Origin of the sequence: Sphingomonas sp. LY29 (assembly GCF_035593985.1) — a bacterium.
Lineage (GTDB): Bacteria > Pseudomonadota > Alphaproteobacteria > Sphingomonadales > Sphingomonadaceae > Sphingomicrobium.
On the sequence record NZ_CP141587.1, the window covers coordinates 1,350,961 to 1,406,368 of the forward strand.

At 66.3% G+C, this 55,408-nt stretch carries 60 protein-coding genes (2 of these 60 running past the window's edge); 37 read left to right on the plus strand and 23 right to left on the minus strand.

Annotated features, from left to right (window positions below):
* The 6 genes in view from SH584_RS06785 to SH584_RS06810 are tightly spaced (at most 58 nt apart) and all read left to right on the plus strand, a layout consistent with a single transcriptional unit that may run on beyond the window.
* Window positions 1-463: the 3' end of a M48 family metallopeptidase gene (locus SH584_RS06785; RefSeq protein WP_324805770.1), read on the plus strand. It extends 599 nt beyond the left edge of the window; only the last 463 of its 1,062 coding nucleotides appear in the window; its start codon lies beyond the left edge, outside the window; it ends in the stop codon at window positions 461-463.
* Between the two features lie 32 nt (window positions 464-495).
* Window positions 496-1,266 (plus strand): alpha/beta hydrolase, encoded by a 771-nt coding sequence (locus SH584_RS06790; RefSeq protein WP_324805772.1) that lies wholly within the window; start codon window positions 496-498, stop codon window positions 1,264-1,266.
* Window positions 1,263-1,949: a tetratricopeptide repeat protein gene (locus tag SH584_RS06795; RefSeq protein ID WP_324805774.1), complete on the plus strand. Its 687-nt coding sequence runs from the start codon at window positions 1,263-1,265 to the stop codon at window positions 1,947-1,949. The genes SH584_RS06790 and SH584_RS06795 overlap by 4 nt, the downstream gene beginning before the upstream one ends.
* Complete coding sequence (locus SH584_RS06800; RefSeq protein WP_322841944.1) at window positions 1,946-2,359, plus strand: VOC family protein; 414 nt, start codon at window positions 1,946-1,948, stop codon at window positions 2,357-2,359. The genes SH584_RS06795 and SH584_RS06800 overlap by 4 nt, the downstream gene beginning before the upstream one ends.
* 1 nt (window position 2,360) lies before the next feature.
* Window positions 2,361-3,107, plus strand: coding sequence for a hydroxyacylglutathione hydrolase (gene gloB / locus SH584_RS06805; RefSeq protein WP_324805776.1), 747 nt, complete (start codon window positions 2,361-2,363; stop codon window positions 3,105-3,107).
* 58 nt (window positions 3,108-3,165) lie between these two features.
* Complete coding sequence (locus SH584_RS06810) at window positions 3,166-3,570, plus strand: hypothetical protein (RefSeq protein ID WP_322841942.1); 405 nt, start codon at window positions 3,166-3,168, stop codon at window positions 3,568-3,570.
* Here SH584_RS06810 and SH584_RS06815 read toward each other — a convergent pair whose 3' ends face one another.
* The 3 genes from SH584_RS06815 to SH584_RS06825 are packed head-to-tail and all read right to left on the minus strand — an operon-like array spanning window position 3,571 to window position 8,086.
* Window positions 3,571-5,343 carry an AMP-dependent synthetase/ligase gene (locus tag SH584_RS06815; RefSeq protein ID WP_324805778.1) on the minus strand — a complete coding sequence of 591 codons (1,773 nt, stop codon included), beginning with the start codon at window positions 5,341-5,343 and terminating at the stop codon, window positions 3,571-3,573.
* A 10-nt stretch (window positions 5,344-5,353) separates the two neighbouring features.
* Entirely contained in the window at window positions 5,354-7,045 is a 1,692-nt protein-coding gene (ggt, locus tag SH584_RS06820; RefSeq protein ID WP_324805780.1) for a gamma-glutamyltransferase, read from the minus strand.
* Between the two features lie 9 nt (window positions 7,046-7,054).
* Entirely contained in the window at window positions 7,055-8,086 is a 1,032-nt protein-coding gene (locus tag SH584_RS06825; RefSeq protein ID WP_324809512.1) for a quinone-dependent dihydroorotate dehydrogenase, read from the minus strand.
* Window positions 8,087-8,207: 121 nt separating this feature from the next.
* Here SH584_RS06825 and SH584_RS06830 point away from each other — a divergent pair, with 121 nt between their 5' ends.
* The 12 genes from SH584_RS06830 (at window position 8,208) to SH584_RS06885 (ending at window position 17,931) form a co-directional block, all read left to right on the plus strand.
* Window positions 8,208-10,067 (plus strand): DUF885 domain-containing protein, encoded by a 1,860-nt coding sequence (locus tag SH584_RS06830; RefSeq protein ID WP_324805782.1) that lies wholly within the window; start codon window positions 8,208-8,210, stop codon window positions 10,065-10,067.
* Window positions 10,068-10,102: 35 nt separating this feature from the next.
* Window positions 10,103-11,080 (plus strand): oxygen-dependent tRNA uridine(34) hydroxylase TrhO, encoded by a 978-nt coding sequence (gene trhO, locus SH584_RS06835; protein WP_324805783.1) that lies wholly within the window; start codon window positions 10,103-10,105, stop codon window positions 11,078-11,080.
* The gene (locus tag SH584_RS06840) at window positions 11,064-11,699 is read left to right on the plus strand and encodes a glutathione S-transferase (protein WP_324805785.1); all 636 of its coding nucleotides are present in this window, start codon (window positions 11,064-11,066) and stop codon (window positions 11,697-11,699) included. The genes trhO and SH584_RS06840 overlap by 17 nt, the downstream gene beginning before the upstream one ends.
* Before the next feature lie 66 nt (window positions 11,700-11,765).
* Complete coding sequence (locus SH584_RS06845; protein WP_324805787.1) at window positions 11,766-12,170, plus strand: SUF system Fe-S cluster assembly regulator; 405 nt, start codon at window positions 11,766-11,768, stop codon at window positions 12,168-12,170.
* The gene (gene sufB / locus SH584_RS06850) at window positions 12,167-13,654 is read left to right on the plus strand and encodes a Fe-S cluster assembly protein SufB (protein WP_324805789.1); all 1,488 of its coding nucleotides are present in this window, start codon (window positions 12,167-12,169) and stop codon (window positions 13,652-13,654) included. Before SH584_RS06845 ends, sufB begins: the two co-directional genes overlap by 4 nt.
* On the plus strand, window positions 13,651-14,025 hold the full coding sequence (locus SH584_RS06855) for a hypothetical protein (protein ID WP_324805791.1): 375 nt from the start codon (window positions 13,651-13,653) through the stop codon (window positions 14,023-14,025). The genes sufB and SH584_RS06855 overlap by 4 nt, the downstream gene beginning before the upstream one ends.
* Window positions 14,022-14,432, plus strand: a complete 411-nt coding sequence (locus tag SH584_RS06860) for a hypothetical protein (RefSeq protein ID WP_324805793.1) — start codon at window positions 14,022-14,024, stop codon at window positions 14,430-14,432. Before SH584_RS06855 ends, SH584_RS06860 begins: the two co-directional genes overlap by 4 nt.
* A complete protein-coding gene (gene sufC / locus SH584_RS06865; protein ID WP_324805795.1) occupies window positions 14,432-15,175 on the plus strand; it encodes a Fe-S cluster assembly ATPase SufC in 744 nt (247 codons plus the stop codon). The genes SH584_RS06860 and sufC overlap by 1 nt, the downstream gene beginning before the upstream one ends.
* A complete protein-coding gene (locus tag SH584_RS06870) occupies window positions 15,172-15,912 on the plus strand; it encodes a SufD family Fe-S cluster assembly protein (protein WP_324805797.1) in 741 nt (246 codons plus the stop codon). Before sufC ends, SH584_RS06870 begins: the two co-directional genes overlap by 4 nt.
* The gene (locus SH584_RS06875; RefSeq protein WP_416385117.1) at window positions 15,909-17,123 is read left to right on the plus strand and encodes a cysteine desulfurase; all 1,215 of its coding nucleotides are present in this window, start codon (window positions 15,909-15,911) and stop codon (window positions 17,121-17,123) included. The genes SH584_RS06870 and SH584_RS06875 overlap by 4 nt, the downstream gene beginning before the upstream one ends.
* Complete coding sequence (locus SH584_RS06880; protein WP_322841929.1) at window positions 17,120-17,578, plus strand: SUF system Fe-S cluster assembly protein; 459 nt, start codon at window positions 17,120-17,122, stop codon at window positions 17,576-17,578. Before SH584_RS06875 ends, SH584_RS06880 begins: the two co-directional genes overlap by 4 nt.
* Window positions 17,578-17,931: a HesB/IscA family protein gene (locus SH584_RS06885; RefSeq protein ID WP_324805799.1), complete on the plus strand. Its 354-nt coding sequence runs from the start codon at window positions 17,578-17,580 to the stop codon at window positions 17,929-17,931. The genes SH584_RS06880 and SH584_RS06885 overlap by 1 nt, the downstream gene beginning before the upstream one ends.
* Here SH584_RS06885 and SH584_RS06890 read toward each other — a convergent pair.
* On the minus strand, window positions 17,928-20,234 hold the full coding sequence (locus tag SH584_RS06890; protein WP_324805801.1) for a S8 family peptidase: 2,307 nt from the start codon (window positions 20,232-20,234) through the stop codon (window positions 17,928-17,930). The genes SH584_RS06885 and SH584_RS06890 overlap by 4 nt on opposite strands.
* Before the next feature lie 110 nt (window positions 20,235-20,344).
* Between SH584_RS06890 and SH584_RS06895 the strand changes: the two genes are divergently transcribed.
* Both SH584_RS06895 and dapD read left to right on the plus strand, forming a co-directional pair.
* Entirely contained in the window at window positions 20,345-21,028 is a 684-nt protein-coding gene (locus SH584_RS06895; protein ID WP_324805803.1) for a pyrimidine 5'-nucleotidase, read from the plus strand.
* Window positions 21,025-21,843: a 2,3,4,5-tetrahydropyridine-2,6-dicarboxylate N-succinyltransferase gene (dapD, locus tag SH584_RS06900; protein WP_324805805.1), complete on the plus strand. Its 819-nt coding sequence runs from the start codon at window positions 21,025-21,027 to the stop codon at window positions 21,841-21,843. The genes SH584_RS06895 and dapD overlap by 4 nt, the downstream gene beginning before the upstream one ends.
* Here dapD and SH584_RS06905 read toward each other — a convergent pair.
* Complete coding sequence (locus SH584_RS06905) at window positions 21,821-22,393, minus strand: TlpA family protein disulfide reductase (RefSeq protein ID WP_324805807.1); 573 nt, start codon at window positions 22,391-22,393, stop codon at window positions 21,821-21,823. The two genes, dapD and SH584_RS06905, sit on opposite strands and share 23 nt — an antisense overlap.
* Before the next feature lie 16 nt (window positions 22,394-22,409).
* Here SH584_RS06905 and argH point away from each other — a divergent pair, with 16 nt between their 5' ends.
* The 3 genes from argH to SH584_RS06920 are packed head-to-tail and all read left to right on the plus strand — an operon-like array spanning window position 22,410 to window position 24,966.
* Window positions 22,410-23,789, plus strand: coding sequence for an argininosuccinate lyase (gene argH / locus SH584_RS06910; protein WP_324805809.1), 1,380 nt, complete (start codon window positions 22,410-22,412; stop codon window positions 23,787-23,789).
* Window positions 23,789-24,112 (plus strand): hypothetical protein, encoded by a 324-nt coding sequence (locus SH584_RS06915; protein WP_324805811.1) that lies wholly within the window; start codon window positions 23,789-23,791, stop codon window positions 24,110-24,112. The genes argH and SH584_RS06915 overlap by 1 nt, the downstream gene beginning before the upstream one ends.
* Window positions 24,109-24,966 (plus strand): UTP--glucose-1-phosphate uridylyltransferase, encoded by an 858-nt coding sequence (locus SH584_RS06920; protein ID WP_324805813.1) that lies wholly within the window; start codon window positions 24,109-24,111, stop codon window positions 24,964-24,966. The genes SH584_RS06915 and SH584_RS06920 overlap by 4 nt, the downstream gene beginning before the upstream one ends.
* Here the strand turns inward: SH584_RS06920 and SH584_RS06925 are convergent.
* Entirely contained in the window at window positions 24,953-25,504 is a 552-nt protein-coding gene (locus SH584_RS06925) for a response regulator (protein ID WP_324805814.1), read from the minus strand. The genes SH584_RS06920 and SH584_RS06925 overlap by 14 nt on opposite strands.
* Before the next feature lie 45 nt (window positions 25,505-25,549).
* A complete protein-coding gene (locus SH584_RS06930) occupies window positions 25,550-26,116 on the minus strand; it encodes an HNH endonuclease (protein ID WP_322841919.1) in 567 nt (188 codons plus the stop codon).
* 186 nt (window positions 26,117-26,302) lie between these two features.
* On the opposite strand from SH584_RS06930, the gene gluQRS reads away from it, so the two are divergent.
* From gluQRS to SH584_RS06970, 8 genes are all read left to right on the plus strand, one after another.
* Window positions 26,303-27,142 (plus strand): tRNA glutamyl-Q(34) synthetase GluQRS, encoded by an 840-nt coding sequence (gluQRS, locus tag SH584_RS06935; protein ID WP_324805817.1) that lies wholly within the window; start codon window positions 26,303-26,305, stop codon window positions 27,140-27,142.
* A gap of 12 nt (window positions 27,143-27,154) precedes the next feature.
* Window positions 27,155-27,358: an HIG1 domain-containing protein gene (locus tag SH584_RS06940; protein WP_322841917.1), complete on the plus strand. Its 204-nt coding sequence runs from the start codon at window positions 27,155-27,157 to the stop codon at window positions 27,356-27,358.
* 1 nt (window position 27,359) lies between these two features.
* A complete protein-coding gene (locus SH584_RS06945; protein WP_324809516.1) occupies window positions 27,360-27,932 on the plus strand; it encodes a cob(I)yrinic acid a,c-diamide adenosyltransferase in 573 nt (190 codons plus the stop codon).
* Window positions 27,933-27,979: 47 nt separating this feature from the next.
* Complete coding sequence (gene egtB, locus SH584_RS06950) at window positions 27,980-29,209, plus strand: ergothioneine biosynthesis protein EgtB (protein WP_324805820.1); 1,230 nt, start codon at window positions 27,980-27,982, stop codon at window positions 29,207-29,209.
* Window positions 29,193-30,152, plus strand: coding sequence for an L-histidine N(alpha)-methyltransferase (gene egtD / locus SH584_RS06955; RefSeq protein WP_324805822.1), 960 nt, complete (start codon window positions 29,193-29,195; stop codon window positions 30,150-30,152). Before egtB ends, egtD begins: the two co-directional genes overlap by 17 nt.
* A 68-nt stretch (window positions 30,153-30,220) precedes the next feature.
* Window positions 30,221-30,523 (plus strand): YggT family protein, encoded by a 303-nt coding sequence (locus SH584_RS06960; protein ID WP_322841914.1) that lies wholly within the window; start codon window positions 30,221-30,223, stop codon window positions 30,521-30,523.
* Window positions 30,520-31,404, plus strand: a complete 885-nt coding sequence (gene folD, locus SH584_RS06965; RefSeq protein ID WP_324805825.1) for a bifunctional methylenetetrahydrofolate dehydrogenase/methenyltetrahydrofolate cyclohydrolase FolD — start codon at window positions 30,520-30,522, stop codon at window positions 31,402-31,404. Before SH584_RS06960 ends, folD begins: the two co-directional genes overlap by 4 nt.
* Window positions 31,401-32,036 carry a MarC family protein gene (locus SH584_RS06970; RefSeq protein WP_324805827.1) on the plus strand — a complete coding sequence of 212 codons (636 nt, stop codon included), beginning with the start codon at window positions 31,401-31,403 and terminating at the stop codon, window positions 32,034-32,036. Before folD ends, SH584_RS06970 begins: the two co-directional genes overlap by 4 nt.
* Here the strand turns inward: SH584_RS06970 and SH584_RS06975 are convergent.
* A complete protein-coding gene (locus SH584_RS06975; RefSeq protein ID WP_324805829.1) occupies window positions 31,982-33,886 on the minus strand; it encodes an AcrB/AcrD/AcrF family protein in 1,905 nt (634 codons plus the stop codon). The two genes, SH584_RS06970 and SH584_RS06975, sit on opposite strands and share 55 nt — an antisense overlap.
* 54 nt (window positions 33,887-33,940) lie before the next feature.
* Here SH584_RS06975 and SH584_RS06980 point away from each other — a divergent pair, with 54 nt between their 5' ends.
* Genes SH584_RS06980 through SH584_RS06990 form a run of 3 tightly spaced genes read left to right on the plus strand, consistent with a single transcriptional unit; the run spans window position 33,941 to window position 36,038 of the window.
* The gene (locus SH584_RS06980; protein WP_324805830.1) at window positions 33,941-34,363 is read left to right on the plus strand and encodes a GtrA family protein; all 423 of its coding nucleotides are present in this window, start codon (window positions 33,941-33,943) and stop codon (window positions 34,361-34,363) included.
* A complete protein-coding gene (locus tag SH584_RS06985) occupies window positions 34,360-35,307 on the plus strand; it encodes a glycosyltransferase family 2 protein (RefSeq protein WP_324805831.1) in 948 nt (315 codons plus the stop codon). Before SH584_RS06980 ends, SH584_RS06985 begins: the two co-directional genes overlap by 4 nt.
* On the plus strand, window positions 35,307-36,038 hold the full coding sequence (locus SH584_RS06990; RefSeq protein WP_324805834.1) for a class I SAM-dependent methyltransferase: 732 nt from the start codon (window positions 35,307-35,309) through the stop codon (window positions 36,036-36,038). The genes SH584_RS06985 and SH584_RS06990 overlap by 1 nt, the downstream gene beginning before the upstream one ends.
* Here SH584_RS06990 and SH584_RS06995 read toward each other — a convergent pair.
* The gene (locus tag SH584_RS06995; RefSeq protein WP_324805836.1) at window positions 35,974-37,590 is read right to left on the minus strand and encodes a hypothetical protein; all 1,617 of its coding nucleotides are present in this window, start codon (window positions 37,588-37,590) and stop codon (window positions 35,974-35,976) included. The two genes, SH584_RS06990 and SH584_RS06995, sit on opposite strands and share 65 nt — an antisense overlap.
* Window positions 37,591-38,808, minus strand: a complete 1,218-nt coding sequence (locus SH584_RS07000) for an argininosuccinate synthase (protein ID WP_324809517.1) — start codon at window positions 38,806-38,808, stop codon at window positions 37,591-37,593.
* 134 nt (window positions 38,809-38,942) lie between these two features.
* On the opposite strand from SH584_RS07000, the gene SH584_RS07005 reads away from it, so the two are divergent.
* From SH584_RS07005 to SH584_RS07015, 3 genes are all read left to right on the plus strand, one after another.
* Entirely contained in the window at window positions 38,943-39,602 is a 660-nt protein-coding gene (locus SH584_RS07005) for an EF-hand domain-containing protein (RefSeq protein ID WP_324805838.1), read from the plus strand.
* A gap of 104 nt (window positions 39,603-39,706) precedes the next feature.
* Window positions 39,707-41,764 carry a S46 family peptidase gene (locus SH584_RS07010; RefSeq protein WP_324805839.1) on the plus strand — a complete coding sequence of 686 codons (2,058 nt, stop codon included), beginning with the start codon at window positions 39,707-39,709 and terminating at the stop codon, window positions 41,762-41,764.
* A gap of 63 nt (window positions 41,765-41,827) precedes the next feature.
* The gene (locus tag SH584_RS07015) at window positions 41,828-43,861 is read left to right on the plus strand and encodes a S46 family peptidase (protein WP_324805841.1); all 2,034 of its coding nucleotides are present in this window, start codon (window positions 41,828-41,830) and stop codon (window positions 43,859-43,861) included.
* Between the two features lie 3 nt (window positions 43,862-43,864).
* Here the strand turns inward: SH584_RS07015 and SH584_RS07020 are convergent, their stop codons facing one another.
* From SH584_RS07020 to SH584_RS07080, 13 genes are all read right to left on the minus strand, one after another.
* Window positions 43,865-45,085: a cyclopropane-fatty-acyl-phospholipid synthase family protein gene (locus tag SH584_RS07020; RefSeq protein ID WP_324805843.1), complete on the minus strand. Its 1,221-nt coding sequence runs from the start codon at window positions 45,083-45,085 to the stop codon at window positions 43,865-43,867.
* A 39-nt stretch (window positions 45,086-45,124) separates the two neighbouring features.
* Window positions 45,125-45,883 (minus strand): sulfite exporter TauE/SafE family protein, encoded by a 759-nt coding sequence (locus tag SH584_RS07025; RefSeq protein ID WP_322841902.1) that lies wholly within the window; start codon window positions 45,881-45,883, stop codon window positions 45,125-45,127.
* On the minus strand, window positions 45,880-46,710 hold the full coding sequence (locus SH584_RS07030; RefSeq protein WP_324805845.1) for an oxygenase MpaB family protein: 831 nt from the start codon (window positions 46,708-46,710) through the stop codon (window positions 45,880-45,882). Before SH584_RS07030 ends, SH584_RS07025 begins: the two co-directional genes overlap by 4 nt.
* Window positions 46,707-47,918, minus strand: a complete 1,212-nt coding sequence (rlmN, locus tag SH584_RS07035) for a dual-specificity RNA methyltransferase RlmN (protein WP_324805846.1) — start codon at window positions 47,916-47,918, stop codon at window positions 46,707-46,709. The genes SH584_RS07030 and rlmN overlap by 4 nt, the downstream gene beginning before the upstream one ends.
* 27 nt (window positions 47,919-47,945) lie before the next feature.
* Window positions 47,946-48,431 (minus strand): hypothetical protein, encoded by a 486-nt coding sequence (locus SH584_RS07040; protein ID WP_324805848.1) that lies wholly within the window; start codon window positions 48,429-48,431, stop codon window positions 47,946-47,948.
* Window positions 48,431-48,910 (minus strand): A24 family peptidase, encoded by a 480-nt coding sequence (locus SH584_RS07045; protein WP_324805850.1) that lies wholly within the window; start codon window positions 48,908-48,910, stop codon window positions 48,431-48,433. The genes SH584_RS07040 and SH584_RS07045 overlap by 1 nt, the downstream gene beginning before the upstream one ends.
* A 2-nt stretch (window positions 48,911-48,912) precedes the next feature.
* Entirely contained in the window at window positions 48,913-49,740 is an 828-nt protein-coding gene (locus SH584_RS07050) for a tetratricopeptide repeat protein (RefSeq protein WP_324805852.1), read from the minus strand.
* Entirely contained in the window at window positions 49,737-50,693 is a 957-nt protein-coding gene (locus tag SH584_RS07055; RefSeq protein WP_324805854.1) for a LytR C-terminal domain-containing protein, read from the minus strand. Before SH584_RS07055 ends, SH584_RS07050 begins: the two co-directional genes overlap by 4 nt.
* A 1-nt stretch (window position 50,694) precedes the next feature.
* A complete protein-coding gene (locus SH584_RS07060) occupies window positions 50,695-51,669 on the minus strand; it encodes a type II secretion system F family protein (protein ID WP_324805855.1) in 975 nt (324 codons plus the stop codon).
* A 4-nt stretch (window positions 51,670-51,673) separates the two neighbouring features.
* Window positions 51,674-52,675 carry a type II secretion system F family protein gene (locus SH584_RS07065; RefSeq protein WP_324805856.1) on the minus strand — a complete coding sequence of 334 codons (1,002 nt, stop codon included), beginning with the start codon at window positions 52,673-52,675 and terminating at the stop codon, window positions 51,674-51,676.
* Window positions 52,672-53,985, minus strand: coding sequence for a TadA family conjugal transfer-associated ATPase (locus SH584_RS07070; RefSeq protein WP_322842343.1), 1,314 nt, complete (start codon window positions 53,983-53,985; stop codon window positions 52,672-52,674). The genes SH584_RS07065 and SH584_RS07070 overlap by 4 nt, the downstream gene beginning before the upstream one ends.
* An 80-nt stretch (window positions 53,986-54,065) precedes the next feature.
* On the minus strand, window positions 54,066-55,265 hold the full coding sequence (locus SH584_RS07075; protein ID WP_324805857.1) for a CpaE/TadZ family protein: 1,200 nt from the start codon (window positions 55,263-55,265) through the stop codon (window positions 54,066-54,068).
* A gap of 7 nt (window positions 55,266-55,272) precedes the next feature.
* Window positions 55,273-55,408, minus strand: partial view of a TadE/TadG family type IV pilus assembly protein gene (locus SH584_RS07080; RefSeq protein WP_324805859.1) — the end only. It continues 488 nt past the right edge of the window; 136 of the gene's 624 nt are visible here — the last part of the coding sequence; the start codon falls outside the window, past its right edge — the gene reads right to left on this strand; its stop codon occupies window positions 55,273-55,275.

The following is a 55,408-nucleotide window of genomic DNA, read 5'->3' on the forward strand; positions in this document are numbered from 1 at the left end:
GCCCAATCCCGACGCCATGGCCGGCGTTCTGGCGCATGAGATCGCGCACGTCCGTCGCCGCCACGTCACCCAGGCGCTGATCCGCGAACTCGGCATCGGTGCGCTGATCCGCCTGTTCGCGGGCGACATCGGCGCCAACGCGCAGCAAATCGTGTCGCTCAACTATACCCGCGCCAACGAGAATGAGGCCGACGCCGACGCGCTCGTCGCGCTTCAGCGAGCGAGCATCGATCCGCGCCCGACCGCTGCGCTGTTCACCAAGCTGGGCAAGGATTCGGGCGGGTTCGATTCGGTCGAATGGCTCAACAGCCATCCGCGAAGCGCCGACCGGGCGAAACGATTCGCGGCGGCGTGGAAGAGCAATGCTCGGTATACGCCGGTCCTGTCCGCCGCCGACTATCGCGCGATCCGCGTGACCTGCCCGGAGAAGCGCCGCGCCGAGCGCGAGGCCGAGAAAGAATAGCAACGTCGGTCCACGGGCGGTAAGGCGCGCCCATGACACCACCAGACATCGCCGCCGTCCCGCTCGCCTATTTCGATCCGGGTGACGGCCGCCGCATCGCCTATCGCTTGCGCGCCGCCGCCGACGGCCAGCCGACCGTGCTGTTCCTGCCCGGCTATGCCTCGGACATGGAAGGGGCGAAGGCGGAAGCGATCGACGCCGCCTGCGCAACGCGGGGCATCGGCTGCCTACGGCTCGACTATTCGGGCACGGGGTCGTCGGGCGGCGACTTTGCTGACGGCACCCTCGCCCGCTGGCTCGACGAAGTCTTGGCCGCGATCGACATGCTGACCGAGGGTCCGCTGATCGTGGCCGGTTCGTCGATGGGCGGCTGGCTTGCCATTCATGCCGCGATGCGCCGCCCCGATCGCGTGCGCGCGCTGCTGGGCATCGCCGCCGCGCCCGACTTCACCGACTGGGGCTTCACCGCCGAGGAGAAGCAGACGCTGTCGGACAACGGGCGACTGGAAAAAGCCAACCCATACGGCGACCAGCCCCAAGTGACGCACCTCGGCTTCTGGCAGTCCGGGGCTGCGCACCGCCTGCTTTACTCGCCGATCGACCTCGTCCTGCCGATCCGCCTTGTCCACGGCGACCAAGATACCGATGTTCCCGTTGGAGTACCGCTCAAGCTGATCGAGGACCTGCGTTCATCCGATGTCCAGCTTCGCCTGATCAAGGGGGGCGGACATCGCCTGAGCGAGCCGCATGAGATCCACGCGATCCTGACCGAGCTCCTGGCCTTGGTGGAGATAGCCCGATGATCAGTTTCACCCCCTTGTTCGCCGCGGCCGCGGTTGCCTCGGCGCCGTGTCCGGCGGACCAGACCCCGCCCGCGCACGTTTGTCGCGCGCTCGAAGCGCAAGCCGCTGGCAATCCCGCCGATGGCGCCGCTCGCTTCGAACAAGCCGCCGCTGCCTCGCCAGCGGGTGACCCCGCCCAGTCGCGCATGCTCGCGGCGGCAGGCAATCTGTGGATTTCGGCGGGCCAGCCGGGCAAGGCCGCGATCGCTCTCGACCGTGCGCTCGTCGGAACGGGACTGAAGGCCGAGCAGCACGGCCTTGCCTTGCTCGACCGCGCCCGCGCGGCCGAGGCGCAGGGCGACCTGAAGACCGCACGCACCAAGGTCACCGAGGCCGCCAAGACGATCGCCGAAGACCCTTATCTGTGGTTCTTCTCGGCCGCGCTCGCGATCCGCGAGGACGACATCCCGACGGCCCAGTCGGCCATCGCCCGTGCGCTGCGCATGGCGCCGGATTCACCAGAGATCATGTTCGAGGCGGGGCATGTCGCGCAGGCGGCCGGGGATCCCAAGACCGCCCGTGAGCATTGGCAGCGGGCAATGGCGGCGGATCCGAAGGGAAAGGCCGGGCAATCGGCGCGTGACGCGCTGGCGATGCTCGACGTCCCGATCACCGTCGCGCCGGCTTCGAAGGACAGCAAATGACCAAATATCTCCACACCATGATCCGCGTGTCGGATCCCGACGCGACCATCGCCTTCTTCAAGTTGATCGGCCTGGAAGAGCGCCGGCGGATGGAGCGTCCCGAGGGCAAGTACACCCTCATCTTCCTCGGTGCGCCGGGGGACGAGGGTGAGGTTGAATTGACCCACAATTGGGGCGAAAGCGGCTACGAAGGCGGACGGAATTTTGGACACCTCGCCTATCGCGTCGACGACATCTACGACACGTGCCAGCGGCTGATGGATGCCGGCGTGACGATCAATCGCCCGCCGCGCGATGGCCACATGGCCTTCGTCCGGTCGCCCGACGGTATCTCGGTCGAGCTGCTGCAGAAGGGCCATCTCGAGCCGGCCGAGCCGTGGGCGTCGATGCCCAACACGGGCAGCTGGTAGGATGACTGGCGCCGGGCAGCATGGGGACCTGCACGTCGTCGCGGTCCCGGCGTTCCAGGATAATTACATTTGGCTGGTGCACGACACAACGAGCGGCGAGACGGCAGTTGTCGATCCGGGTGACGCCGCGCCGGTGCTGGCCGAGGCCGAGCGGCGCGGATGGACGCTTGGCCAAGTGCTCAACACGCACTGGCATCCCGACCACACCGGCGGCAACCTGGCGGTCAAGGAGGCGATGAGCTCAACCATTTCCGGCCCCGCTGCCGAAAAGGAGCGTACGCCCGGGGTCGATCGTCTGCTCAAGGACGGCGATACGGTCCGGATCGGTAATAACACCGGCGACGTGATCGAAGTGCCCGGCCACACGCTCGGTCATGTCGCTTATGTCTTCCGCGAGGCGGGGATCGCCTTCGTCGGCGACACGATGTTCGTCATGGGCTGCGGGCGGCTGTTCGAAGGCACGCCGGCGCAGATGAATGCGTCGCTGCAAAGGATCGCCGCGCTGCCGCCCGAGACGGTGCTCTACTGCGCGCACGAATATTCACTGTCGAACGCGCGCTTCGCCGCACACGCGTTTCCCGACGATGCCGCTATCGCTTCACGGCTGGAGCAGATCGAGCAGGCGCGAGCGGAGGGGCGATCGACGGTCCCGACGACGGTGGCGGAGGAGCGCGCGACCAACCCATTCCTGCGCGCCCGCGACAACGATCATTTCGCCGAACTCCGCGCCGCTAAGGATCGATTCTAACGCGCCGCGGGTTTCATACCCGTGCTATGATGCCGCCCGGATCGAGAGGGGAATGTTGATGACCCGCACCATCGTCTCGCTGCTTTGCCTTGGCGCGCTCGCGTCCTGCTCTACCGCGCCCGCCCCCGAGGCGCGCAGCCCGCGCGCGGTGCGCGAACTGGCGGACGCGCTGCAGGGCCGCGTCGCCGGACCGCCGGTGCGCTGCCTGCCCAACCATCGCACCGCGCGGATGGAAGTGATCGACGATTTCACCATCCTCTATCGCGACGGCCGCACCACCTATGTCCAGAACCCGGTCGGCGGTTGCCGAGGATTGTCGAATGGCGGCTACACGCTCGTCGTCAGGCAGTATGGGATCGCGCAGAGTTGCGAGGGCGACATCAACCAGCTGATCGATCTTCGTAGCGGGTCGTACGGCGGCAATTGCCAGTTCGGCCCGTTCATTCCCTATCGGAATCCCTGATCAGCGTTTGAACAGCGCGTCTAGTCGCTCCCCGTAGGCAGCCGCGATGACATGGCGGCGGATTTTCATCGACGGCGTCAGTTGCTCATTCTCGACCGTGAACGCGGCGTCGGCCTGGACGAAGCGGCGCACCTTTTCGATCACCGACAGCTCGGCGTTGACCCGGTCGACCGCCTTGCCGAGAGCCTTGGCGAGGCCAGCGTCGTCTCCGCGGTAGGTGGCGGCAAATTCAGGATCGGGGACCAAAAGCGCGACGAGGTGTGGTCGCCGGTCGCCGTAGACCATCGCCTGCGCGATCTCGGGTTGAAGGGTCAGCATTCCCTCGACCCGCTGCGGCGCGACATTGTCGCCCTTGTCGTTGACGATCAGGTCCTTCTTGCGATCGGTGATGACTATCCGGCCCTTCTTGTCGAGGTGACCGACATCACCCGTTCCCAGCCAGCCGTTGACCAGCACGCGCGCGCTTTCTTCAGGGTTTTGCCAGTAACCGTGCATCACCTGCTCGCCGCGCACCATGATTTCGCCGTCGTCGGCGATGCGGACTTCGGTGTTCTTCAGCGGCGGGCCGACCGTCTCCATGCGGATCCCGGCCGACGGTCGATTGCAGCTGATGACCGGCCCCGCTTCGGTCTGGCCGTAGCCCTGCAGTAGCGGCAGCCCCATCGCCTGGAAGAACAGCCCGACGTCGAGATTGAGCGGCGCACCGCCCGACACCATCGCCTTCATCCGCCCACCGAAGCGCCCGCGCACCTTCTTGCGCAGCGTGACTGCCAGCAGACCGTCCATCGGCAAGTCCCACGGACGTGACTTGCCGCCGTAGCGCTTGCCCTCGATCGAAAGCGCGCGGCCCATCAGATATTTCGGAAGGCCGCCGTCCTTGTCGATCGTCTTCATGATCTTGGCACGAAGCATTTCGAACAGACGCGGCACGACAACCATGATCGTCGGCCGCACTTCCTCAATATTCGCGGCGAGCTTCTCGAGGCTCTCGGCATAATAAATCTGCGCACCGAGCGCGATCGGGAAATATTGCCCGCCCGAATGCTCATAGGCATGGCTGGCGGGCAGGAACGACAGGAACACCTCGTCGTCCCAGCCGAAATCGTTGGCGATGACATCGGTACAGCCTTCGACATTGTGCAGGATCATCCCGTGATGCTGCATCACCCCGCGCGGCGCGCCGCCGGTGCCGCTGGTGTAGATCAGGCAGGCAAGATCGCTGCGTCCGACCGTCGCCACCCGCTCCTCCAGCGCGCCGATGTCGGCGCCGCCCGACACGAAGTCGGCCCAGTGGTGAAATTCGGCGACGTCGAGCGACTGGCCGGTGATGATGTCGTCGATCGAAATGATGTGGCGGCATTGGGAGGCGAACAGGACCGCCGGGACCAACGTGCGCGCCAGTTTCTGGGTCGAGACGATGACCGCGCTTGCGCCGCTGTTATTCAGGATATGCTGATGATCGCGCGTCGTGTTCGTGGTGTAAGTCGGTACCGTCACGCAGCCCGCGGCCATGATGCCGAGGTCGGCAATCAGCCATTCGGGGCGGTTCTCCGACACAAGCATGACACGGTCGCCGGGCTTCAGGCCGATTCGCTTCAGGCTGTCAGCCAGCGCCGCCACCTGACGGGCGGCTTCCGAATAGCTGATCGAGTTCCACGCGCCGCCGCGCTTGCTCCACAGAAACGGCGCGTCGCCCATTTCGCGCGCGCGTGTCAGGAACATCGTCACCAGATTGGGGAACGGCTCGAGCTGCTTGCGCGAACGGGCGGCCATCATCTGTCTCCTATTGCTGGACCGCAGCGCCTTCGCTGCGCGGGTCGGCGGCGCCGATCCAGCGGCCCTCCCGCCATTCGATCGCATTGGCCTTGAAGCCGGGTTCACGCGCGCGGACGTCGGCATGGCCGAGCGCCTTGAGTGCAGGGATCATCGCTTCGTGCGAAGTGCCCTTCTCGACGAAGACCGTGCTCCCGCCGGGCGCGAACAGCACCGGCAGCGCGATCGCGTCCTGAGCACTTAGTCGCCAGTCGATCACGCCGATGATCGCCTTGGCCACCTGCGCGATGATGGTCGCGCCGCCCGCCGCCCCAACCGCGAGGCGCACACGGCCGTCGGGACCGAACACGATCGTCGGTGACATCGAGCTACGCGGTCGCTTGCCCGCCTCGACCCGATTGGCGGTCGGCAAGCCGTCCTTGTCGGGTACGATGTTGAAGTCGGTCAGTTCGTTGTTGAGATAGTAGCCGTTGACCATCAGCCCCGACCCGAACACGCTTTCGATCGTCGAGGTCAGGCTGGCGACGTTGCCGGCGCGATCGGTCGCGACGAAATGCGACGTTCCATTCTCGACCTGCTGCGGCGCCGACGCGAACTTCGGCGCGCCCGCGGGCACTCCGGCAGTGACATTTGGAATCGTCGCGATCGGCGAAATCTGTGCCGAACGCGAGGCGAGGTAGTTTCCATCGACGAGACCCGTGACGGGGACTCGGACGTGATCGGCGTCGGCGAGGTAGCGGTCGCGATCGGCGTAGGCGAGGCGCATCGACTCCGCGATCAGATGCCAGCTGGTCGGTGAATCCATGCCGGTCGCCGTCAGGTCGAAGCGCTCGAGCTGCTTGAGGATCGCGAACACGGTGGTCGCACCTGACGAGGGCGGTCCCATGCCGCAAATCTTGTAGCCGCGATACGCGCCGCAGACGGCGTCGCGCTGCTTGGCCGAATAGGACGCAAAATCGCCGGTCGTCATCGGCGCCGGGTTGGTCGGTGCCGACCGCACTGCAGCGACCACCGCGCCGGCATTCGGGCCGACGTAGAAGCTCTCGGGACCCCGCGCGGCAAGGCCTTCGAGAAAGTCCGCAAGCGCCGGGTTGAGGATGCGCGTCCCGACCGGCTTGGGCGAGCCATCGGCCTGATAATAGATCGTCCGGGCAGCGGCGGTCATCGCGCCGGTGCGACGGCTGCGATCGAGTGCGCCATGCATGCGCGCCGTGACGACGAAGCCTTGACGCGCCAGCGCAATTGCGGGGCCGAACAGATCGCGCCACGCCAGCTTCCCGCCATCGCGGTGCGCGAGCGCCATCATACGGACATTGCCCGGAACGCCGACGCTGCGCCCGCCGGGAATGGCGTCGCCGATCGAAAGCGGTTTGCCGTCGACGTAGAACCAGCGCGGGTCGGCCGCCATCGGCGCTTCCTCGCGTCCGTCGAAGGTCGTGACGCGGCCGTCGGCGGTGCTGGTGACGAGGAAGCCGCCTCCGCCGATCCCGCTCGATTGCGGTTCGACCACGGTCAGCGCGAGCAGGGTGGCAAGCGCCGCATCGGTCGCGGAGCCGCCAGCGCGAAGCATCTGCGCGCCCGCATCGGCGGCACGCGGATCGGCGGCGCTCACGACGCCGGGCGCCGAAGTGGGAGACGAGGGGACAGTGGCGCAGGCGCTGAGCGCCAGGCTGACGAACAGGATCGAGAAACGGCGGCGCATCGGCTCGGGCTAGCCGCTTCCCACAGCCTCGGCAATGCTCGACATGCCGCGCTCGCGGAGGCGCTTCGTCAACCCGTCGGCGATGCGGCGTGCAAGCCCCGGACCCTCGTAGACCAGCGCCGAATAGAGCTGGACGAGGCTCGCTCCCGCGACGATCCGTTCCCACGCGTCGTCGGCGCTTGCGATCCCGCCGGCCGCAATCAGCGGAAGCTGTCCGCCCGAGGCCGTGTGGAACGCATGCAACTGGGCGAGCGCAAGTGGCTTCAACGGTGCGCCCGACAAGCCGCCTTGTTCCCCGCGCTGTGAAGACTTCAGCGGCGGGCGCGAGACGGTGGTATTCGAGACGATTAGCGCGTCGATGCCGCTGTCGATCGAAGCGCGAACGATCCGGTCATGGTCGCCCGCCTCGAGGTCGGGCGCGACCTTGAGGAAGACGGGCGGACCGCCGGTCGTCCGCGCCGCGCGCACGGCTTGAAGCAATTCGACGAGTTCGCCGCCCGCCTGCAGGTTACGCAGGCCCGGCGTATTGGGCGACGAAATGTTGACCGTCAGATAGTCCGCGACGGGCGCCATCCGCGCAATTCCATCGGCATAGTCGGCGATGCGATCGGCCGCATCCTTGTTGGCGCCGATGTTGACTCCGACGATGCCGCGCCGTTCGCGCTTGCGCAGCCGTTCCAGCGCCACCTGCTGCCCGTCATTATTGAAGCCCATGCGATTGATCACCGCGGCATCGTCGACCAGCCGGAACAGTCGGGGTCGCGGATTGCCTGCCTGCGGTTGGGGGGTAAGCGTCCCGACCTCGACGAAACCGAACCCCAGTTCGAGCATTGCGTCGGCGCATTCGGCATTCTTGTCGAACCCTGCGGCGAGACCGACGGGCGACGGGAAATGAATCCCTGCCACCGTCGTCGCGAGTTCACCGGCAAAATGCGGGAGGGGTCGACGCGGCGGCAGGCCGAGGAATCGAACCGTCGCGCGGTGCGCGGTTTCCGGATCCATCGCGAACGTGATCGGTCTGACGAGGCGGTAAAGGTTCATGTCGTCCATTCGTTCGTCGAATAATGCGTCACCTTGGCCTTGAGGCGGCGACGGGGTTTGTTCAAGACGCTCATCGAGTGCCGATCAACCCCGGCACGACATTGTTCGGAAAGGCCCCGCTTTGCTTCGATCGCTGCTGCTCGCCTCGACCTGCCTCCTTGCCGCCTGCGCCACGACCGCGCCCGACGCGCTGGTCGCCCCGCCCCCGGCCGAAGATGCCGCTGTCGCCACTCCGGTCGCCGCCCCGCGCGACCAGGCCGCCGAACTCAAGCAATTCTTCATCGATTACGACAAGGCGGAACTGGCGACCTCGCCGCTGAGCAAGGCCTATCGCGGAATCAAGGACGGCGATTACGGCAAGCTCGATTCCTTTTCCGACGCCGATGCGATTGCCGACCGCGAGCTCGATCAGCGCACCGCCGACGCGATGGTTGCGCGCTTCCAGCGCGACGGCCTGAGCGCCGAAGACCAGTTGAGCTACGACCTGCTGACCTACCGCAACCAACGCGCGGCGAGCATCTTCGGCTATCGTCGCAACGCCTATGTCTTCGACCAGATGAATGGTGCGCAGGCTGACATTCCGGCCTTCCTGATCAACATTCACAAGGTCGAGAACGAGCAGGACGCCAAGGACTATATCAGCCGCATCAATGCCACCGGCCGCTACATCGACGAAGCCGTCGCCGAGTCGGTCGAGCGAGAGAAAATGGGCGTGCTTCCGCCAAAGTGGGTCTTCCCGCAGGTGCTGGAGCAGTCGCGCAACCTGATCAGTGGCGCGCCCTTCACCGCCGGCAGGGATAACGACCTCTATGCCGACTTCAAGGCGAAGGTCGGCAAGCTCGACATTCCGCAAGAGCGCAAGACGGCGCTGATCGCCGAAGCGCATGACGCGCTGATCACCTCGATGGGTCCCGCCTATCGTCGGATGATCGCGTCGCTGACCGCGCAATCGCGTCGGGCCGGCACCGACGATGGCATCTGGCGCTTCCGCGATGGCGCGGCGCAATATCAGGCGCTGCTCAAATATTACACGACCACCGACCTGACCGGCGATCAGGTCCACGACCTCGGCCTGGCCCAGGTCGCGCGCATCCATGGCGAGATGGAGGCGATCAAGAACCAGGTCGGCTTCAAGGGGACCTTGCAGCAATTCTTTGCGCACGTCCGCGACGGCAAGCAATTCTACTATCCCAACACGCCCGCGGGCAAGCAGCGCTACATCGACGAATCGCTGAAGGCGCAGGCGCAGGTCCAGACCGCGCTTCCGCGCTATTTCGGCCGGCTTCCCAAGACCGCGCTGCTGATCAAGGCGGTCGAGCCGTTCCGCGAGAAGAGCGCGGGCAAGGCCTTCTATAACGATCCGCCGCCTGATGGGTCGCGGCCGGGCACCTATTACGTCAACCTCTACGACATGAAGAACATGCCGTCGGTCGAGGTTGAGGCGCTCTTCTGTCACGAAGGCATTCCCGGGCACCATCTGCAAGGCGCGCTGCTGAGCGAATTGAAGGAAGGCGAAGTGCCGCCGTTCCGCCAGTTCTCCGGCTACACCGCGACCGACGAAGGCTGGGGCCTTTACGCCGAAAAATTGTGCAAGGAGATGGGGCTGTACACCGACCCCTATCGCGACTTCGGCCGGTTGCAGCTCGAACTTCACCGCGCAATCCGGTTGGTCGTGGACAGCGGGCTCCATCACAAGCGCTGGAGCCGCGAGCAGGCGATCAAGTACGTCGAGGACAATAGCGCCGACGCCAAGGGCGGGATTGTGAAAGCGATCGAGCGCTACATCGTCTACCCGGGGCAGGCGACCGCCTACATGGTGGGCAAGCTGAAATATGAGGAGCTTCGCGCCCGGTCGAAGGAGGCGCTTGGCGACAAATATGACGATCGCGCCTTCCACGACACTGTCCTGTTGGCGGGATCGATGCCGCTCGACATGCTGGAGAAGCGCGTCGACGACTGGATCGCGCGCACCAAGGGATAGGCTGACTCGGCGCTCGGCCGGCGGTATGGGGCGGCATGAATGTCTGCCTCACCGCGAACGCCGAGCCGCTGAGCGTCGCCGCGCTCTACTGCTTCGCGCGGTTCGCCGATTGCGGGGCGATCCGCGAGCCGCTCGATCGCCTGTGCCGCGAACAGGGCGTCCGCGGCACGCTGCTGCTCGCGTCGGAAGGGATCAATGGGACGATCGCCGGGCCTTCGGCAGGGATCGCAATCGTGGTCGATCACATTCGCGCCCTACCGGGCTGCGCCGATCTCGAGGTCAAATATTCGACCGCGGAGACGATGCCATTCTACCGCCTGAAGATCCGCATCAAGCGTGAGATCGTCACAATGGGCCAGCCGGACATCGATCCGTCGGCAAATGCCGGAACCTACGTCGAGCCCGAAGACTGGAACGACCTCATCTCGGACCCTGACACGATCGTCATCGATACGCGTAACGACTATGAAGTGGCGGTTGGCTCCTTTGCCGGGGCGATCGACCCGAAGACCGCCAGCTTTCGCGACTTTCCGTCCTGGTTCCGCGACACACGCGACGAACTGATCGGGAATGGAAAGCAACCACGTGTGGCGATGTTTTGCACCGGGGGCATCCGATGCGAAAAATCGACGGCGTTCCTCAGGCAAGAGGGCCTTGAGGACGTTCGCCACTTGAAGGGCGGCATCCTGAAATATCTGGAGCGAGTGCCCGAGCAGGAAAGCCTGTGGCGGGGCGAATGCTTCGTCTTCGACGAACGCGTCGCGGTCGGACATGGCCTGCAGCCGGGGACGTACGAACTTTGCCGCGCCTGCCGCCGCCCGTTGAGTGCGCAGGACCGGTCGTCCCCGCATTACGAAGAAGGCGCCAGCTGCGGGGCGTGCCACGGCGAGCGGACCGACGAGCAGCGCCAATCCTACCGCGAGCGGCACCGCCAGCAGGTCCTGGCCGAGAAGCAGGGACGGCTTCACGTCGGCGCGGAGATTTCAAGGCGAGCGGATGACCGGGCCGACTGACCCGATCCTCTACAGCTTTCGCCGTTGCCCCTATGCCATCCGTGCTCGCTTGGCACTCGCGGTCAGCGGTACGCGGTACGAGCTTCGCGAAGTCAGCCTTCGATCGAAACCGGCGGAGATGCTGGCCGCCTCGCCAAAGGGAACGGTGCCGGTGCTGGTCCTGCCCGACTGCGTGATCGATCAAAGCCTCGACATCATGCGCTGGGCATTGAGGAAACACGATCCCGAAGACTGGCTTGAGCGCGACGATCAGACGCTGGTTGCCGCCAACGACGGTTCGTTCAAGCATGACCTCGATCGGTACAAATATCCCGACCGGCACGGCTGCAATCCGGTTGAGCACCGCGAAAGTGGGCTGGAATTTCTTCGGATCCTCGATGCACGGCTGTCGACAACGACGTTCCTCGGCGGATCGGCAAGAGGTCTGACCGATGCCGCAATCGTCCCGTTCGTTCGCCAATTCGCGGCCGTCGATGCCGACTGGTTCGCCGCCCAATCACTTCCGTCACTGAAGCGCTGGCTCCACGATACCCTGGCATCCGACCTCTTCGTATCCGTCATGATGCGGGCGGCACCGTGGAGCCCGGCCGACCCTCCGGTCCAAATCCCGGCGCACTAGCCTTCGGCAGCGGTTGAAAATCTCGTGTTTGTCGCCTAAATCGGACTGGAAAGCTCCGATTAAGAAATGCGACTCACCCATCTTGCCGACTATGCGGTCGTGATGATGACCGCGGCCGCGCGCCGCAAGGCATCGTCGCGCCTGTCCGCGACCGAACTCGCCGAGGAAACCGGCGTGCCGCTCCCGACCGCGCAGAAGCTGATGCAGCGTCTTGCGACCGCGGGCCTGCTGGTCGGGCAACGCGGCGCGGGCGGCGGTTACGCGCTGGCGCGCCCGGTCACCGATATCAGCCTGGCCGACATCGTCGAAGCGGTCGAAGGCCCGATCGCGCTGACGCAGTGCGCCGGCTCGGACGAAATCAGCGATTGTGCGCTCGATGCGCATTGCCGGCTCAAGCCGCACATGGGCGTCGTCGGCGCCAAGGTGCGTGGCGCACTCGGCGCGGTCAGCCTTCAGGAACTTGCCCAATGAACGAACAGACCGTGGTCAACAGCGACGAGCCCAATGCGGAATTCAAGGCGGCGATCGCCAAGGATTACGAGTGGGGCTTCTCGTCCGACATCGAACAGGAATTCGCGCCCAAGGGGCTGAGCGAAGATACCGTCCGCTTCATTTCCGCCAAAAAGGGCGAGCCCGAGTGGATGCTCGACTGGCGCCTGAAGGCGTATCGCGCGTGGCTGGAGATGGAGGAGGTCGACTGGGCCAAGCTCGACATCCCGAAGATCGATTACCAGGACGCTTATTATTACGCGGCGCCTAAGGCGAAGCCGAAGCTCGGCAGCCTCGACGAGGTCGATCCCGAGATTCTGCGCGTTTACGAGAAGCTCGGCATCCCGATCGAGGAGCAAAAGGTGCTCGCGGGCGTCGAGGGCGCGCGCAAGGTCGCGGTCGACGCGGTGTTCGACAGCGTCTCCGTCGCGACCACCTTCCGCGAGGAATTGAAGCGTGCGGGGGTCATCTTCCTCAGCATCTCCGAAGCGATCCGCGAATATCCGGAGCTGATCAAGAAGTACCTCGGCAGCGTCGTGCCGCAGCGCGACAATGTCTTTGCCTGCCTCAACGCGGCGGTGTTCAGCGACGGCACCTTCGTGCTGGTCCCCGAAGGCGTGCGCTGTCCGATGGAGCTGTCGACTTATTTCCGGATCAACGCCGAAAATACCGGGCAGTTCGAGCGCACGCTGATCGTCGCCGAAAAGGGCAGCTACGTGTCCTACCTTGAGGGCTGCACCGCGCCGATGCGCGACGAAAACCAGTTGCACGCGGCAGTAGTCGAGATCTACGCGCACGAGGACGCCGAGGTAAAATATTCGACCGTTCAGAATTGGTATCCAGGCGACGCCGACGGCAAGGGCGGCATCTTCAATTTCGTCACCAAGCGCGCGCTGTGCGCAGGCGACCGGTCGAAGGTGTCATGGACGCAGGTCGAAACCGGCAGCGCGATCACCTGGAAATATCCGTCGTGCATCCTGAAGGGTAAGGACAGCGTCGGCGAATTCTATTCAGTTGCACTGACCAACAACCGGCAGCAGGCCGACACCGGCACGAAGATGATCCACATCGGGTCGGGCAGCCGGTCGACGATCGTCAGCAAGGGCATCAGCGCGGGCCGCAGCGATAACACCTATCGCGGGCTGGTGAAGGTAATGCCGAATGCCGAAAATGTGCGCAACTTCACCCAGTGCGACAGTCTGCTGCTCGGCGGCGATTGCGGCGCGCACACGGTCCCCTACATCGAGGTGCGCAACCCGACCGCGACGATCGAGCATGAAGCGACGACCTCGAAGATCAGCGACGACCAATTGTTCTACGCGCAGATGCGCGGTCTCGACGCCGAAAGCGCGGTCGCGCTGATCGTCAACGGCTTCGCGCGCGACGTGTTGAAGCAACTGCCGATGGAGTTCGCGGTCGAGGCGCAGAAGCTGCTCGGTATCAGCCTCGAGGGAAGCGTCGGATGATCGCGTTGGCTCTCCTGTCGATTCAGGCTTCGGCGATGCTCGCACCGCCGTCGGAGGTGGTTGTCATGGCCCGGCGGTTAAAGGATTGGCGCGGCACGGCGTCGGCCAATGCGAAGGGCACGCGCTGCCGTACGGTCAAATCGACAGGAGATGCCGATCTTGACCGCATCGCCTGCGATTCGATGCGTTATTGCATGATCCAACTGACGCCCGATTTCACCGCGGCACGCGACAAGCGCCTTGCCAAGTCGGAGCGCGAAGCGCGGATGCGGCTGATCAATATTCGCCTGGCTCAGTGCAGCGAGCAGCAGCACGGGGTTCGTGTCGCCGACATGGTCGAGCGCCGGTTCCAACGGACGATCACCCAATGATCGCCCTTACCCTCACCGCGCTTGCGCTCACCGGCACGACCGAACTTGAGACGCTCGACCGGGCGGTCGAGACCTGCGCGCGCGACGTGGTCAATCCGGCCTTCGCGGCCGAAGCCAAGCGCCGCAGCGGGTTCATGACCGGCATCTTTCGCGAGCAGGAAGAACTGGTCGCCGCGCGCCTCGACCTGTCGAACCGCCGCCGCGTTCTGCGCGAAGCGGGCGTGACCGCGATCAAGGGCGGCGACAGCGAAATCACCCTTTCCCTCGCGAGCCAGGCGATTGAAGATCGCCAGCGCGCCCTCAACGACCGCCGCATGCTGGAAGGCATGCGCAACGAAGCCATGGATGCGAAGCGCCGGTTCTACCTGTCGCACTGCGCCACCGCCTCCGCCAAGGACCGCAATTGATGCTGATTATCGACAACCTCCACGCCACCGTCGGTGGCAAGACCATCCTCAATGGGCTGACGCTCACGGTCCCGACCGGCGAGATCCACGCAATTATGGGTCCAAACGGCGCCGGCAAGTCGACGCTCGCATACGCGCTCGGCGGCCGTCCCGGATACGAAGTGACCGACGGTAGCGTCACGCTCGACGGGCACGATCTTCTCGCGCTCGAGCCGCATGAGCGAGCAGGCGCAGGGCTTTTCCTGGGCTTCCAATATCCCGTCGAAATCCCCGGCGTTTCCTATCTTCAGTTCCTGCGCGAGAGCCTCAATGCACAGCGGCGTGCGCGCGGCGACGCCGACCTGTCGGGCGCGGAGTTCATTCGCCTTGCCAAGGCGCAGGCCGCGACACTGGGTATGGACTCTGAAATGCTCAAGCGTCCCGTCAATGTCGGCTTTTCCGGCGGCGAGAAGAAGCGCGCAGAGATGGTACAGATGGGCATCATGGGACCCAAGCTCGCGATCCTCGATGAGACCGACAGCGGCCTCGACATCGACGCGCTAAAGAGCGTCGGCGCGGGCATCAATGCGATCATGCGCGATCCGCAGAAATCGGTGCTGCTGATCACTCACTATCAGCGGCTTCTCGACTATGTGAAACCCGACGCAGTGCACGTGCTCGAACGTGGTCGCATCACGCGGTCGGGTGGCGCCGAACTCGCGCTCCAGCTTGAGCGCGAAGGTTATGCCGAGGTTGCCGCGTGAGCGAAGCGCTCCCGACCCGAAAGAATGAGGCGTATCGCTACGCCGACATCGACGCCCTCGCGTCGGTATGGCGCGATCTTTCTTCGCCGCAGGAGATTGAAATTGCTGCGCAGCAAGAGCTGCAGCAAATCTGGCTGCCGAACGCCGATCCGGTCCAGGTTCGGCGTGCGACGATCGTGCTCCAGGCCGGCGCGTCTGCGTCATTCTACGCACTCAACACCGCGACGCGTTACGGCCGGTTCGAACTCGACGTCACCGTGCACGACGGCGCCGATTTCACGCTGGATGCCGCCAACATTGGCGATGGCGATTGCACACTGGAAATCGTGACGACGCTTCGCCACGTCGGCATCGGTGGAACGTCGCAGCAGTCGATCCGAAGCGTCCTCGGCGGCACCGCGACCGGGTCATTCCTCGGCCAGCTTGCCGTCGCGCGGACCGGACAGCAGACCGATGCCAGCCAATCGGTGAAAGCCATGCTGCTGTCGCGCGGCGCCACCGCCAATGCCAAGCCCGAGCTGGAGATTTTTGCCGACGACGTGAAGTGCGCGCATGGCGCGACCGTCGGCGAACTCGATCGCGAACAACTTTTCTACGCGGCGTCGCGCGGGATCGATCCGTCGACCGCGCGTGCACTGCTGCTCGAAGGGTTCGTCGGCGGTCTGTGGGATGACATCGACGGCGACGACCAGGGCATCCGCGAGGCCGCGCGCACTGCGCTGCGGGCGATCGCGTGAACGCCCCGGTCACCATCAACAGCGCGCTTCGCGTGCGCGACCAGTTCCCGGCGATCCCGCGCGGCTGGCACTATCTGGATAGCGCCGCGACCGCGCAGAAGCCGCAGGTAGTGATCGACGCGATCGCGAATGCCTATGGCCGCGATTATGCGACCGTGCACCGCGGCGTGTACGAACGCTCCGCGGCGATGACGCAAAGTTTCGAGGCGGCGCGCGCCGTCGCGGCGTCGCTGATCGGCGGGGCCGAGCATGAGCTGATCTTCACGCGCGGTGCGACCGAATCGATCAACCTCGTCGCGCAAAGCTGGGGCGCGTCGAACCTGTCGTTGGGCGACCGGATCCTGCTGTCGACGCTCGAGCATCATTCGAACATCGTCCCGTGGCAGTTGGTCGCCGAACGCACCGGCGCGATCATCGATGTCTGCCCGTTGACCGCCGACGGTCGCATCGACCTCGACGCTGCCGAGGCCATGCTGACCGAACGGCACAAGCTCGTTTCCTTCGCGCACGTGTCGAACGTGCTGGGCTCGATCCTCGACGCCAAGCGCGCCGCGACGATTGCGCACAACGTCGGCGCGAAGCTGCTGCTCGACGGGTGCCAGTCCGCGGCGCGGCTGACGGTCGATGTCGCCGACATCGGCTGCGACTTCTACGTGTTTTCCGGTCACAAGCTTTACGGCCCGACCGGCATCGGCGCCTTGTGGGCGCGCGCCGAACTACTCGACGCGATGCCGCCGTGGCAGGGCGGCGGCGCGATGATCGATCGCGTCACGTTCGAGCGCACGACCTACCTGCCCGCGCCCTCGCGGTTCGAGGCGGGAACGCCGCACATCGTTGGCGCGGTCGGGCTGCACGCCGCGATCGAGTGGATGGACGGCATCGGGCTCGATGCACTCCACGCGCACGAAAGCGCACTCGTCGCGCAGTGCCGTGACGCGCTGTCGGCGGTCGACGGCGTCACGCTATTCGGCCCTGCCGACAGCGCCGGGATCGTCAGCTTCGCGGTCGATGGGGTTCATCCGCACGACGTCGGCACCATATTGGATGACGAGGGCGTCGCGGTTCGCGCCGGACATCATTGCGCGCAGCCGCTGATGGACGCGCTCGGCGTCCCCGCGACCGCGCGAGCCAGCTTCGCCGCGCATAGTGATGGCGACGATATCGAGGCCCTCGTGAAGGGCCTGCTCAAGGTGAAACGGATTTTCGGATGAACGACGAGAGCAACAAGATCGAGATCGAAGCGGTCGACGCGGTCGATACGCCCCCGCGCGCCCGAGTCACCCCCGAGTTCGAACGCAAGCGCGACTATCTGTCGGGCTTTCTGGCCGAAACTAAGCCAGAGGCAGGTGCGGGCGGACCCGGCGGTGCGCTGCAGGAAGCCGTCGTCGAGGCGCTCAAGTCAATCTACGATCCCGAAATCCCGGTCGACATTTACGAGCTTGGCCTGATCTACGACGTGGCCGCCACCGACGATGGCGACGTCGTCGTGACGATGACTCTGACGACGCCCAACTGCCCGGTCGCCGAAGAAATGCCGAGCGAAGTCGAGATGCGCGTGCTTTCGGTTCCGGGCGTTCGCGATGCCGAGGTCAAGCTGGTATGGGATCCGCCGTGGGACCCGTCGAAGATGAGCGACGAAGCGCGTCTCGAATTGGGGATGCTGTAATGGCCACCGTCACCCGCCAGCGCCCTGCCGCGATCATCCTGACGCCTGCTGCCGAGCAACGCATTGCCGACCTGATGGCGCGAGCACCCGCCGACGCGATCGGGGTCAAGCTGTCGACCCCGCGCCGCGGCTGCTCGGGGCTCGCTTACTCGGTTGATTACGTGACCGAGGAACAGGGCTTCGACGAGAAGATCGCCACCCCGGGCGGCACCTTTTACGTCGACGGAGCCAGCATCCTCTACCTGATCGGCAGCACGATGGACTGGCGCGAGGACGACTTCGCTGCGGGCTTCGTGTTCGAGAACCCCAATGCCAAGGGTGCCTGCGGCTGCGGCGAGAGCTTCACCGTCTAGAAATCGAGGCTGTAGCGGATCGCGGCGCCCAAGTCGGCGTCGGCGGTGGCGACGTGTCCCGGCTGACGACGCGCATAAAGATTGGCGCCAACCCACCCCTTACCCAGGAGCGTTGAATAGCTTGCTTCGGCGTCGATCTCGCGGCCCGACGGCGTGAAGCTCAGCCGCGACAGGCTGTTGCTCTCGGTCTGCGTGGCATAGTCGTAGTCGGTCGGAAGCATGGTCGCGATCCCGCCGCGTTCGATGCGAAGCGGCTGCGACAGGCGAAGACCGAAACGGTCCTCCTCACGCAAAAGGCCCGTCTTGCCGAGGTCGAGCGCGTAGGATGCGGTTGAGAAGCGGCCGGCGCCGAAGCTGGTCCAGCCGCGCCGCGCTGCGAGCGTTGCCGACCAGCCCGCGCCAAGGTCCCGGCGCGCTTCGGCGTCGACGAACAGGCTCGACGACCCGCTGTTGCCGAACACCGGACCAAGACGACCGCCAAGAAGCGTGTCTTTTTCGTCCAGGCGACTGAGCCCTAATGATCCCCACGTCCTAGAGCCAAAGGCGCGGTCGACCGTCACGCCGTCGAGGCGATACGGACGATCGGTCGCCTCCGTGCGGATCGTCTGCCACACGCGGCCCTGTTCGCTCGACACAGTGACGCCAGCGAAACCAAGGTCGCGGCGGACGGCGAAGCTGGTGCCGCGCCGCGCGTCGAAGCCGGGATCGCCGCTTGTATCGCGGGCGATCAGGAAAGCGTTGGCCTGGGCGCCCGTCAATTGCCGCTCGAGCGTCTTGGCACCCTGCGAGAAACCGAACGCGGCCCTCGTCTTCGAATCAATGCGCGCGATCGCGGAGCCGGCGACGAGCCGCGACTTGCGCGCATCCTCCGGACCGATGCCCAGCTTCGCGACATCGAATGCGCCGGGCAGCCCCTGCCGCTGTGAGACGGTCATCGCGACCGACAAGGGCCCAGCAGTCACCGCCGACCCGCGTACATTCCCGCCCAGCGCGCGCTCGAGCGGTTGGCGCTGTTCGGCGGCGTGCATTCCGCGCGCAAGGTCGGTCGCGAAGGCGCGGCTGTAGCCATCGAGGATCACCACGCCGAGTCCGCCCTTGGCACCGCCATCCCCGGCCGCCGGTGGGAGAGCGCTCGTGGTGCTGCCATCGGTGACCGCGATTGAGGTCCCGGCGAGGCTCGACGTGCCCACCGGCTGGAAGGCGCGCGTAATGTTGAGTCGGCCACGGCCGAAGACAGCGTCGGTGCCGGCGGCGCCGAGGTCGTCGGCGGTGCGGAACAGCAGGTCGACGATCTGTGCGCCCGTCAGATTCGGGAAAGCCTGCGCCATCAGCGCGACTGCGCCGCTGATGACGGGCGCCGAGAAGCTGGTGCCCGAGTAGAGGAACCCGGCGCCAGTGTGGTCGATCGTCCGAACGCGATAGCCGAGCGCGGTGAGATAGGCCGGTGCGCCCGTGCCGGCTCGATTCGAAAACGTCGAGATCTGGTTGAGATCGGTGCCGCCGGCCCCGTCACCGACGCCCACCGATCCCGCGATGATCACATGACCCGGAAACTGCTGCGCGGGAATGAGCGCAAACGCGTCGGCGTTTTCGCGCTTGGCCAAGTCTTCGCCATCGTTACCGGCCGAGATGACCATCACGATCCCCGCAGATGCCGCGCGCTGCATCGCTGCCAGCAGCTGTGTTCCGGCTGGCGATCCGCCGAGCGAGAGGTTGATCACCCGCGCGCCGGCGAGCCGGGCGGCGTCGATCCCCTGGCTGATCGCGCTGTCGAAGAAGTCGCACCCTTCTTCGCTTCCACAGCTGCCCGCGGCGTCGGCCTTAAACGCTAGGATCGTCGAATCGAATGCGACGCCCAGAGTCTGTGCTTCGTTGCGCGACGCCGCGGCGGTGGCAGTTACGGCGGTTCCGTGGCCGTCGTCGTCCGACAACGGGCGACTGCCGGCGACATCGCGGCTGGCGGGATCGATCCGGCCGGCGAACTCCGCGAGCGACGGATTGATGCCGCTGTCGATCACCGCCAGTTTGACGCCGCTGCCGGTCGCGCCCCGCTGCCACGCGGTAATCGCGCCCGAACTGGTGGCGGCATTGGAGCGTTGATACTCGGCGGTGTTGTAGGTGATCGACGTCGGCGTCGGGGTTGGTGTCGGCGTGGGAGTGGGGGTCGGCGTCGGCGTCGGCGTGACCGGAGGCGCAGGCGTCGAGACGGGCGGTGGCGTCGATCCGCCGCCGCCTCCGCCACCACAGGCCGAGAGCGACAGGATCACGCCGGTCGCCACACTCGCCAGAAGCCGTTGTCGCATCGTTCTGTCCCCGCCAAGCCGCTGAAAGTTAACAGCTTTCCCGAATCCGCTATGGCCCGACAAAGCTTTCATTTTGCTGAAGGATGCAAGTCGGATAGGGGCGGGCCACGATGACCCCGCGGTTCGCGCCCCTGTTCGGCAATGTCGAGGCCTGGATCTTTGACCTCGACAATTGCCTGTACCCCGCGTCGAGCAACCTGTTCGAGCTGATCGACCAGCGGATGGGCGCCTACATCCAGCGTCTGCTCGACGTCGACCCGGCCGAGGCCCGGAACGTGCAGAAAAAGCATTTCCATGACCATGGTACGACACTGGCCGGCCTGATGATGCACCATGACGTCGATCCGCATCATTTCCTGGCCGATGTCCATGCCATTCCGCTCGACCGGATCGCGCCCGACGGCCGGCTGGCGCGAACGCTTGCCCGCCTGCCGGGGCGCAAGCTCGTCTTCACCAATGGCGATGCGCCGTACGCCGCGCGCGTCCTGTCCGCGCTTGGCATCGACGACCAGTTCGAAGGGCTGCACGACATTCACGGCGCCGAGCTTCGCCCGAAGCCCGACGCCCATGGCTACCGCCTGCTGCTCGACCGCTTCGGAATCGACCCTGCCAAAGCGGCGATGGTCGAAGACATGGCGCAGAATTTGAGGCCCGCCAAAATGCTGGGGATGACGACGGTCTGGGTCGACAACGGCTCCGAACGCGGCAATCACGGCCATCACCCCGATTTCATCGACCTGACCATCGCTAACGTCGGCGAGTGGCTGGACGACATGCTTGGAGACGCACCGTGACCGACCTTCGCTCGACCATCGAAGCCGCCTGGGACAATCGCGATTCGATCGACGCATCGGACCCTGCGCTTCGCGATGCAGTCGGAACGGCGATCCTCCGCCTCGATTCTGGCGAGGAGCGCGTTGCCGAAAAGGTCGACGGCGAATGGCAGGTCAATCAGTGGCTGAAGAAGGCGGTGCTGCTGTCGTTTCGCCTGAACCCGATGGAGTTGATCCCCGGCGGGCCGGGCGGATCGGGCTGGTGGGACAAGGTGCCGTCGAAATTTTCCGGCTGGACAAACGAAGCGTTCGAGGCCGCCGGCTTCCGCGCGGTGCCGGGCGCGATCGTCCGTCGCGGCGCCTACATTGCGCCGGGCGCCGTGCTGATGCCCAGCTTCGTCAACATCGGTGCACGCGTCGGCGAAGGAACGATGGTCGACACCTGGGCGACGGTCGGAAGCTGCGCGCAGATCGGGAAGAACGTCCATATCTCGGGCGGCACCGGCATCGGCGGCGTCCTCGAGCCGCTGCAGGCAGGCCCGGTGATCATCGAGGACGACTGCTTCATCGGTGCGCGATCGGAAGTCGCCGAGGGCGTCGTCGTCGAGCAGGGCGCGGTCATCTCGATGGGCGTTTTCCTCGGCGCATCGACCAAGATCGTCGACCGCGCCAGCGGCGAGGTCTTCTATGGCCGGGTCCCCGCTTATTCGGTCGTGGTTCCCGGCACGCTGCCCGGCAAGGACGGCGGCCCGGGCCTGGCGTGCGCGGTCATCGTCAAGCGCGTCGACGAGCGCACCCGCTCGAAGACCAGCATCAACGAGTTACTTCGGGACTGACCTCGGCGAGCAGCGCCTTCGCTTCCGCGCCGTTCCAATCCTGGTCGCCGACAAACCGCCACACTTCCTTGCCGGCGCCATCGTAGAGGATGGTCGTCGGCATCACCTGCACGCCAAGCGCGTCAGTGAGCTTCATCTCCGGGTCGTGATAGGCGGCGAAGCGGGCAATTCCCTTGCCTTGGAGAAAGGCGTCGACCGAAGACTTCGGCCCCATGTCTTGGCTGACCGCGATCACGGCAAGCGGACCATCCCCCTGCGCCGCCTGAAGCGCGGCCAGTGTCGGCAATTCCTTGACGCATGGCGCGCACCAGCTCGCCCACAAATTGACCAGCACCGGCTTGCCCGCGAGCGCGGCCAGCGTGATGCTCTTGCCGTCGGGGTCGTTGAAGGCGACCGTCGGCGCCGCTTCGCCGCGATGGCTGCGGTCGACGCCCTTGCTGCTGGTCGGCCCCTCCACGGGCGCTTGAGGCGCTGCCGGCTTTTGCCTATCGCAGCCCGCAACGACGGTGAGACCAAGGAGCAGGGCGATCAGCCGCAACGAAACCGGCACTGGCAATTCCAATCAGATGTGGGGCGGGCGATTTGCAGGCGGCCCGGCCGCGGTGATGCGTGAGATAAATGCCTCGATCGGAACCGACAAGCGCCTATGGCGCCAAGACATCGAGGCCAGCCGCGCCCATGCCGCCATGCTCGGCGCGCAAGGCATCCTCTCGGCAGACGATGTCGCCGCGATCGACGGCGGCCTTGCCATAATCGCCGAGGAGATAGCCGCCGGAAAGCTGGTCGAGGATCCCGCGCTCGAAGACATTCACATGCATGTCGAGCATCGCTTGTCGGTACTGATCGGCGACACGGCGGGCCGGCTTCACACCGCGCGCAGTCGCAACGACCAGGTCGCGACCGACTTCAAGCTGTTCGTGCGCTCGTCGATCGACGAAGCCGTGGCGGGGATCGACGCGTTGGAGACAGCACTGATCGACCGGGCCGAGGAACATGCCGCGACGGTGATGCCGGGCTTCACTCATCTTCAGTCGGGCCAGCCGGTGACGCTGGGTCATCACCTGATGGCCTATCGCGAAATGCTGGTGCGCGATCGCAGCCGCTTCGTCGACGCCCGCGCGCGGATGAATGAGTCGCCGCTCGGAAGTGCAGCGCTGGCCGGAACGGGCTTCGACCTCGACCGCGACCACACCGCCAAGGCGCTCGGCTTCGACCGACCGACCGCCAACAGCCTCGACGCGGTCAGCGACCGCGACTTCGTGGTCGACTATCTCCACGCTGCCGCACTGACTTCGGTCCATCTGTCGCGGCTCGCCGAGGAAATCATCCTGTGGGCGTCGCAACCGTTCGGCTTCGTGAAATTGCCCGACGCTTGGTCGACCGGATCGTCGATCATGCCGAACAAGCGCAATCCCGACGCCGCCGAACTGGTGCGCGGGCATAGCGCGCGGATCGTCGGCGATCTCGTCGCGTTGCTGGTGCTGCTGAAGGGCCTACCGCTTGCCTATGCCAAGGACCTTCAGGACGACAAGCCGCCGCTGTTCGACGCGCACGACCTGCTGGGGCTGAGCCTTGCCGCGATGGCGGGGATGATCGCCGACCTGGAGTTCGTGCCGGCAAAAATGCGGGCGGCGGCGGCGGCGGGTCATGCGACCGCCACTGACCTCGCCGACTGGCTGGTGGCCGAGGCCGGCGTCCCGTTCCGCGAGGCGCATCACATCTCCGGACGAGCGGTTGCCGCTGCCGAAGCAGCGGGCAAGGCGCTCGACGAACTCGACCTTGACCAGCTTCGCGCGATCGATCCGCGCATCGACGAACGCGTCCAGCCCCGGCTGTCGGTCGAGGCCTCGGTGGAATCGCGCCGGTCGGCTGGCGGGACCGCGCCGGAGCGGGTAGCAGGGGCCATCGCCGCGGCCCGCGCCGCGATCGCCAAGCGGGGGGAATGATGAAGTCTGGTCGTCTGGTCCTGATCGGCGCCATCGCTGCGCTGGGCGCGTGCGGCAGCGTCAGCGATCTTGAGCCCCGCGCGGGCACATCCTTGCCGCAAAAGCCCGCCTTGGCATCGCGCGTGCTGACGGCCGACGATTTGCTGACCCCACCGCCCTATGCGCGCCCCGAGCGCGTCGATGAGCTAGGCAAGAGCGGCCAGCCGCGCACCCCCGACCGGTTCGACTTGCCTCCGCCCGATGGCGCCGATGCGCTGCCTGCGGACAGCGAGCCTAATGCCGACACCACCGGTCCCGACAACGTAGGCGAACCGCGCCGATGAAGCCGATCCGCAAGGCGATTTTCCCCGTCGCGGGCCTTGGCACGCGCCTGCTGCCCGCAACCAAGACAATGCCCAAGGAAATGCTGACGGTCGTCGATCGCCCGCTGATCCAATATGCGGTCGATGAAGCGCGCGAGGCGGGGATCGAGCAGATGATCTTCGTCACCGGGCGCGGCAAGGGCAGCCTGGTCGACTATTTCGACATGGGCTTCGAACTTGAAGCGACGATGAACCAGGCGGGCAAGAGCCTCGAGGCGCTCGAACCGTCGCGCACCGGCTTTGGCGAAATAGTGTCGGTGCGCCAGCAGCAGCCGCTCGGCCTGGGTCACGCGGTATGGTGCGCGCGGCATATCGTCGGCGACGAGCCGTTCGCGGTGCTTCTTCCCGACGACCTCATGGTCGGACAGCCGGGCGCGCTCAAGCAGATGGTCGACGCCTATGCGACGCTTGGCGGCAACATCATCTGCGCGATGGACGTGCCCGCCGAGCGCACATCGAGCTATGGGATTATCACGCCGGGCCAGACCGACGGCAGCGCCACCGAAGTGCTTGGCCTGGTCGAAAAGCCCGAGCCTGCCGACGCGCCGTCGACGCTGGGCGTGGTCGGACGCTACATCTTGCAGCCTGAGGTCATGACCCGGCTTGCCGAGGGGCGCCGCGGAGCCGGTGGCGAGATCCAGCTGACCGACGCCATGGCTGACCTGATCGGGACGCAGCCGTTCCATGCGCTGGCGGTCGATGCCACCCGTTACGATTGCGGCGACAAGGCGGGCTATGTCCTCGCCAACCTTGCGATCGCGCTTCAGCGGGACGACCTGTCCCCGCACATCGAGGATTTCCTCAGCCGCCGTTGACGAGGCGGGCGAGCCGGAGGCGCTCGGCCTCACTTGCTTCGAGTGCCTGACGCACTTCGCCCAGTTCGATCGCGCGGGTGACGACACGTGCATCGAGCGTGGCCTTGTCGTGCGCCAGGTCACGGTCGGCGCGGGCGCGGGCAATGCGCCGCGCGATCCGGGCGGCAAGCACTTCGACATGGAATGGTTTGGCGACGACATCATCGGCACCCGCAGCGAAGCCTTCGACCGCGCCGGCGCTGTCCGAGCGTCCGGTGATCAGGATGACCGGCGTCTCCTTCAGCGACACGTCGTCGCGGATCAGGCGAAGCAGGTCGAGGCCGCTCATCGGCGCCATGCGGATTTCAGCCAGCACCAGATCGACCGGCGAGCGCTGCATTTCGGCGGCGGCATTGCTCGCGCATTCGCAAGTGCTCAGGCGATAGCCGATGTCGCCGAGGCGCTTGGTCAGCATGCCCATCGCCGAGCGATTGGGTTCGACCAGCAACAGGCGCGCCGGGCCGGGGCCGAGATTTGAGGACGGAGCCGAGATCGTCATGTCGATCAGGCTAGGCCGATTTGGTTAAGACCGGGTTAGCCACGCTTACGGGTCGAGCTCGACGTCCCAGTAGAGATAGTCGCGCCAGCTTTGGTGGAGGAAGTTGGGCGGGAAGCATTTGCCATGCTCCTGCAACTGCCAGCTGGTCGGGCGGATCGGCTCGCGCTCGATATGCATGTGCGCCTGGCGTGGGGTTCGCCCGCCCTTCTTGAGGTTGCACGGCGCACAGGCGGTGGCGACATTCTCCCAGCTGGTCCGGCCACCCTGTGCGCGTGGCACGACATGGTCGAAGGTCAATTCCTTCAAGCTGCCGCAATAGACGCACCGGAAGCGGTCGCGCAGGAACAGATTGAAACGGGTGAATGCCGGATATTCGTTGGGCCGCACGAACTGGCGAAGCGCGATGACCGAGGGCAGCTTGAGCGTCGCCGACGGGCTGTGCACTTCGCGATCGTAATGCGCGACGACGTCAACGCGTTCGAGGAACATCGCCTTGATGGCGGTCTGCCATGGCCACAGCGACAGCGGATAATAGCTGAGCGGGGTATAGTCGGCGTTGAGCACCAGCGCGGGACAACCGTCCGGGTGGCGAATGAGGTCGGCATGGTACACGAGCGCACAGAGCCTTTCGTTCGGTTGCCCGAACGGCTGCTCCCCGGCCCCGTCGCACGCAAGGAGGAGAGGCCATTGCGAGACCGCTTCCCTTGTGACCAGCCGGATGCCAACCCGGCGTGACAGGATGATGAATCGGATATTGCAGTTGCGCGGTCAAGGGGCGTTGGGCGAAATCGAATCGAGATGACAATTACCACCCGCTTCGCGCCGTCGCCGTCAGGGCGACTGCACCTTGGTCACGCGCTGTCGGCCGCGATCGGACGCGCGCGCGGCGACCGCTTCCTGATCCGGATCGAGGACCTCGATCGCGGCCGTTGCCGGCCCGAATTCGTCGACGGGATTTTCGAGGATCTGGCGTGGCTCGGCATCGCGATCGATGGCGATGCGCTCAAGCAATCGGAGCGTATTGCCGACTACGCCGCCGCGCTCGATCGGCTGAAGGAACGCGGGCTCGTCTACCCGTGCTTCTGCACGCGCACCGACATCGCCGCGTCGCTGACCGCCCCGCATGGCGATGCGGGGGCGCATTATCCGGGTACCTGTCGCGGACTGGCCGACGACCCGACACGCCGCGCCTCGACACCGCACAGCTGGCGTCTGGACTCGGCTCGGGCGCTGGCCGAGGTCGGGCTGCACGGGTGGACCGAGGATGACGGCAGCGTTTGGCAAGCATCTCCCGCCGACATTGGCGACGCGATCCTGGCACGCAAGGACGCGCCCGCCTCTTACCACCTCGCCTGCGTCGTCGATGATGCCGCGACCGGCGTGACGCTGGTCGTCCGCGGCGAGGATTTGCGCCCGTCCACCCCCATCCAGCGCTTGCTCCAGATCCTGCTCGGCCTGCCCGAGCCGCGCTACCTGCACCACCCGCTCGTCACGCACGAAGACGGTCGCCGCCTCGCCAAGCGCGACCTCGCCCCTACGCTTGCGGCAATGCGCGAAAAGGGAGTCGACGGGCCGGCCTTGACCGCCGACTTTCTGGCGGGTCGCCTACCCCTAGGATTCCGCCTGTCGAACGCCTAGATAAGGCGCATCATGAACACGCTCCTCATCATTGCCCTCGTGGTCGCCATGGGCGCGACCGGATATGTGCTGGTGCGCGGGGTCATCGCGATGGCCAACGGCAAGGACGCGACCGGTCAGGTCCAGCAGAATTACATGCAGAAACGCGTGCTTTATCAAGGCATCGCGATCGTGCTGGTCGTGCTGATCCTCGCGCTGGCCGGCGGCAGCAACTAAGCTGGTCAAGCTCAACAAGATCTACACCCGGACCGGCGACGAAGGCGAGGCCGGTCTGGTGGATGGCAGCCGCGTCAGCAAGGCCGGCGCGCGCATCGCCGCGATCGGCGAAGTGGACGAGGCCAATAGTGCCATCGGGGTCGCGCTGGCGACGCTCGACGACGGCCAGCTGGCCTCCTTCCTGCGCCGCATCCAGAACGAAATGTTCGACCTTGGCGCCGACATCGCGACCCCGTTCGGCACCGACTTCGAAGAACATGCGCTGCGCATCGTCGGACGGCAGGTCGAGCGGCTTGAAGAAGAGATCGACGCGATGAACGCCGGCCTCGACCCGCTGACCAGCTTCATCCTGCCCGGCGGTTCGGTAGCTGTCGCGGCCCTGCACATTGCCCGTGCCATTGTCCGCCGCGCCGAGCGCGCGGTGGTGGCGCTCATGGCCGAGGAAAAGGTCAATCCGGCGGCGCTGGCCTACATCAATCGCCTGTCCGATCACTTGTTCGTCGCCGCGCGCCACGTCGCGGCAGGCCAGGGCGGCGATGTGCTCTGGCGTCCCGGGGCGACCCGCGACAATTGAGGCAACGATTCCTGAGGCTGTCGGTTATCCTGCCCTAGGGGAGTGACATGGCCCGGTCCGACGAAGCATCCAACGCCAGCTTGAGCGCGCGGCTGACCGCGACGCGTGCGCTGACGCTCGACCTCGCTGCGCCGCTCAGCGACGCCGACGCCACCGTCCAGCCGCATCCCGACGCGTCTCCTGCCAAATGGCATCTTGCCCACACGACATGGTTCTTCGAGACCTTCGTCCTGCGCGACCACGTCTCCGGCCACCGCCTCCACGACGAGCGCTGGCCCTTCCTCTATAACAGCTATTACGAAGGCGAAGGCGAGCGCCATGCCCGGGCGCGGCGCGGCATGATCAGCCGGCCAAGCCTCGACGAGATCCGCGCATGGCGGCACGCGGTCGACGCTTCGCTTGCCGAGGCGCTGCCCACCTTGGCGGCGCCGGCGCTCGAACTGGTCGCACTGGGGATCCAGCACGAGCAGCAGCATCAGGAACTGTTCCTGACGGACATTCTGGCGACCTTCGCCGAAAATCCGCTCGAGCCTGCGTATGGCGATTGGACCCCGGCGACTGACGAAGCGCCGCCGGTCGAATGGCTTCCGGGCCGGGAGGGGATCGTCGAGATCGGGTCCGACGGGCAGGCGTTCGACTTCGATTGCGAACGACCGCGCCACCGGGCGCTGCTCCACCCGCACCTGATCGCCAGCCGCTGCGTCACCAACCAGGAATGGGACGCGTTCGCCGCCGACGGTGGCTATTCGACTCCGTCGCTGTGGCTGAGCGAAGGTTGGGACTGGGTCCAGCGGGAGCACATTGCCAGCCCGCTTTACTGGCACGACGACGGCAGCCACTTCACCCTCGCCGGCCGCCGCGACCGCGATCCGCACGCGCCGGTCGACCATGTCAGCTATTACGAAGCCGACGCCTTCGCCCGCTGGGCGGGTGCCCGCCTGCCGACCGAAACGGAGTGGGAAGACCAGTTCGCCTCGGCCGATCCGACGAGCGGCAATCAGATCGACCGTGCCGGCCCGGTCCTTCCGCGCGCTGGCGGGGGACCGTTCGGCGACGTGTGGCAGTGGACCCAGAGCGCCTACCTTCCCTACCCCGGCTTCGCGCCCGAGGAGGGCACCGTCGGCGAATATAACGGCAAGTTCATGTGCGGACAGTTCGTGCTGAAGGGCGCCAGTTGCGCCACCCCGCGCGGACACAGCCGCGCCACCTATCGCAATTTCTTTCCGCCCGCTGCGCGCTGGCAATTTACGGGATTACGCCTTGCTAAAGACGCCTGAAGCGGTCGATCCGGCCTTCCGTGCCGACGTTCTCGCCGGACTCGCCGAACCGATTCCCTCCATCCCCGCGCGCTGGCTGTACGACCGGCGCGGGTCGGAGCTGTTCGACGATATCACCCGGCTGGACGCTTACTACCCAACCCGCACCGAAACCGCGCTGCTGACCGAGCAGGTCGACGACATCGCGTCCAAGCTGGGGCCCGACACCGCGATCGTCGAATTCGGTTCGGGGAGTTCGACCAAGACCCCGTTGCTGCTGCGCGCTGCCAGGCCCAAGGCCTATGTCCCGATTGACATCAGTGGCGATTATCTGCGCGAAAGCGCGGGGCGGGTCGATCGCGACTTTCCCGGTCTCGCGGTTCATCCGGTCGAGGCCGATTTCACCCGTCCGTTCGACCTTCCAGCCGAGATTGACGGGTTGACCCGCGTCGGCTTCTTCCCCGGATCGACGATCGGCAATTTTGTGCCGCGCAGCGCCACCGACCTGCTGCGCCACTTCCGTGACATCCTCGGCACCGGATCGCGGCTGGTGATCGGCATGGACCGGGTCAAGCCGGTCGACCGGCTGGTTGCGGCTTACGACGACCCCGAAGGCGTAACCGCCGCCTTCAACCGCAACCTGCTCGACCGGATCAATCGCGAATTGGGCGCGGATATTGTCGTCGACGACTTCGTCCACGAAGCGCGCTGGAACGACATGCTTGGGCGGATCGAGATGCATTTGGTCGCCAAGCGGAACACGAGCTTCATGATTGAGGGCCGCCGCTTCGCCTTCACGCAAGGCCAGTCGATTCACACCGAGAACAGCCACAAATATGGCGAACGCGGTGCACGGCTACTCCTGCTCGCCGGCGGATGGACGCCCATTGCCGAGTGGAGCGACGCCGCCGATGACTTCGCGCTAATCGTGGCGGAGGCGCAGCCCAACCGCTTCGCCCCTTAAGCGAACGCCGCCCACCACCCGTCGAAGCGGACATTGTGCGGCGCGGCACGGGCGGCTAAGCGGAATCCATGCTTTTCGCGCTCTTCTCCATCATCGACATGATCCTGCAACTGGTCGTGTGGGTCCTGATTGCCCAGATCATCCTCAGCTGGCTGGTCGCATTCAACGTCATCAACAGCTCGTCGGGCTTCATGCGCACGCTGGTCGACACGCTCGAGCGACTGACCGCGCCGCTGTATCGGCCGATCCGCAAGATCATGCCCGACTTCGGCGGGATCGACTTTTCGCCGATCGTGCTGATCCTCGGCATCCAGATTGTCCGCAAGCTGTTCCAGGGCCTCGCGCTCGAGACCAGCGCGACCCTGATGTGACCGCAAGGGTCATCGACGGAAAGGCGGCCGCGCTCGCGGTGCGCAAGCGCGTCGGTGACGGCGTGGCCGCTTTTCGCGAAACCGTCGGCCGCGCGCCGGGGCTGGCCGTGGTGCTGGTCGGCGACGACCCCGCCTCGTCGGTCTATGTCCGCTCCAAGGGCAAGGCCACCCTTGAAGCCGGAATGGAGAGCATCGAGCACCGCCTTTCCGCCGATACGAAGCAAGAAGATCTTCTGGCGCTGGTCGAGCAACTCAACAGTGACCCGACGGTCGACGGAATTCTCGTCCAGCTGCCGCTACCGTCACAGATCGACGCCGACCGCGTCATTGCCGCGATCGATCCGACCAAGGATGTCGACGGCTTCCATGTCGAAAATGCCGGACGGCTGGCGCTCGGGGCGGAAGCGATGGTGCCCTGCACCCCGCTCGGTTGCCTCCACCTGCTCAAGGCAACGCTCGGCGACCTGACCGGCCTCGATGCGGTCGTGGTCGGACGGTCGAATATCGTCGGCAAGCCGATGGCGATGCTCTTGCTGGGCGAAAGCTGCACCGTCACCATTGCCCACAGCCGTACGCGCGACCTGCCCGACCTGTGCCGCCGCGCCGACATCCTCGTCGTGGCCGTCGGCCGGCCCGAGATGATCCGCGGCGACTGGATCAAGCCGGGCGCGACCGTGATCGACGTTGGCATCAATCGCCTGCCTGCCGACGACGGCAAGGGCCGGCTGGTCGGCGACGTTGCCTATGCCGAGGCGGTCGAGGTCGCGGGGGCAATCACCCCAGTGCCGGGCGGGGTCGGGCCGATGACCATCGCCATGCTGCTTCGCAACACCCTCGTCGCCGCGCACCGTCGCGCGGGCCTGCAGGATCCCGCGCTGTGATCGAACTGTTCACCTCCGCCTTCATCACGCTGGCGGTGATCATCGATCCGCCCGGCTGCGCGCCGATCTTCGCGTCGCTGACCAGCGGCACCGACGCCGCCCATCGCCGCAAGATGGCGATCCGCTCGGTCGTCGTCGCCTGGTGCATCCTGATCTTCTTCGCGCTGCTCGGCGAAGCGCTGCTCGAGACGCTGGGGATCAGCCTGTCGGCATTCCGCCTCGCCGGCGGCATCATGCTGTTCATGATCGCGCTCGACATGGTGTTCGAGAAGCGCACCGAACGCCGCGAGGAGCGCGCCAAGGAAATCGAAGGCACGCCCGAGGCCGAGGACATCAGCGTCTTCCCGATGGCAATCCCGATGATCGCCGGCCCGGGTTCGATCGCTACCGTGATGCTGCTGAGCGCGCGGGCTCAGGGCACGCTCGAAGGCGTCGTCGTCTTCTCGGCGATGACGCTTGTGCTGCTGCTCACGCTGCTCGCGCTACTGGCCGCCGGACCGCTGATGAAGCTGATCGGCGCCAAGCTGGAAGCGATGATCACCCGGATTCTTGGCGTCATCCTTGCCGCGCTGGCGACTCAGTTCGTGCTCGACGGGCTTGAACGCAGCCTGCCGGGGCTCGCCGCTTCCTGACCCGGCGCGGTGCGGACGACGCGCCACATCTTCAGCGGGCTGTCCTTGCCGAGGTCGATCGGCTCCAGCCATGACGGCACCCGCCCCTTGATCAACTGCGCGTAGAAGCCCTTCGGCGTCTCGCCGGTGAAAATGGTCGCGGTCGACATGTTCGGACAGACCAGCAGATAGTCGCTGCCATAAGCCATGATCGTCGCACGCGCATTCGCCTCAGTCCCGCGAAAGGCTTTCATCACATCGGAGATCGCCTGGTCGTTGCGGTGGTAGGGTCCGCCGATCGTGTCATGGTGCGTCGCCACGATCAGGCGCGGCCCAAGGTCGATGAAGGTGAAGACGACGCCCTTCGGCTGCCTCTGCACCGGCGCCAGCGCGGCGAGCGACGGGCAACGGCGATTGGCGGTGGCGACGGCGACGCTGTACTTGCCCTTTTGCTCGGGTGGCACGAACTGAAGCACGAGCGGCACGATGGCGCCAAGCGAGCCGAGGACGACCAGGATTGCCAGCGCATGCTTCCACAATTTGGGCGAATCCAGCCAGGGCTTGGCGAGCAACACCGCCAGCGCCGCCGCGGCCGGAAGCGCCAGCAACTGCGCCGATGGCGCGGCGCGGGTCTGCCAGAACAGGAGGCCGAAGGCGGCGAGCGCGGGCAGCATCACCGCAACGGTCCGCAGCAATAGGTCGCGACCCTCGTCGCCCATCCGCCACGCGCGCCACAGCAGCAGTGCCCAGCCGAACAAGGCGATCACCGGCAGCGCGAGCATCGTCGCACCCTGCCGCCAGCCGTGGCGATAGAAGGGCCGCGCCTCGCGGACGTTGTCTAGCCACAGCGCCGTCGCTTCCGCCGACACACCCTCGAGTCGCTCAAGGCAGTTCGGCCAGGCGATGACGTGGAACGCCGCCACGATCGCGCCGGCGAGCACGGCCAGTCCCAGCCGCACCGTCCAGCGCTCGACCTTGAGCCGACTGAGCGCGAGCATCACTGCGCCGCCGACCGCCGCATCGGCCAGCCACACCGGCGACAGCGCGTCGCAGACCGGCAGGCGGTTGGCGTTGGATGCGAACAGCAGGAAGCCGAGCCCGGTGCTCGCCACGAGCGCGCCTGCATAAGCGGCGAGGCGCCGCTTCTGGCCGGCGTCGGCGACCCAGATCAGCACCGCCGCGCCGCCGAGCAGCGCGAGGTAAATCATCATTTCCAGGCCGATCGCGAGCGAAACACCTGTCGCAATGCCCATCGTCGCGCCGCCGCGTGCGCGCCGCGGGTCGGCCATGCCCGCGACCGCGATCGCCAGCATCGCCAATTGCCACCCGTGATGGTCGATCCGAAGCGGCGAAAACATGTTGATCGTCGAAAAGGCGCACAGCAGCGCGATCAGCGGCAACGGCCATGCCTTCGGGCCAACCAGTCGCCGCATCGTCAGCGCCAGCGCGAACATCGTCGGCAACAGCGGCAGCAGTGGCGCCACCGCGGCGGCGATGCGTTCGGCATCGGCGCCGCCGACAATCGGCTTCATCAGCAGGATGATCGCCGCGATCGGCAGGTCGACGATCCGCGACCAGTGGATGTTCGCGCCGCCATGGACGGGGTCGAAGCGATGTTGGGTGAGGTCGAACCAACCCTGCCCGCCAAGCAGCGCCCGCACCTGCGCCATGCGCAGATTGTCGTCGGTGTCCCCCAGCATGAAGAAGTGGATCTGGTTGGTGCGTGAGTAGAGGATGTAGGCGGCGTAGAGCAGCCACATGCCGACGATCGCGAGGCGCCAATGATCGAAGAACAGGCGGTCGGCACGCTGCACGAACGCCGGGGTCTTGCTGCTATCCTGCTCGTCCACGCCCGTTCCCCGCCCCGTCATTCCCCGATAAATCTTGGATTGTGTCCTAGCGGCAAGCGACTAGAGAGCAAGCCGATGATCTCGTCGGCGCTCCAATCGATCGATCCCGACCGCCGCGCGGTGCTGGTGCAGATGATCCGCTATGCGCTCGCGGGCTTCGCGATCACCGTCCTCGTCGCCGCGAGCTATTGGGCGATCACCGAATTTTTCGGGCTCGACCCGATGATCAGCTTCACCATCGTCTTCCTGTTCTTCTCCGCGGTCAGCTACGTCACGCACGGACTGTTCAGCTTTCAGGGACACGGCACCCGCGATCGCCACCATGTCCGCTTGGGGCGTTTCCTGCTGGTCAACGTGCTGGGCTATCTCGTGAACCAGGGCTTCATTTGGCTACTCGTGAAGCAGCTTGACGGACCGACCTGGTGGCCGACGCTGCCGATGCTGTTCGTCACGCCGCTCTTGACCTTCGCGCTGCATCGCCGCTTCGTCTATTCATGAGCCCGCTCGAACTCACCCTGGTGGTCCCGGTCAAGGACGAGGAAGCCGCGATCGGCCAGTTCCTCACGCGCGTCATTCCCGTGCTCGAGGGTGTCGCCGATCCGGCCGCGCAGAGCTTCGAAATCCTGTTCATTGACGACGGCAGCAGCGACACCACGCTGGAAGTCATCCGCAAGGCGCACGCCGCCGACCCGCGCGTCCGCGGCCTGTCGCTGTCGCGCAATTTCGGCAAGGAGGCCGCGCTGTCGGCCGGCCTCGACGCGTCGCGCGGAAAGTCGGTCGTCCCGCTCGACGTCGACCTGCAGGATCCGCCCGACGTCCTGCCGGCGATGATCGCCAAGTGGCGCGAAGGCTATGACGTCGTCTACGGCGTGCGCGACAATCGCGAGACCGACACGCTGCCCAAACGACTGACCGCCGACCTCTATTATCGCGCGCACAATTGGCTGAGCCAGGACAAAATCCCCGAGCATGCCGGCGACTTCCGCCTGCTCGACCGGCGCGTGGTCGACGTCATCCGCGCGATGCCCGAGCGCAACCGCTTCATGAAGGGCCTGTTCGCCTGGGCCGGCTTCCGGCAGGCTGCGGTCAGCTATCACCGCGAAGAGCGCAAGGTCGGCAAGACCAAGTATAATTATTGGAAGCTGTGGACGCTGGCGATCGACGGGATCACCTCGGCCTCGACCGTGCCGCTGCGCATCTGGAGCTATCTCGGTGCCTTCGTCGCACTCGGCGCGCTCGGCTATGCGGTGTTCATCGTCATCCGCACGCTGATGTCGGGGGTCGACCTGCCCGGCTATGCGTCGATGATGGTCGCCGTGCTCTTCCTCGGCGGACTGCAACTGCTCTCGCTCGGCGTGCTCGGCGAATATGTCGGCCGTATCCTGATCGAGACCAAGGGACGCCCGCTCTACGTGGTGCGCGAAAAGATCGGGGCCGACTGATGGAACGCAAGGTTTTTGACCAGATGGCAAAGCTGGACAGCAGCCATTGGTGGTTCACCGCGCGGCGGCGGATCCTCGATGCGATCATCGAGCGCGTCGTCCGTCCGCCCGCCAACGCGCGCATTCTCGAGCTTGGCGCGGGCACCGGCCACAACCTGTCGATGCTGACCCGCTTCGGCACCGTCGAAGCCAGCGAGCTCGACGACGTGGCGCGCGAGCTGGCGTCGGAACGGCTTGGTCGTCCGGTGCTCAAGGCCGCGCTGCCCGACCTGTCGATGTTCCCGGAGAGCAGCTACGACCTGATCGCGCTGCTCGACGTGCTGGAGCATGTCCAGGACGACAAGGCATCGCTTGCCAGCATCCTGACCCGCCTGAAGCCCGGCGGCGCACTGCTGGTCACCGTGCCCGCCAATCCGTGGATGTGGAGCGCGCACGACGTCGTCCATCACCATCACCGCCGCTATCGCAAGTCGGAGATCGAAACGCTGGCACGCGACGCTGGCTACAGGATCGAGCTGCTGTCGCCGTTCAACAGCCTGCTGTTCCCGCCGATCGCGGCGGCGCGGCTGATTGGCCAGATGCGCAAGGACCAGAGCAGCGACGACGCCATGCCCGGCGCGTTCGTCAACAAGACGCTCGACACCATCTTCGGCCTGGAGAAATCGCTTATCGGGCGGGTGCCGATGCCGTTCGGCGTGTCGCTGGTCGCGGTGCTTCGCCGGCCTTCCTGAGCAGGATCGCGCCGGGAGCTGCATAGATCGGCTCCCACCCGGCGACCCAGTCTCGCGGGATTGGGCGCATGTCGAGCAGCCACAAATAATCGAACGCCTGGCGCGGCAGCGCCGTCATCGCGCGCTGCATCGACCACCCCTCATGCCGGCAGTCGGGATCGCGGACGATCTGCGACGGATCGCGCTGAAACCACTGCGCCGCCGGATAATGGACGGTCAGCATGCTCGACCCCGCCATCGGCCAATGGTCGTTGGTGTAGGCGTTGCGACGCACACCCGCGAGCGCACCGAGATGGTCGGACCGGCGCAGCGCCCACGCCTCGCAGCGATCCCACACCAGTACCGCGACCCGCGATCCGCGCTCGACCTGCTCCAGCGCCTTCAACTGTCCGTCCTGGCGAGCACCGGCGATGCCCATGCTGGCGGTGTTGCCGACGACCCGGACCAGCATGAAGCCGACCGCCGCGACCGCGAGCCACGTCGCCAGCGGAAACTTCGTCTCGGCCTTGAAGCGGATCGCCAGGATGAAGATCGCCACCGCATAGGGCACCAGCCGCATGTCGGCATAGGCCGACCCGAACACGACGCGCGGCAGCAGGACGTAGGTCAGCGCGAGCACGAGCCCGGAAAAGGCGAGGTTGCGCGAGAGCGTGAGGCGCGGGTGGATCAGCGCGAACAGCGGCACCGCAAGCGCGATGAACGCCGAGGCGACGTCGAACCACTCCCATCGGTCGCGGAACATGCGCAGCAGATATTCCCACTTGAACGCCCAGTCGAACCAGCGGTGCGTCGCGCCGCCTCCCGCCTCGCTCCGCCAGAGCAGGATCAGCAGCAGCGGCAACGCTAGCGCCGCCGCGTGATAGGCCGCCCGGAGCGCCGACAGCCACCACGACCGACCGCGGTCATGCTGACGCACCGCTTCGGCCGAAAAGCACAGCAGGCCCAGCGTTCCCCAGCCGAAGGTGTGGGCAAAGAAGATGACGACGCTGATCGGTACGAACAGGATGGCGCGCAGCCGGATCTTGCCGAGCCGGCCCAGCCGCAGCCACAGCCCGAACGCCAGCATCGCCAGCGCCATCGACAGCGCGAAATTGACGAAGCCGAACATGAACGGGTGACCGAAGGCCAGCGGCAGCGCGAAGGCGACCGTCGGCGGCAGGCGATTGTGAACCTCGCGTGCCACCCACAGCATCCCTGCCACGGTCAGCGGCGGGATCGACATCACCACCAGCTTGGTCGCGGGCTCGATCCCGATCAGCTTGGCGAGCGGGACGACCAGCAGGTCGACCCCAAGATTTCCGATCGGCAGCCAGCGGAAGCTGAACCATTGGCTGAGGATCGGACTGTCGGCGGCGTCGATCGCCATCTTGAACCGACCCATGTGCCCGCCAAGGTCGACCAGCGGCGGAATCGTCGGCCACAGCAGCGGCACGAACGCCAACAGGATCATCGCAACGACGAAGGGCCGGCCCTCCCACCACGGGCGCGGCGCTCCCTTAGGCAGGGCGGCGGGCGCGGCCTCGTGGGCGATGAATTCCGGTTTGGCGATCACCTAGGCGTCGCGGCGCCCCAGCAGGCGAAGGCGGAGGGCGTTGAGCTTGATGAAGCCTTCGGCATCGCGCTGGTCGTAGGCGCCGGCGTCGTCTTCGAAGGTGACAACCTTTTCGCTGTAGAGGCTGTTGGGCGAACGGCGGCCGGTAATGTGGAGTCCGCCCTTGTAGAGTTTCATCCGCACTTCGCCGTCGACCTTGGCTTGGCTAAGGTCGATCGCGGCCTGCAGCATCTGCCGTTCGGGGCTGAACCAGAAGCCGTTGTACACCAGCTCGGCATAGCGCGGCATCAACTCGTCCTTGAGGTGCGCTGCGCCGCGGTCGAGCGTCAGCTGCTCGATCGCGCGATGGGCGGCATGGTAGATGGTGCCGCCCGGCGTTTCGTACATTCCGCGGCTCTTCATGCCGACGAAGCGGTTCTCGACCAGGTCGAGGCGGCCGATCGAGTGGCGCTTGCCGAGCTCGTTGAGCTTGGCCAGCAGCGGCGCCGGATCGAGCGCCTCACCGTTGACCGCGACCGCATCGCCGGCCTTGAACTGGATCGTCACTTCCTCGGGCGTGTCGGGCGCCGCGACCAGATCGTCGGTGCGCGAGTAGACATAGGGCGGCACTTCCTCCCACGGGTCCTCGAGCACCTTGCCCTCGCTCGACGTGTGCAGGAGATTCGCGTCAGTCGAGAAGGGGCTTTCGCCGCGCTTGTCCTTTGGCACCGGGATCTGGTTCTTTTCGGCGAACTCGATCAGTGCGGTGCGGCTGGTCAGGTCCCACTCGCGCCACGGGGCGATGACCTTGATGTCGGGCGCGAGTGCATAATAGCCAAGTTCGAAGCGGACCTGGTCGTTGCCCTTGCCCGTCGCGCCATGGCTGACCGCGTCGGCGCCGGTCTCGCGCGCGATCTCGACCTGGCGCTTGGCGATCAGCGGCCGCGCGATCGAGGTGCCGAGCAGGTACAAACCCTCGTAGAGCGCATTGGCGCGCATCATCGGGAAGACATAGTCCGCGACGAACTCGTGCCGCAGGTCGTCGATGTAGATATGCTCGGACTTCACGCCCATCAGCTCGGCTTTGTGCCGCGCCGGCCCGAGCTCCTCGCCCTGGCCAAGATCGGCGGTAAAGGTCACCACTTCGCAGCCGTAGGTCTGCTGGAGCCATTTCAGGATCACGCTGGTATCGAGCCCGCCCGAATAGGCGAGGACGACGCGGTTGATCCGATCGGTCATGGTGCGCACTTCCTTCTTGTGGCGAGCGCCCTCTGGGACGCCGGCGCGCTCTGCCACCATGCCCCCCGGCGTTCAAGCGCCATACAGCTATATGGCGGTAGTCCGGTTCAGCTTTTCTTGAGAGGAATCGGGACATGAGGAAGTTTCTGATCGGCGTCGCGGGCGTTGCCGTCACCGCCGCCACGATTGCCGCCGCACAGCCGGCGCCGATGACCCAGCCCGCGCCTCAGCCGGGCCAGCGGATGGCCAAGATCATGACGCGCGGCGAAGTCCAGACGATGGTCCGCACGCAATTTGCCAGGCTCGATGCCAACCGCGACGGGTCGATCACCACCGAGGAAACGACCGCCATTCGTGAGCGCGTCGCCCAGCGCGGCAATCGTGCCCCAGGCGGCCAGCGCATGGAGCGCCGTGTGCGCGTCAATGCCGATCCTGCTGCCGCGTTCGACCGCCTCGATTTGAACAAGGACGGATCGATCAGCCGCGACGAATTTGCTGCCGGCCGCCAGGTTCGGGTCGAGCGCAGGGTCGTTCGCAACGGGCAGGCTCCCGCTGCCGGTCGACGCGCGATGCGGATGAACCGCGGCGGCGGTGGCGGAATGGGCGGCGCTCGGATGATCGGGATGGCCGACACCAACCGCGACGGCCGCATCACGCTGGCCGAGGCCGAGACAATGGCGCTCCGCCATTTCGACACGATGGATGCCAACCGCGACGGACAGGTGACGCCCGAAGAGCGTCGTGCGGGCCGTGGGATGATGAAGCAATGGAGGCAGGCGCCGACTGCCGGTTGATCCCCTTTTCCCGACAGTGCGCTTGAGAAGGGCCCGGACGAGCAACCGCTTGCGCCGGGCCCTTTTTCGTGCAGTTTGCGCGCCATCAGGAGGAGTCCCCCAACATGTTTTCCAAGCCCCGTCCGTCGCGCATCGCCCTATTCCTGGTGAGCGCATCCCTGCCGCTTTCCGCCGCTAGCGCCGACGAGGGCATGTGGACCTTCGACGCCTTTCCCGCCGCGCGGATGAAGGCGGCGTACGGATGGGCGCCCGACCAGGCGTGGCTCGACCGCACCCGCGCCGCCGCGGTTCGCCTGACCGGCGGCTGCTCGGCCAGCTTCGTGTCGGCCACCGGGCTGATCCTGACCAACCACCACTGCGTCGCGACCTGCCTCGAAGAAAATTCGACCGCGGCCGACAACATCCTCGCCAACGGCTTCACGGCCCGCACGCGTGAGCAGGAGCGCAAGTGCGCCGGCCAGCAGGCGGAGGTCGTCACTTCGATCCGCGACGTGACGCAGCAGGTGCGCGGCGGAGTCGGCAATGCCAAGGGCGAGGCCGCGGTCCGTGCCCGCGCCGCGCTCATCGCCACGATCGAAAAGGCGGGCTGCCCCGACACCGCCACGACGCGCTGCCAGGTCGTCGGCCTCTACGGCGGGGGCCAGTACAAGCTCTACACCTATCGCAAATATTCGGACGTCCGCATCTCTTGGGCGCCCGAGGCGCAGGCCGCTCAGTTCGGCGGCGACCCCGACAACTTCAACTTCCCGCGCTACTCGATGGATGCGGCCTTCCTGCGTGCTTACGAGAACGGCCGTCCGGTCGCGACCCCGCAGCACCTGGTCTGGGACCCGCGTGCGCCGGTCGATGGCGAGGCGACCTTCGTCGTCGGCAACCCCGGATCGACCGCCCGCCTGCAGACCCAGGCACAGCTCGCCTTCCAGCGCGAAGTCGCGTTGCCGATCACCCTGTCGACGCTGTCCGAGCTTCGCGGGCGCCTGATCGCCGCCATGGCGCAGAGCCCCGAGCGCAAGCGCGAGGGCGCGGAAACGCTCGGCGGGATCGAGAACAGCCTCAAGGTCCAGATCGGCCGCGTGAAGGCGCTCAACGACCCCGCGTTCACGTCGAAGCTTGCCGCGACCGAGGCCGACCTCAAGCGCCGCAGCGCCGGCAATGCCGCGATTGGCGATCCGTGGGCCGACGTCAGCCAGGCGGTGACCGCCTATCGCGACCTCTACCTCCCGTACCGCTTCGTGTCGCCGGGCGGCGACCTGTTCGCTTATGCGCAGACGCTGGTCCGCGCCGCCGAGGAACGCGGTAAGCCCAATGGCGAGCGGCTCCCCGGCTTCAGCGACAGTGCGCTGCCGCTGGTCGAGAAGCAGTTGCTCGACGCACGCCCAGTCACCCCGTGGCTGGACCAGCTTCAGCTTGAATGGTCGTTGTCGAAGGCACGCGAATATCTGGGCGCGGACTCGCCCGACACGAAGCTGCTGCTCGGCCGCGAATCGCCCGAGGCGCTGGCGGCGCGGCTCGTCGCGGGTACGCGTTTGGCCGACCCGGCCTATCGCAAGCAATTGTTCGACGGCGGCCGCCGCGCGATCGAGGCGTCGAAGGACCCGATGATCGTCTATGCCCGCCGCATCGACGACCGCGATCGCCAGCTCCAGAAGCTGGTCGACGAACGCTACAGCGCCCCGCTGACCGCCGCGGGCGCACGCCTGTCGGACGCCCGCTTCGCGGCCTATGGCGACAGCGTCTATCCCGACGCGACCTTCACGCTGCGCATCAGCTACGGCAAGGTCGAAGGCTGGCGCGAGAATGGGCGCAACGTCCCGACGCGCACGGTCATGGGCGGCACCTTCGATCGTGCCACCGGCGCCGACCCGTTTGACCTTCCCAAGGGGTTCGAAGCCAACGCCCGCCGGATCGATCGTCGCGCAACCTATGATTTCGTGACCACCAACGACATCATCGGCGGCAATTCGGGATCGCCCGTGATCGACCGTCGCGGCCGCGTGATCGGCGCCGCGTTCGACGGCAACATTCACAGCCTTGGCGGCAACTACGGCTATGACGGTACGCTCAACCGCACCGTCGTCGTGTCGACCGACGCGGTGCAGGAAGCCCTGGAGAAGATCTACCCGGCGCCAAACCTCGTCGCCGAACTGCGCGGCGGCCGCTAAGCCACGGCATTGCGGGTCCGGCGCCGGTCGCCGGACCCGCTCTTCATTGTGACGGAGTTTCCCATGTCGCGTCTTGCCCTGTTCCTCGCCGGAATCTCGCTCCCGCTCGCCGCCGCAAAGGCTGACGAGGGCATGTGGACCTTCGATGCCTTTCCCGCCGCCAAGTTCCGCGACGCATACGGCTGGTCGCCCGACCAGGCATGGCTCGACCGCGTGCGGCTCGCCTCGGTCAAGGTCGCGGGCTGCTCGTCGGCATTCGTGTCGTCCAACGGGCTGCTGCTGACCAATCACCATTGCGCAGTGTCCTGCCTCCAGGACGTCTCGGACAAGGGCAACGACTTCCTCGCCAACGGCTTCACTGCCCGCGCGACCGCGCAGGAAAAGATGTGCCCCGGCATGCAGGCCGAAGTTGTAACCGCGATCCGCGACGTGACCGGCGACGTCAAAAGCGCGATCGGCGGCGCGACCGGCGAAGCGGCGGTGAAGGCGCGCAACGCCGCCATCGCGGCGATCGAGAAAGCAGGCTGCGCCGATACCAAGACCACGCGCTGCCAAGTCGTCACGCTCTACGGCGGCGGCCAGTACAAGCTCTACACCAACCGCAAATATTCGGACGTGCGACTGGTCTGGGCGCCCGAGGCGGCGGCGCAGACCTTTGGCGGCGATCCCGACAATTACAATTTCCCGCGTTACGCGCTCGATGCCTCGTTCCTGCGTGCCTATGAGAATGGTCGCCCGGTCGCGACGCCCAACCATTTGAAATGGACCGCGCGCGAGCCCAAGGCGGGCGAGCAGATCTTCGTCGTCGGCTATCCCGGCCAGACCGAGCGGATGCTGACGCTGAGCCAGTTCGCCTTCCAGCGCGAGGTCAACCTGCCGATCGAACTCGCCATCAACAGCGAGCTTCGCGGCCGCCTGATCGAGGCGATGGGCCAAAGCCCCGACAAGGCGCGCGAAGGCGAAGTCGCGTTGTTCGGGATCGAGAACAACCTCAAGCGCACCATCGGCCGCACCCGTGCGCTCGGCGATCCCGCTTTCTCCGCGATGCTGGCGCGCAACGAGGCCGAGTTGAAGCAGCGCAGCGCCGGCAATGCCGCGATCGGCGATCCCTGGGGAGAGATCGACAAGGCCGTCGCCGCGCTGCGCACGATCGACACCGAGCGTCGCTTCTCGCGGCCGTCGGGCGACCTCATGTCCTACGCCATCCGCCTGGTCCGCGCGGGCGAGGAGCGCGCCAAGCCAAACGGCGAGCGACTGCCCGGCTACAATGACAGCGCGCTGCCGCTGCTCGAAAAGCAGCTGACCGACGCGCGGCCGACCTATCCGTGGCTGGAGAAGCTTCGGGTTGAATGGTCGCTGCTGAAGGCGCGCGAATATCTCGGCGCCGACCATGCGCAGACCCGTCTGCTGATCGGCAAGGAATCGCCCAAGGGCATCGCCGAACGCCTCGTGTCGGGGACGCGGCTGGGCGACGCCGCGGTGCGCAAGGCACTGTGGGACGGCGGCGCGGCGGCCATTGCCGCCTCGACCGACCCCATGATCGTCTACGCTCGCGCGATCGATGCCAATGACCGGCGCCTGCAAAAGGCTTATGACGAGCGCGTCGACGGCCCGCTCACCGCCGCGCGCGCCAAGCTCGCCGACGCTCGCTTCGCCGCTTTCGGTGCCTCGAGCTATCCCGATGCGACCGGAACGCTGCGCATCACCTACGGCAAGGTCGGCGGCTGGACCGAGAATGGCGCGACGACCGATTATCGCACGCGCTGGGCAGGCGCGTTCGACCGCGCGACCGGCTCCGAGCCGTTCAAGCTGGCGCCCGCGATTCTCGCCAACAAGGGCAAGCTCAATTTCGATGGCACGCTCGACTTCATCTACGCCGCTGACACGATCGGTGGAAATTCGGGGTCGCCGGTGATCGATCGCAACGCCAACATCATCGGCGCCAATTTCGACCGCAACCTGCCGGGCCTTCGTAACGATTATGCCTATGATCTGACGATGGCACGCTCGATCGCGGTGTCGACCGCGGCGATCGAACAGGCGCTGACCAAGGTTTATCCGGCGCCCGAGCTTCTGGCCGAGCTCAAGCGCAAGTGAGGGTCAGGAGGCGCGGTACCGCGCCTCCGCCTCCGCCATATAGTCGCGGGTGATCGGAATCGCGCGGCGGCTGCGAACGTACTGGACCTGGTAATTGCACCCGGTCCCGTGTTCGAACATGACGATCCCGCCGGCGAGGTAGAATTCCCACATCCGGTAGAACCGGTCGTCGTAGATGGCGACGATCTCGTCCTTGCGGGCCGCGCAGCGGTCGAGCCAGTGCTCCAACGTGTAGGCGTAATGCAGGCGCAGGACCTCCACGTCCGACACGATCATCCGCGCTTTCTCCGACGACGACCCCATCTGCGCCAGGCTGGGGATGTGATAGCCCGGGAAGATCCACTTGTCGGTGAAGGGATCGGGCTTCCCCGCGCCGCCCAGCTTCCCGATCGTATGCAGCAGCATCACCCCGTCGTCGGCGAGCAAGCGGGAGGCGTGCGAATAGAATTCGTCGTAATGCGCCGCGCCGACATGTTCGAACATGCCGACCGACACGATCCGGTCGAATGTCGCATCGACGTGGCGATAGTCGATCAGCTCGAACCGAATTTGATCGCTGACGCCTTCGCGCGCGGCCCAAGCGGTCGCATAGGCATGCTGCTCCTTCGACAGCGTAACGCCGAGCACGTCGACCCCCGCCACCCGATGCAGGTAGATCGCCAGCCCGCCCCAGCCGCACCCGATGTCGAGCACCCGCTGGCCCGGCCTCAGCTCCAGCTTGGCAGCGATGTGCGCCAGCTTCAGCCGCTGCGCTTCCTCCAGCCCGATGTCGGGCGTCGGGAAGTAGCCGCAGCTATATTGCCGCCACGGATCGAGGAACAGGTCGTACAGTCGGTCGTCGAGGTCGTAGTGATGCGCGACATTGCGCTGCGCCGCGACCGGCTTGTTCGACTTGAACAGGCGTTTGACGAAGCCGAAGCCGCGCTTCGTCATCGCGGTCTTGCCGCGCTTGCCCCCGTCTTCCCACGGGTTCGATCCGACGACGATCCGCAGCAGGTCGAGCATCGTTCCCTGCTCGATCACCAGGCGACCGTCCATGTACAGTTCGCCAAGCTTGAGGCGGGGGTGCCTAACCAGCTGTGCAAGCGCGGTGCGGTCGGTGAAGCGGATCGTTACTTCCTCCGCACCGCCGGGCCCAAAGGTTTCGCTGCTGCCATCCGGCAGGCGAAGCGTCACTCGGCCACGTTTGACTAGCGGAGCGGCGAGGCGGCGGATCATCGACATGACGGAAGACTGGCACGTCCCCCGCGCGCCGCGCAAGCGTCAGCCGTACGCGCGCACGAAGAAGACGATCGCGGTGGCTCCGGTCACAAGCAGCGTCCACACGCGCACGGCGGCGGGGGCCAGCCGCTTGCCGACGTGGGCGCCGACCCAACCGCCGGCGACGCTTCCCACCAGCATCGGCACGCACGCCCACCACGTTACCATTCCCGCCGCGACGAACACGATCGCCGCCGCCGCATTGGCGACCGCCAGCATCATCGTGCGCGGCGCGAACAAGCTGCGCGGGTCGCGCCCGGCAAGCAGGCCGTAGGTCGCGGTCATCATCAGCCCGACCCCGCCGCCGAAATAGCCGCCGTAGATGCCGAGGAGCACCTGCACGACCAGCAGCGTGCCCGTTCCGATGCTTACCCGCGAAGCAAGCCAGTCGGACGCGCGCTTGCCGAACGCCAGCAGGACGAAGGCGTAGAGCACCAGCCACGGCACGATCACATCGAAGGTCGATGCAGGCGTGATCACCAGTAGCAGGCTGCCGACGAATCCCGACACGAACGTCACCGCCGCGATCACGCGCCAGTCGAGCGTTCCGACCGGACCCAATTCATCGCGAAGCGTCCATGCGCTCGTCGCAGCGCCGGGCAGCAGCGCGACATTGCTGGTCGCATTAGCGACGTTGGCGGGAAGCCCGAGCGCGAGCAGCACCGGGAGCGTCGCGAATGTGCCTCCGCCCGCCAGCGCATTCATTGCGCCGCCGACCAACCCTGCGGCGGCGGCGAGCAGCATCAGCCACGGATCGATCAACGTGGCCCGCCGCTGAAAGCCCAGCGAAGCGTCCGCGCGGTGCCCAACGTCGCCAAGCGAACCGCAGGGGTCGAGAGCGGCGGCCGTCGCAGCCCGTGCATCGCTCGCGCCCAGGCCGGCATCAGGTCGACCGCGGCGGCCATGACCAGCGCCTGCACCGGCGCTTCGCTCTTCCGCGCTGCCGGCGCCTTCAAAACGAGGTCGCGAAACTGGCGCGTTCGATCGTCGGTCTGGAGTTCCGAGCGCACCGCCGCGACGAACTCCTCGGCCGCGCTGCGACTCTTCGGGACCTCGGTCCCGCCGAGCGCCTCGGCGATACCGGCGACCTCGGCAAAATAGCGGTCCTGGTCGGCCATCGTCATCTGTGGCTCGCCGAAGCGGCGCCACGCATCGAGAAAGTGGATCGAGCCCGCGACGTGGATCCAGTTGAGCAGATGCGGATCGTCGGCGCGATAGGCGCGACCGTCGGGCAAGGTCCCGACGACATGAGAATGCACCATGCGCACCCGTTCGATCGCCGCCTTGGCCTGGTCGCGTTCGCCATAGGTGGTGATGGCGATGAAGCGAGCGGTCATGCGCAGGCGGCCAAGCTGGTCGCTGGCGACCTTGCTATGGTCCCACACACCGCCAAGCGCGAGCGGGTGAAGCATTTCGACGAGCAATGCGGCGATCCCGCCGACCATCATCGTGGTGACGTCGCCGTGCACGCGCCACGCGACGCTGTCGGGCGGAAGCAGCGCGTTGTCGGATCGCTGGATCGGCTGCTGGCCGGCGGCGCGATCGTTGAAGCGATCGCGGACGCGTTCGACCAAGTAGCGCCGGATCATTTGGCGTCGAGTGCGGCCAGCTTCTCTTCGGCCTGACGGTCGAGCTCGGCGCGGCTCTTCTTCTCTGCCGCGGTCTTCAGCTGACCGCAGGCCGCATCGATGTCGCGCCCGCGCGGGGTACGGACCGGCGCGGAAATGCCGGCCTCGAACACGATGTTTGAAAAGGCGCGAATACGCTCGGGCGTCGAGCATTCGTACGGGCTGCCGTCCCACGGATTGAACGGGATCAGGTTGACCTTCGCGGGCAGGCGATACTGCTTGATCAGCCGCACCAGTTCGCGCGCGTCGGCGTCGCTGTCGTTCTTGTCCTTCAGCATCACATATTCGAACGTGATGCGCCGCGCATTGTTGGCGCCGGGATAGTCGGCACACGCCTGAAGCAATTCCTCGATGCCGTACTTGCGGTTGAGCGGGACGATCTCATCGCGCACTTCCTTCGTCACCGCGTGCAGCGAGACCGCGAGATTGACTCCAATTTCCTCGCCCGCGCGCGCCATCATCGGCACCACGCCGGAGGTCGACAGCGTGATGCGACGCTTGCTGAGGCCGAGGCCATCACCATCCATCACGATCTTCAGCGCGTCGCGGACATGGTCGAAATTATAGAGCGGCTCGCCCATCCCCATCATCACGATGTTGGTCAGCATCCGGCCATCGGGACTCGACGGCCATTCGCCCAGCGCATCGCGCGCCAGCATGACCTGCCCGACGATTTCGCCCGGATCGAGATTGCGGACCAGCTTCATCGTGCCGGTGTGGCAGAAGCGGCAGTTGAGCGTGCAGCCGACCTGGCTCGACACGCATAGCGTTCCGCGGTCGGCGTCGGGAATGAACACCATTTCGAAATCGTGGCCGTCGTGCGTCTGCAGCAACCACTTGCGCGTGCCGTCGGTCGACACCTGCGCCTCGACCACCGCCGGACGCGTGATCGAGAATTTCTCGGTCAGCCACCCGTGCTGCGCCTTGGCGATGTCGGTCATCGCCGAAAAGTCGCCGACGCCGCGATTGTAGATCCAGTGCCAGATCTGCTTGGCGCGAAGCTTGGCCTGCCTCGGTTCGAGCCCGGCGGCTTCGAGCGCCTCGCGAATTTTTTCGCGCGGCAGCCCGATCAGCTCGACACGGCCATCGGCACGGGAAACCGCCGCGCGCGGAACGGGCACGGGGTCGACGGGGCCGGGAATCGGCATCAGGTTGGTATCGGCGCTCATGGTAAGGTGCGGCCCTTAGGGGAAAAATCAGCGATTTGCCAGCCTCGCGGCACAGGTCGCGGCCGCATCGATCGCGAGCGGCGCGCCGTCGAGGCTATAGCGGTCGACGATGCGCCCGCCGCCCGGCCGTCGCGCCTCGACCCGCATCCCACCCGCGCTTCGCATCGCGGCAATGATCGCGCGTTCCTGCACGGCCCCACGGCTCCAAGCCCAATCGCCGCGCGACATGAGCAGGAAACGCTGATCGCCGACGACCATCTGAATCGTGGCGCCGGGGCGGGGCACCCATGACAGGCGAACCGCCAGCTGCCCCAAGCGCGGGCCGCCCGCGTCGAAGGACAGGCTGGCGCGCGCCGGCGGGCGATCCTTGGGCGGCGCCAGGATCGACCGCGCTGTCGCCTCGCACGTCCGTCCCTCCTGCAGCACCGCCCATTGCCCGCGCGCAGTCACCAGTTGCGGTGCAGCCGCGGCAGCGCTCGCAATCAGGCAGGACGCCAGGGCGACGCGCCTCATCAACGCAGCATGCCAAACGACAGGGCAACGCCGGCAGCAATTGCTGAACCGTACGGAATACCCTCTTCACGACGGAGCGAGACGACCCGCGTGCGCGCGGTCGGGGGCCAAGGGAGGTGACGCACGGCGATCATGACAATGGTCACTAGCCCACCGACAATGGCCACCGCCACCAGCATCTTCCAGCCTGACGAAAGATCGAACCACAGTGCTGAGGCGGTGAGCAGTTTCACATCGCCGCCGCCCATCGCGCCGCGCACGAACAGCCACCAGCCGACGGCAAGGACGGACAACGCCAGAAGCATATTCTGCCACAGGCCGAGGGTCGGGCCTGCGACGATCGTCGCAACGATCGCCCCCGCCGCGACCGCGCCCGACAACCAATCCTCGATCTCCATTCGCCAGGTGTCTTCGACCGCCGATGCGGCCATGACCAGCAGGAGGAAAATTGCCAGCCACGCCGGGGCCAGCGCGGCCAAGTTCAATGCGGCTTGCCCAGCGCCGCGAGATTATCGGCGGCGCGCGCCTGCCAGCGGCTGCCGAGCGCGATCGCCTGTGCGAATGCCGCCTCGGCGCGTTTCGCCTGCCCCGCCGCCGCGGCGACCACGCCGGCATCGTTGAGGCGCGCGGCATAGGCGTCGTCCACCTCGCCCTTGCGCCGTTGCGGCAGGGCGGCGTCGAGTGCGGCCTGCGCCAGTTCGCGATTGTTGGCGAGGCGCGCCACCGTGGGATCGGCGGCATACGCCTGTTCGAACAGGTCGAGCGCGGCGCGCCATTCGCCCCGCATCATCAGCGACCAGCCACGATTGTTGGCAACTTCCGCCCGGCCCGGCGCCAGCGCGGCGGCGCGCTGATAGGCGGCGTCGGCCTCGTCCCACCGGCCCTCGTTGTCAGCGGCGACACCGCGCGCATTCCACGCGCGCCACCCCGCCCCTTCGGCCCGCGTCGCGCGATCAAGCAGCGCGGTTGCCTCGCTCAGGCGCCGAAGCTTCAGCGCGGCAATGCCTGCCCGCTCCAGCAGCAGGGCGTCGTCGGGATTGGTGGCAAGAAGCGCCGTTGTCAGCGCCAGCGCCCGCTCATCCTCGCCCCGAGCGAAAGCAAGATGCGCCAGTCGCCGGTCGAGCGCTTCTCCCTTCAGTCCCGTCGATACCGCTGCAGCCAGCATCGATTGCGCCTGGTCGAGCCTACCCGCCTCGATCGCGCGGTCGGCCTCGGTCAGCGACGGCGACGCAACGACGGGAATCACGAGCGGCGGAGCCGGCGACGATCCGGGCGCCATCGCCAGCATCAGCATTAGTGCGCCGATCATGTCGCCTTGCGCGCCAGCGATCGGTCGAGTGCCGCGTCGCGGCCGAGCAGGACCGTCATGCCTTCCCCCGCACCGGCGTCGCGTTCGAGCGTAAAACCGAATTGCGCGGCAATCCGCTCGGCGCGGGCACGATCGGCATCGGCAAAGCGGATGACGCTTTGCGACCGCACCGCTGGCGCATCGCCGATCGCGGCGTTGGCAAAGCCGCGCCGCGCCAGATAGTCGCGCGTCCGTGCGGCAAGTCCCGCGACCCGCGCCGCGTTGAGCAGGGTGACCGGCGCAGCAGCGCGCTTCGAAAAGTGGATGGTTGTGCTTTGCGGCCGGACGGCGACCGCTGCCACCTCCCACTCCGCCCGCGACTGGGTCAGCAGCGCAACCTCGCCCATCGACAGCCGTTCGAGGCGGACTCCCGGCTTGTGGGGCTCAACCGCCGCCGGCACCGCGCGTGCTGGGGCCAAGGCCACCGTCACGCTCGGCGCCGGCGGCGGCGGCAGCGCGGGTTCGGCCACCGCCTCACGAACCGCCCCGGGGGTAGCGATGAGCGATGCAAGTTCCGCCGTTACCCGCGCGGCTTCGGAAGGCCGGCCTTGAAGCTGAAGCGAATGGGCCAGGGCGGCGTAGAGCGCGGGTTCGTCCGGCTCGACCGCCAGGGCCATTTCATAATGTTTGCGGGACAGGTCGAACCGACCCATCCGGTCGTAGCAAGTCGCGATCCCGACCATCGCGTCGATGCTGGCGGGCGCTTCGCGCAGCGCCTTGCGATAGGCCTCTAGCGCCAGGCCGACATTGCCGAGCGCGAGCTGCGCATTGCCTTCACCCAAGCGGAAGTCGGCGGTCTGCGATCCGCTCGCCAGCGGCGTGGCGATCGAGCGAACCTCGACGTCGCCGGCAGCGCAGGCGGCAAGCCCGAGCGCGGAAAGAATGGCAAGCGAGACGATCGTGGATCGCATCATTTCAACTCCCCAAAGCCGGCATGATCACTCGCATCGTGCGAATGACCGCCGGTAGCATCAGTACTCCGATCATCACCGGCAGCATGCACACCACCAGCGGGATCGACAGCAGCACCGGCAGGCGGTGCGCCTTTTCCTCGGCGCGCATCCGCCGCTTTTCGCGCATTTCGGACGCGTAAGTGCGAAGCGTCTGCGCGACCGACGAGCCTAGCTTCTGCGACTGGATAAGCAGCGTCGCGAAGGCTCGGATTTCGTCGGCGCCAGCGCGGTCGGCCATGCGCCGCAGCGCGTCTTCCTGGCTTCGACCCGCGCGCAGTTCAAGCACGACGGTGCCAAGCTGTTCGGCGAGCAGTGGGTGCGACCGCGTCATTTCCATGCCGACGCGATTGAACGCGGCTTCGAGACCGAGCCCCGCTTCGACGCACACCAGCATCAGGTCGAGCGCGTCGGGGAAGGCATTGATGATCTCCCGCTGGCGACGGTCGGCGCGGATCCGGACCCATAGCGACGGGACGTACAGGCCCATCAGCGCGGAAATCGCGCCGATGAAGTAAAGCTTGGTGATCGACGGCGTGCTCCCCATCGACCACAGGAACAGGAACACCCCGACCGGAACCCCAATCACGCCGATCAGGCGCACGAGCGAATAGACGCGCGGCGCCGCTTCCTGCGTATAGCCGGCCGCGACCAACTTAGTGCGAAGCGATGCGTCCTTGGTGTCGACCAGCGGAATCCCGGCGCGTTCGATCGCTGTGACCATCGCGACCCACGCGCCGCGCGCATCGTGCGTGCGAAGCGCCGCGCCCATGTCGACCGACCCCGACACCTCGTTTCCGCGATCGCTGACGAGCCGTTCGCGAGTCTGCTGCCGGTCGGAAAAGGTGGCGATCAGCGCAAAGGCCACCACGCCGACCGCCAAGAACAGCAGCAGCAGCATGGCGAAGCGCGTGGCGTCATTGGCGAGGAAGTCGATCATTTCATCACACCTTCAAATCGACCATTTTGCGGATCATCGTCACGCCGATGATGTAGACGATGGCGAGCGCGAGATAGCCGGGGACGAACGCGGGGTCGTCCGCCACGTCGAGGTAGAAACCCGGATTGCCGAGAAACAGGATCGCGAACGCGACGACCGGCAGTCCGGTCAGCATCGTCGCGGTCATCCGACCTTCGCTCGACAGCGCGCGCACCTTCATCATCATCGACGCGCGCTCGCGGATGACCTGGCTCAAATTCTCGAGGATTTCGGCAAGGTTGCCGCCGGTTTCGTTCTGCACCGATAGGCTGACGACGAACATGCGCATGTCGTCGAGGTCCCAGCGGTCCGCCATCGCCGTCAGCGCGTCGCGAAGGTCGGCGCCGTAGGTCACTTCGTCGACGACCACCCCAAACTGGCTTCCGATCGGGTCGGGCATCTCGACCGTCAGCAGGTCGAGCGCCGATGCGATCGGGTGGCCGGCACGAAGACCGCGCACGAACACGTCGAGCGCGACCGGGAACTGGTCCTGCATCTTCTTGCGCATCCGACCTGCGCGGATCTGCAGGAAGAGCAGCGGGATCGCCGCCCCGAACATGAGCGCGACCGTCGCCAGCAGCAGCAGGCGCCCGCCGCCGATTGGAACGCCGCGCAGCGACATGAACAGGATGATCAGCAGGAACAGCAGCAGCGGCGCGACCAGCATCCCGATCAGCAGTTTTCCGCTGTCGATCGTCACCCCCGCGGCCATCAGCATCTTTTCGACCCGCCGCGCGGGAGCGGCGAGGATCGACGGCAGCCCGTCGGGAACGCTCGACGAGCGGCGACGTAGCATCTGCATCGCCTCGCTGCGCGTATGTCCCTTGCCGATCAGGTCGAGCCGCTGGTTGATAGCGCGGCCCTTCATGCGCTGCCCGACGATCCCCGACACCAGACGCTCGACCGCGAACACCACGGCGGCGAAGACCATGATTAGGACCAGGGCGCGAAGCCAGATGTCGCTCATTCTTCGAAGTTCCTGTCAGGGCGGAACAGCTCGGGCGACAGCTTCACGCCGTGCGCCATGACCTGGTCGAGGAAACGGGGACGAATGCCGGTCGCTTCGAATCGGCCAAGCACGTTCCCGTCGGGACCGATGCCGGTCTGCCGGTATCGGAAGATTTCCTGCATGGTGATGACATCGCCTTCCATGCCGCTGAGTTCGGCAAGGCTGAGCAATTTGCGGCGGCCGTCGCTGAGCCGCGCGACCTGCACGACGACGTGGATCGCCGACGAGATTTGCGCACGCGCCGAGCGCGCCGGGATGTCGACGCCGCTCATGCCGACCATCTGCTCGACGCGGCTGAGCGCGTCGCGGGGATTGTTGGCGTGGACCGTCGTCATCGACCCGTCGTGGCCGGTGTTCATCGCCTGCAGCATGTCGAACGCCTCGCCGGCGCGGACTTCGCCGACGATGATCCGGTCGGGCCGCATGCGAAGCGCGTTCTTGACCAAGTCGCGCTGCGCGATCTCGCCCTTGCCCTCGATGTTGGCGGGCCGAGTTTCCAATCGCGCGACATGTTCCTGCTGAAGCTGGAGCTCGGCCGAATCCTCGATCGTCACGATCCGCTCGCGCTCGTCGATGAACGCCGACATGGCGTTGAGCATCGTCGTCTTGCCCGACCCGGTACCGCCCGAGATCAGCACGTTGAGCCGCGCCGCGACGACCGCTTTCAGCACGTCGGCAACCTGCGACGGGACCGACCCGATCTCCACCAATCGCGCCATGCTGATCGGGGTCTTGGCGAACTTGCGGATCGACAGCAAAGCGCCGTCGAGCGCGAGCGGCGGGACGACCGCGTTGACGCGGCTTCCGTCGGCAAGGCGCGCATCGACCATCGGCGAGCTTTCATCGACACGGCGGCCGACCGCCGACACGATCTTTTGGATGATGCGGATCAGGTGGCGATCGTCCTTGAACCGCACCGGGCACGGTTCGAGCACGCCATAGCGTTCGACGAAGACATTGTCGGGACCGTTGACGAGGATGTCGGTGATCGTCGCATCCTTGAGCAGCGGCTCCAGCGGCCCTAGGCCCAGCAATTCGTCGAGCACGTCGTCGACCAACTGGCGCCGCTCGACCTGGTTGAGCGCATGGCGCTGCTTGTCGAGTTCCTCGAGGACGATGTCGCCCGCCTCCTCCTCGATCTGCGCGCGCGACATCTTGTCGAGCGCGGACAGGTTGATCAGCCCGAGCAGGCGCTGGTGAAGCTCGACCTTCAGGTCGGTGTGAAGCGCATTGCCCTGCGCAAAGGCGCCGGCATCGCCGACGGTCATCAACCGCCGGTCGCTTTCGCTGCGTTCGGCGACGTCCTCTACCTGGGTCGCGTCGGTCGGTCTGCGAATCTGCCACATGCTCAACGCTCCAGCCCAAGGGCGTCGGCGACACCCGTGTCCATCGTGCCGATATCCTTGCCCAGCGGCGATTTGCGCCGCACTTCGTCGATCGAAATCCCGCGATCAATCGCCTGCGTCATCGTGTCGTGATCGTTGGCGACGGTGAAGGCGACCGGCCGCCGCAACACGCGCTCCGCGTCGCTGCGGTCGAGCGTCTTGAAGAGGCCCTTCTGCGTCCGGTTCAGCACGACGCGGACATCGACATTCTGAAGCCCTTGCGAGTCCATCAGGTCGAGCTGCCGCCGCGCACGGTGAAGGCTCGCGACCCGAAGCTCGGTGACCATTAGTACGAGGTCCGACCGCGCCAGTAGCGACAGCGACCAGTTGGTCCAATTCATCGGAAGATCGATAAACAAGGTGCCATACTCGGCAGCGGCAAGCTCGACGATCCCGAGCAATTGGTCGTTGCCCAGCGATTCAAGCGGCGTGATCTCACGCGGCGCGGCGATCACAGCCAATCCGCTGGGATGCGTCGTCGCGATCGAGCGAATCAGGTCTCCGTCGATGCGCTTTCCCGCCGACAACAGGTCGGTAAAGGTCAGCGCGGGGTGCAGCCCCAGTTGAAAGGCGGCGTCGCCGAACTGGATATCGAGGTCGAGCAGGCAGGCCTCGCGGCCCATCGCGCTTTCCGACGCAGCGAAGCGCGCGGCAAGCTGGCCAAGCAACGCGGTCGCCCCGACCCCGCCCTCGCTCTTGATGATCGTCACGATCTTCTGGCGCCCGGTCTTCGCCTTGCGCCCTTGCACGGTCACCATCTTGCGGATGGGGTCGAGCGCGGTTTCCAGTTCGCGCGCGTCGAGCGGCAGCGGCACGACATCGTGGGCCCCGGCGCGGACCAGCGAGCGGACGAACGCCAGCGGCGGCTCATAGGCGGCGGCGATCAGCGGCACGTCGCCGGCGGCCAGCGCATAGAAACGCGCGATCGATGCCTCGTCATCCTCGCTTACCTTAACGACCGCCGCGGCGGCGCCGTGAAGCACCGACGGCGCGATCGGCTCGTTCGGATCGACGATGACCAGGTCGAGCGGGAAACCCGCGACAGTTGTTCCCACCAGCGCACCGGCCTCGCCGTTGACGCCCGACAACAACAGGCGGACCGGCGCGGGGCCGGTGTCCGCTTGCCACTTGGCGCTTGCACGATCGGGTGAATACATCGTCATGCGTACCTCAATTGGACTGTATTCCGGCGCTGTCCTCGGCGGTCAGCGTCGTGCGAAAATTCGGCAAGGTGATCGTCGCCAGCAGCAGCGTCGTGACGGGGGTGAACTGCAGCCCGGTCAGCTCGACCGTGACCAGCGGCGCG

What these genes read in the sequence shown, in the direction of transcription:
- rlmN (WP_324805846.1), bottom strand. Translation starts at nt 47,918, where the DNA reads ATGAGCGCCGATACCAACCTGATGCCGATTCCCGGCCCCGTCGACCCC.
- SH584_RS07070 (WP_322842343.1), bottom strand. Translation starts at nt 53,985, where the DNA reads ATGACCGTCGGCGATGCCGGCGCCTTTGCGCAGGGCAATGCGCTTCAC.
- SH584_RS07005 (WP_324805838.1), top strand. Translation starts at nt 38,943, where the DNA reads ATGAGGAAGTTTCTGATCGGCGTCGCGGGCGTTGCCGTCACCGCCGCC.
- SH584_RS06845 (WP_324805787.1), top strand. Translation starts at nt 11,766, where the DNA reads ATGCGACTCACCCATCTTGCCGACTATGCGGTCGTGATGATGACCGCG.
- sufB (WP_324805789.1), top strand. Translation starts at nt 12,167, where the DNA reads ATGAACGAACAGACCGTGGTCAACAGCGACGAGCCCAATGCGGAATTC.
- SH584_RS06795 (WP_324805774.1), top strand. Translation starts at nt 1,263, where the DNA reads ATGATCAGTTTCACCCCCTTGTTCGCCGCGGCCGCGGTTGCCTCGGCG.
- SH584_RS06800 (WP_322841944.1), top strand. Translation starts at nt 1,946, where the DNA reads ATGACCAAATATCTCCACACCATGATCCGCGTGTCGGATCCCGACGCG.
- SH584_RS07050 (WP_324805852.1), bottom strand. Translation starts at nt 49,740, where the DNA reads ATGATCGGCGCACTAATGCTGATGCTGGCGATGGCGCCCGGATCGTCG.
- SH584_RS07060 (WP_324805855.1), bottom strand. Translation starts at nt 51,669, where the DNA reads ATGATCGACTTCCTCGCCAATGACGCCACGCGCTTCGCCATGCTGCTG.
- SH584_RS06790 (WP_324805772.1), top strand. Translation starts at nt 496, where the DNA reads ATGACACCACCAGACATCGCCGCCGTCCCGCTCGCCTATTTCGATCCG.
- SH584_RS07030 (WP_324805845.1), bottom strand. Translation starts at nt 46,710, where the DNA reads ATGATCCGGCGCTACTTGGTCGAACGCGTCCGCGATCGCTTCAACGAT.
- argH (WP_324805809.1), top strand. Translation starts at nt 22,410, where the DNA reads ATGTGGGGCGGGCGATTTGCAGGCGGCCCGGCCGCGGTGATGCGTGAG.
- SH584_RS06815 (WP_324805778.1), bottom strand. Translation starts at nt 5,343, where the DNA reads ATGGCCGCCCGTTCGCGCAAGCAGCTCGAGCCGTTCCCCAATCTGGTG.
- gluQRS (WP_324805817.1), top strand. Translation starts at nt 26,303, where the DNA reads ATGACAATTACCACCCGCTTCGCGCCGTCGCCGTCAGGGCGACTGCAC.
- SH584_RS06925 (WP_324805814.1), bottom strand. Translation starts at nt 25,504, where the DNA reads ATGACGATCTCGGCTCCGTCCTCAAATCTCGGCCCCGGCCCGGCGCGC.
- sufC (WP_324805795.1), top strand. Translation starts at nt 14,432, where the DNA reads ATGCTGATTATCGACAACCTCCACGCCACCGTCGGTGGCAAGACCATC.
- SH584_RS06885 (WP_324805799.1), top strand. Translation starts at nt 17,578, where the DNA reads ATGGCCACCGTCACCCGCCAGCGCCCTGCCGCGATCATCCTGACGCCT.
- egtB (WP_324805820.1), top strand. Translation starts at nt 27,980, where the DNA reads ATGGCCCGGTCCGACGAAGCATCCAACGCCAGCTTGAGCGCGCGGCTG.
- SH584_RS07000 (WP_324809517.1), bottom strand. Translation starts at nt 38,808, where the DNA reads ATGACCGATCGGATCAACCGCGTCGTCCTCGCCTATTCGGGCGGGCTC.
- SH584_RS06890 (WP_324805801.1), bottom strand. Translation starts at nt 20,234, where the DNA reads ATGCGACAACGGCTTCTGGCGAGTGTGGCGACCGGCGTGATCCTGTCG.
- trhO (WP_324805783.1), top strand. Translation starts at nt 10,103, where the DNA reads ATGAATGTCTGCCTCACCGCGAACGCCGAGCCGCTGAGCGTCGCCGCG.
- SH584_RS06825 (WP_324809512.1), bottom strand. Translation starts at nt 8,086, where the DNA reads ATGAACCTTTACCGCCTCGTCAGACCGATCACGTTCGCGATGGATCCG.
- SH584_RS06840 (WP_324805785.1), top strand. Translation starts at nt 11,064, where the DNA reads ATGACCGGGCCGACTGACCCGATCCTCTACAGCTTTCGCCGTTGCCCC.
- SH584_RS07075 (WP_324805857.1), bottom strand. Translation starts at nt 55,265, where the DNA reads ATGACGATGTATTCACCCGATCGTGCAAGCGCCAAGTGGCAAGCGGAC.
- SH584_RS06940 (WP_322841917.1), top strand. Translation starts at nt 27,155, where the DNA reads ATGAACACGCTCCTCATCATTGCCCTCGTGGTCGCCATGGGCGCGACC.
- SH584_RS06975 (WP_324805829.1), bottom strand. Translation starts at nt 33,886, where the DNA reads ATGACGGGGCGGGGAACGGGCGTGGACGAGCAGGATAGCAGCAAGACC.
- SH584_RS07055 (WP_324805854.1), bottom strand. Translation starts at nt 50,693, where the DNA reads ATGATGCGATCCACGATCGTCTCGCTTGCCATTCTTTCCGCGCTCGGG.
- ggt (WP_324805780.1), bottom strand. Translation starts at nt 7,045, where the DNA reads ATGCGCCGCCGTTTCTCGATCCTGTTCGTCAGCCTGGCGCTCAGCGCC.
- SH584_RS06895 (WP_324805803.1), top strand. Translation starts at nt 20,345, where the DNA reads ATGACCCCGCGGTTCGCGCCCCTGTTCGGCAATGTCGAGGCCTGGATC.
- gloB (WP_324805776.1), top strand. Translation starts at nt 2,361, where the DNA reads ATGACTGGCGCCGGGCAGCATGGGGACCTGCACGTCGTCGCGGTCCCG.
- SH584_RS07040 (WP_324805848.1), bottom strand. Translation starts at nt 48,431, where the DNA reads ATGAGGCGCGTCGCCCTGGCGTCCTGCCTGATTGCGAGCGCTGCCGCG.
- SH584_RS06810 (WP_322841942.1), top strand. Translation starts at nt 3,166, where the DNA reads ATGACCCGCACCATCGTCTCGCTGCTTTGCCTTGGCGCGCTCGCGTCC.
- SH584_RS06915 (WP_324805811.1), top strand. Translation starts at nt 23,789, where the DNA reads ATGAAGTCTGGTCGTCTGGTCCTGATCGGCGCCATCGCTGCGCTGGGC.
- SH584_RS06980 (WP_324805830.1), top strand. Translation starts at nt 33,941, where the DNA reads ATGATCTCGTCGGCGCTCCAATCGATCGATCCCGACCGCCGCGCGGTG.
- SH584_RS06880 (WP_322841929.1), top strand. Translation starts at nt 17,120, where the DNA reads ATGAACGACGAGAGCAACAAGATCGAGATCGAAGCGGTCGACGCGGTC.
- SH584_RS07010 (WP_324805839.1), top strand. Translation starts at nt 39,707, where the DNA reads ATGTTTTCCAAGCCCCGTCCGTCGCGCATCGCCCTATTCCTGGTGAGC.
- SH584_RS06920 (WP_324805813.1), top strand. Translation starts at nt 24,109, where the DNA reads ATGAAGCCGATCCGCAAGGCGATTTTCCCCGTCGCGGGCCTTGGCACG.
- SH584_RS07020 (WP_324805843.1), bottom strand. Translation starts at nt 45,085, where the DNA reads ATGTCGATGATCCGCCGCCTCGCCGCTCCGCTAGTCAAACGTGGCCGA.
- SH584_RS06960 (WP_322841914.1), top strand. Translation starts at nt 30,221, where the DNA reads ATGCTTTTCGCGCTCTTCTCCATCATCGACATGATCCTGCAACTGGTC.
- SH584_RS07065 (WP_324805856.1), bottom strand. Translation starts at nt 52,675, where the DNA reads ATGAGCGACATCTGGCTTCGCGCCCTGGTCCTAATCATGGTCTTCGCC.
- SH584_RS06855 (WP_324805791.1), top strand. Translation starts at nt 13,651, where the DNA reads ATGATCGCGTTGGCTCTCCTGTCGATTCAGGCTTCGGCGATGCTCGCA.
- SH584_RS06985 (WP_324805831.1), top strand. Translation starts at nt 34,360, where the DNA reads ATGAGCCCGCTCGAACTCACCCTGGTGGTCCCGGTCAAGGACGAGGAA.
- SH584_RS07015 (WP_324805841.1), top strand. Translation starts at nt 41,828, where the DNA reads ATGTCGCGTCTTGCCCTGTTCCTCGCCGGAATCTCGCTCCCGCTCGCC.
- SH584_RS06990 (WP_324805834.1), top strand. Translation starts at nt 35,307, where the DNA reads ATGGAACGCAAGGTTTTTGACCAGATGGCAAAGCTGGACAGCAGCCAT.
- SH584_RS06860 (WP_324805793.1), top strand. Translation starts at nt 14,022, where the DNA reads ATGATCGCCCTTACCCTCACCGCGCTTGCGCTCACCGGCACGACCGAA.